At 36.2% G+C, this 57,671-nt stretch carries 51 protein-coding genes (1 of these 51 only partly in view); 41 read left to right on the top strand and 10 right to left on the bottom strand.

Going from position 1 to position 57,671, the window contains the following annotated elements; genetic code table 11:
• From ACMGGO_RS19515 to ACMGGO_RS19500, 4 genes are all read left to right on the top strand, one after another.
• Window positions 1–1,164 carry the final stretch of a cell wall-binding protein gene (locus tag ACMGGO_RS19515; protein WP_387255757.1) on the top strand. It extends 2,796 nt beyond the left edge of the window, so 1,164 of the gene's 3,960 nt are visible here — the last part of the coding sequence; its start codon lies off the left edge, out of view; it ends in the stop codon at window positions 1,162–1,164.
• 200 nt (window positions 1,165–1,364) lie between these two features.
• The gene (locus tag ACMGGO_RS19510) at window positions 1,365–2,432 is read left to right on the top strand and encodes an S-layer homology domain-containing protein (protein WP_420282142.1); all 1,068 of its coding nucleotides are present in this window, start codon (window positions 1,365–1,367) and stop codon (window positions 2,430–2,432) included.
• Window positions 2,433–2,653: 221 nt separating this feature from the next.
• The gene (locus ACMGGO_RS19505) at window positions 2,654–3,565 is read left to right on the top strand and encodes a C40 family peptidase (RefSeq protein ID WP_009371892.1); all 912 of its coding nucleotides are present in this window, start codon (window positions 2,654–2,656) and stop codon (window positions 3,563–3,565) included.
• Between the two features lie 233 nt (window positions 3,566–3,798).
• The gene (locus tag ACMGGO_RS19500; RefSeq protein ID WP_259949546.1) at window positions 3,799–5,721 is read left to right on the top strand and encodes an N-acetylmuramoyl-L-alanine amidase; all 1,923 of its coding nucleotides are present in this window, start codon (window positions 3,799–3,801) and stop codon (window positions 5,719–5,721) included.
• A gap of 402 nt (window positions 5,722–6,123) precedes the next feature.
• Here ACMGGO_RS19500 and ACMGGO_RS19495 read toward each other — a convergent pair whose 3' ends face one another.
• Both ACMGGO_RS19495 and pruA read right to left on the bottom strand, forming a co-directional pair.
• Complete coding sequence (locus ACMGGO_RS19495; protein WP_312123827.1) at window positions 6,124–8,091, bottom strand: S-layer homology domain-containing protein; 1,968 nt, start codon at window positions 8,089–8,091, stop codon at window positions 6,124–6,126.
• A gap of 274 nt (window positions 8,092–8,365) precedes the next feature.
• The gene (pruA, locus tag ACMGGO_RS19490; protein ID WP_066036915.1) at window positions 8,366–9,910 is read right to left on the bottom strand and encodes an L-glutamate gamma-semialdehyde dehydrogenase; all 1,545 of its coding nucleotides are present in this window, start codon (window positions 9,908–9,910) and stop codon (window positions 8,366–8,368) included.
• 179 nt (window positions 9,911–10,089) lie between these two features.
• Here pruA and ACMGGO_RS19485 point away from each other — a divergent pair, with 179 nt between their 5' ends.
• A complete protein-coding gene (locus tag ACMGGO_RS19485; RefSeq protein ID WP_048395890.1) occupies window positions 10,090–11,427 on the top strand; it encodes a helix-turn-helix domain-containing protein in 1,338 nt (445 codons plus the stop codon).
• Window positions 11,428–11,530: 103 nt separating this feature from the next.
• Here ACMGGO_RS19485 and ACMGGO_RS19480 read toward each other — a convergent pair whose 3' ends face one another.
• The gene (locus tag ACMGGO_RS19480) at window positions 11,531–12,505 is read right to left on the bottom strand and encodes a proline dehydrogenase family protein (RefSeq protein WP_036074906.1); all 975 of its coding nucleotides are present in this window, start codon (window positions 12,503–12,505) and stop codon (window positions 11,531–11,533) included.
• A 566-nt stretch (window positions 12,506–13,071) separates the two neighbouring features.
• Between ACMGGO_RS19480 and ACMGGO_RS19475 the strand changes: the two genes are divergently transcribed.
• Complete coding sequence (locus ACMGGO_RS19475; protein ID WP_103117447.1) at window positions 13,072–13,671, top strand: TetR/AcrR family transcriptional regulator; 600 nt, start codon at window positions 13,072–13,074, stop codon at window positions 13,669–13,671.
• A gap of 38 nt (window positions 13,672–13,709) precedes the next feature.
• Here ACMGGO_RS19475 and ACMGGO_RS19470 read toward each other — a convergent pair whose 3' ends face one another.
• Window positions 13,710–15,077 (bottom strand): S41 family peptidase, encoded by a 1,368-nt coding sequence (locus tag ACMGGO_RS19470; protein ID WP_387255081.1) that lies wholly within the window; start codon window positions 15,075–15,077, stop codon window positions 13,710–13,712.
• Window positions 15,078–15,258: 181 nt separating this feature from the next.
• Complete coding sequence (brnQ, locus tag ACMGGO_RS19465) at window positions 15,259–16,578, bottom strand: branched-chain amino acid transport system II carrier protein (protein WP_048392094.1); 1,320 nt, start codon at window positions 16,576–16,578, stop codon at window positions 15,259–15,261.
• Between the two features lie 250 nt (window positions 16,579–16,828).
• Here brnQ and ACMGGO_RS19460 point away from each other — a divergent pair, with 250 nt between their 5' ends.
• Entirely contained in the window at window positions 16,829–17,722 is an 894-nt protein-coding gene (locus ACMGGO_RS19460; protein ID WP_054549746.1) for a LysM peptidoglycan-binding domain-containing protein, read from the top strand.
• Window positions 17,723–17,819: 97 nt separating this feature from the next.
• On the opposite strand, the gene ACMGGO_RS19455 is transcribed toward ACMGGO_RS19460, so the two are convergent.
• The 3 genes from ACMGGO_RS19455 to secA2 all read right to left on the bottom strand — a co-directional run bounded on the left by ACMGGO_RS19455 (window position 17,820) and on the right by secA2 (window position 22,512).
• A protein-coding gene (locus ACMGGO_RS19455; protein ID WP_139111235.1) for an IS3 family transposase occupies window positions 17,820–19,174 on the bottom strand; the annotation gives its coding sequence in 2 pieces (ribosomal slippage) (window positions 17,820–18,721 and window positions 18,721–19,174; 1,356 coding nt in all).
• A 78-nt stretch (window positions 19,175–19,252) separates the two neighbouring features.
• Window positions 19,253–20,149: an accessory Sec system S-layer assembly protein gene (locus tag ACMGGO_RS19450; protein WP_054549747.1), complete on the bottom strand. Its 897-nt coding sequence runs from the start codon at window positions 20,147–20,149 to the stop codon at window positions 19,253–19,255.
• Window positions 20,149–22,512, bottom strand: a complete 2,364-nt coding sequence (gene secA2, locus ACMGGO_RS19445; RefSeq protein ID WP_312123824.1) for an accessory Sec system translocase SecA2 — start codon at window positions 22,510–22,512, stop codon at window positions 20,149–20,151. Before secA2 ends, ACMGGO_RS19450 begins: the two co-directional genes overlap by 1 nt.
• A 225-nt stretch (window positions 22,513–22,737) precedes the next feature.
• Here secA2 and ACMGGO_RS19440 point away from each other — a divergent pair, with 225 nt between their 5' ends.
• Window positions 22,738–23,805, top strand: a complete 1,068-nt coding sequence (locus ACMGGO_RS19440) for a glycosyltransferase family 4 protein (protein ID WP_004230902.1) — start codon at window positions 22,738–22,740, stop codon at window positions 23,803–23,805.
• 238 nt (window positions 23,806–24,043) lie between these two features.
• On the opposite strand, the gene ACMGGO_RS19435 is transcribed toward ACMGGO_RS19440, so the two are convergent.
• Both ACMGGO_RS19435 and ACMGGO_RS19430 read right to left on the bottom strand, forming a co-directional pair.
• Complete coding sequence (locus ACMGGO_RS19435; RefSeq protein ID WP_387255077.1) at window positions 24,044–25,099, bottom strand: LCP family protein; 1,056 nt, start codon at window positions 25,097–25,099, stop codon at window positions 24,044–24,046.
• A 147-nt stretch (window positions 25,100–25,246) separates the two neighbouring features.
• The gene (locus tag ACMGGO_RS19430) at window positions 25,247–25,882 is read right to left on the bottom strand and encodes a YigZ family protein (protein WP_103117453.1); all 636 of its coding nucleotides are present in this window, start codon (window positions 25,880–25,882) and stop codon (window positions 25,247–25,249) included.
• A 165-nt stretch (window positions 25,883–26,047) separates the two neighbouring features.
• On the opposite strand from ACMGGO_RS19430, the gene ACMGGO_RS19425 reads away from it, so the two are divergent.
• The 33 genes from ACMGGO_RS19425 to ACMGGO_RS19265 all read left to right on the top strand — a co-directional run bounded on the left by ACMGGO_RS19425 (window position 26,048) and on the right by ACMGGO_RS19265 (window position 57,429).
• Window positions 26,048–27,196: a sensor histidine kinase gene (locus ACMGGO_RS19425; RefSeq protein ID WP_048392088.1), complete on the top strand. Its 1,149-nt coding sequence runs from the start codon at window positions 26,048–26,050 to the stop codon at window positions 27,194–27,196.
• 35 nt (window positions 27,197–27,231) lie between these two features.
• Complete coding sequence (locus ACMGGO_RS19420; protein ID WP_004227590.1) at window positions 27,232–27,906, top strand: response regulator transcription factor; 675 nt, start codon at window positions 27,232–27,234, stop codon at window positions 27,904–27,906.
• A gap of 285 nt (window positions 27,907–28,191) precedes the next feature.
• Window positions 28,192–28,737: a DUF3225 domain-containing protein gene (locus ACMGGO_RS19415; protein ID WP_004227588.1), complete on the top strand. Its 546-nt coding sequence runs from the start codon at window positions 28,192–28,194 to the stop codon at window positions 28,735–28,737.
• Between the two features lie 271 nt (window positions 28,738–29,008).
• Window positions 29,009–29,851, top strand: coding sequence for a DegV family protein (locus tag ACMGGO_RS19410; protein WP_259951071.1), 843 nt, complete (start codon window positions 29,009–29,011; stop codon window positions 29,849–29,851).
• 44 nt (window positions 29,852–29,895) lie between these two features.
• Window positions 29,896–31,281: a DEAD/DEAH box helicase gene (locus ACMGGO_RS19405; protein WP_387255073.1), complete on the top strand. Its 1,386-nt coding sequence runs from the start codon at window positions 29,896–29,898 to the stop codon at window positions 31,279–31,281.
• Window positions 31,278–31,868 carry a ComF family protein gene (locus ACMGGO_RS19400; protein WP_420282141.1) on the top strand — a complete coding sequence of 197 codons (591 nt, stop codon included), beginning with the start codon at window positions 31,278–31,280 and terminating at the stop codon, window positions 31,866–31,868. Before ACMGGO_RS19405 ends, ACMGGO_RS19400 begins: the two co-directional genes overlap by 4 nt.
• A gap of 77 nt (window positions 31,869–31,945) precedes the next feature.
• Window positions 31,946–32,359 (top strand): TIGR03826 family flagellar region protein, encoded by a 414-nt coding sequence (locus tag ACMGGO_RS19395; RefSeq protein ID WP_004227580.1) that lies wholly within the window; start codon window positions 31,946–31,948, stop codon window positions 32,357–32,359.
• 121 nt (window positions 32,360–32,480) lie between these two features.
• Complete coding sequence (gene flgM, locus ACMGGO_RS19390) at window positions 32,481–32,741, top strand: flagellar biosynthesis anti-sigma factor FlgM (protein ID WP_369354346.1); 261 nt, start codon at window positions 32,481–32,483, stop codon at window positions 32,739–32,741.
• Between the two features lie 27 nt (window positions 32,742–32,768).
• Window positions 32,769–33,269, top strand: a complete 501-nt coding sequence (locus ACMGGO_RS19385) for a flagellar protein FlgN (RefSeq protein ID WP_054549756.1) — start codon at window positions 32,769–32,771, stop codon at window positions 33,267–33,269.
• A gap of 16 nt (window positions 33,270–33,285) precedes the next feature.
• Window positions 33,286–34,848 carry a flagellar hook-associated protein FlgK gene (gene flgK, locus ACMGGO_RS19380; RefSeq protein WP_279493949.1) on the top strand — a complete coding sequence of 521 codons (1,563 nt, stop codon included), beginning with the start codon at window positions 33,286–33,288 and terminating at the stop codon, window positions 34,846–34,848.
• Window positions 34,849–34,873: 25 nt separating this feature from the next.
• Window positions 34,874–35,800 carry a flagellar hook-associated protein FlgL gene (gene flgL / locus ACMGGO_RS19375; protein ID WP_279493950.1) on the top strand — a complete coding sequence of 309 codons (927 nt, stop codon included), beginning with the start codon at window positions 34,874–34,876 and terminating at the stop codon, window positions 35,798–35,800.
• A 93-nt stretch (window positions 35,801–35,893) separates the two neighbouring features.
• Window positions 35,894–36,460 (top strand): DUF6470 family protein, encoded by a 567-nt coding sequence (locus ACMGGO_RS19370; RefSeq protein ID WP_420282140.1) that lies wholly within the window; start codon window positions 35,894–35,896, stop codon window positions 36,458–36,460.
• A 31-nt stretch (window positions 36,461–36,491) separates the two neighbouring features.
• Window positions 36,492–36,932, top strand: a complete 441-nt coding sequence (fliW, locus tag ACMGGO_RS19365; RefSeq protein ID WP_216486562.1) for a flagellar assembly protein FliW — start codon at window positions 36,492–36,494, stop codon at window positions 36,930–36,932.
• Window positions 36,932–37,153, top strand: a complete 222-nt coding sequence (gene csrA, locus ACMGGO_RS19360; protein WP_279493953.1) for a carbon storage regulator CsrA — start codon at window positions 36,932–36,934, stop codon at window positions 37,151–37,153. The genes fliW and csrA overlap by 1 nt, the downstream gene beginning before the upstream one ends.
• Window positions 37,154–37,230: 77 nt before the next feature.
• Entirely contained in the window at window positions 37,231–38,391 is a 1,161-nt protein-coding gene (fliB, locus tag ACMGGO_RS19355) for a flagellin lysine-N-methylase (RefSeq protein WP_257961506.1), read from the top strand.
• A 204-nt stretch (window positions 38,392–38,595) separates the two neighbouring features.
• On the top strand, window positions 38,596–39,834 hold the full coding sequence (locus ACMGGO_RS19350; protein ID WP_279493955.1) for a flagellin: 1,239 nt from the start codon (window positions 38,596–38,598) through the stop codon (window positions 39,832–39,834).
• Window positions 39,835–39,969: 135 nt separating this feature from the next.
• The gene (locus ACMGGO_RS19345; protein ID WP_420282139.1) at window positions 39,970–42,858 is read left to right on the top strand and encodes a 6-hydroxymethylpterin diphosphokinase MptE-like protein; all 2,889 of its coding nucleotides are present in this window, start codon (window positions 39,970–39,972) and stop codon (window positions 42,856–42,858) included.
• Window positions 42,855–43,190 carry a hypothetical protein gene (locus tag ACMGGO_RS19340; RefSeq protein WP_257961508.1) on the top strand — a complete coding sequence of 112 codons (336 nt, stop codon included), beginning with the start codon at window positions 42,855–42,857 and terminating at the stop codon, window positions 43,188–43,190. The genes ACMGGO_RS19345 and ACMGGO_RS19340 overlap by 4 nt, the downstream gene beginning before the upstream one ends.
• Window positions 43,191–43,207: 17 nt before the next feature.
• Window positions 43,208–44,206 carry an NAD-dependent 4,6-dehydratase LegB gene (locus ACMGGO_RS19335; protein ID WP_216486552.1) on the top strand — a complete coding sequence of 333 codons (999 nt, stop codon included), beginning with the start codon at window positions 43,208–43,210 and terminating at the stop codon, window positions 44,204–44,206.
• Window positions 44,203–45,360: a LegC family aminotransferase gene (locus ACMGGO_RS19330; RefSeq protein WP_279493959.1), complete on the top strand. Its 1,158-nt coding sequence runs from the start codon at window positions 44,203–44,205 to the stop codon at window positions 45,358–45,360. The genes ACMGGO_RS19335 and ACMGGO_RS19330 overlap by 4 nt, the downstream gene beginning before the upstream one ends.
• Window positions 45,357–46,403: a hypothetical protein gene (locus ACMGGO_RS19325; protein ID WP_279493960.1), complete on the top strand. Its 1,047-nt coding sequence runs from the start codon at window positions 45,357–45,359 to the stop codon at window positions 46,401–46,403. Before ACMGGO_RS19330 ends, ACMGGO_RS19325 begins: the two co-directional genes overlap by 4 nt.
• 129 nt (window positions 46,404–46,532) lie before the next feature.
• Window positions 46,533–47,705 (top strand): Gfo/Idh/MocA family protein, encoded by a 1,173-nt coding sequence (locus ACMGGO_RS19320; RefSeq protein ID WP_279493961.1) that lies wholly within the window; start codon window positions 46,533–46,535, stop codon window positions 47,703–47,705.
• A gap of 16 nt (window positions 47,706–47,721) precedes the next feature.
• Window positions 47,722–49,221 carry a class I adenylate-forming enzyme family protein gene (locus tag ACMGGO_RS19315; RefSeq protein ID WP_279493962.1) on the top strand — a complete coding sequence of 500 codons (1,500 nt, stop codon included), beginning with the start codon at window positions 47,722–47,724 and terminating at the stop codon, window positions 49,219–49,221.
• A 7-nt stretch (window positions 49,222–49,228) separates the two neighbouring features.
• Entirely contained in the window at window positions 49,229–49,474 is a 246-nt protein-coding gene (locus ACMGGO_RS19310; protein ID WP_279493964.1) for an acyl carrier protein, read from the top strand.
• 30 nt (window positions 49,475–49,504) lie between these two features.
• The gene (locus tag ACMGGO_RS19305; protein WP_279493966.1) at window positions 49,505–50,395 is read left to right on the top strand and encodes a polysaccharide deacetylase family protein; all 891 of its coding nucleotides are present in this window, start codon (window positions 49,505–49,507) and stop codon (window positions 50,393–50,395) included.
• 1 nt (window position 50,396) lies between these two features.
• The gene (gene neuC, locus ACMGGO_RS19300) at window positions 50,397–51,518 is read left to right on the top strand and encodes a UDP-N-acetylglucosamine 2-epimerase (protein ID WP_279493967.1); all 1,122 of its coding nucleotides are present in this window, start codon (window positions 50,397–50,399) and stop codon (window positions 51,516–51,518) included.
• Window positions 51,515–52,591 (top strand): N-acetylneuraminate synthase, encoded by a 1,077-nt coding sequence (gene neuB / locus ACMGGO_RS19295; protein WP_279493968.1) that lies wholly within the window; start codon window positions 51,515–51,517, stop codon window positions 52,589–52,591. The genes neuC and neuB overlap by 4 nt, the downstream gene beginning before the upstream one ends.
• A complete protein-coding gene (locus ACMGGO_RS19290; protein WP_279493969.1) occupies window positions 52,584–53,207 on the top strand; it encodes an acetyltransferase in 624 nt (207 codons plus the stop codon). Before neuB ends, ACMGGO_RS19290 begins: the two co-directional genes overlap by 8 nt.
• 3 nt (window positions 53,208–53,210) lie before the next feature.
• On the top strand, window positions 53,211–54,260 hold the full coding sequence (locus ACMGGO_RS19285; RefSeq protein WP_257961516.1) for a nucleotidyltransferase family protein: 1,050 nt from the start codon (window positions 53,211–53,213) through the stop codon (window positions 54,258–54,260).
• The gene (locus tag ACMGGO_RS19280) at window positions 54,257–54,940 is read left to right on the top strand and encodes an acylneuraminate cytidylyltransferase family protein (RefSeq protein ID WP_279493970.1); all 684 of its coding nucleotides are present in this window, start codon (window positions 54,257–54,259) and stop codon (window positions 54,938–54,940) included. Before ACMGGO_RS19285 ends, ACMGGO_RS19280 begins: the two co-directional genes overlap by 4 nt.
• A 129-nt stretch (window positions 54,941–55,069) precedes the next feature.
• Window positions 55,070–55,444, top strand: a complete 375-nt coding sequence (locus tag ACMGGO_RS19275; RefSeq protein WP_279493972.1) for a flagellar protein FlaG — start codon at window positions 55,070–55,072, stop codon at window positions 55,442–55,444.
• 30 nt (window positions 55,445–55,474) lie between these two features.
• Window positions 55,475–57,028, top strand: coding sequence for a flagellar filament capping protein FliD (gene fliD / locus ACMGGO_RS19270; protein ID WP_279493973.1), 1,554 nt, complete (start codon window positions 55,475–55,477; stop codon window positions 57,026–57,028).
• A 35-nt stretch (window positions 57,029–57,063) separates the two neighbouring features.
• A complete protein-coding gene (locus ACMGGO_RS19265; RefSeq protein WP_237899359.1) occupies window positions 57,064–57,429 on the top strand; it encodes a flagellar protein FliT in 366 nt (121 codons plus the stop codon).
• Window positions 57,430–57,671 lie beyond the last annotated feature (242 nt).

Here is a 57,671-nt window from a genome sequence, read left to right as displayed (position 1 = left end):
GATTTAACAACACGTGAAAAAGCAGTGAAACCAATTTTAAGTGTGATGGTTCAAATTAATGAACTAGATCCAGAATCAACAAGCTTTGTTAGTAAGGTAAACTCAGCACGTAAAGCGTATGATAAATTATCGAAAGATCAAAAAAAATACATCGATAATATTAATATTCTCTTAAAATTTGAGCCTGTCTCTAATGTGATGGAATTGATTAGTAAACTTAAATCTTCAAGTAACACATTCCTTCAAGATACATCGCGAGCACGCTCACTTTACGATGCACTACCTGACGATATGAAGCAATATGTGACAAACTACTACTTATTGCAAGCAGCGGAGTCTAGTATTTTAGGGGCTGGTAATGTCATGCAAATGATTGATGACTTACCATCCGTTGATCCAAAGCAATATGTGAAACGTATTCAAGAAATCCGTGCTGCTTACAATGCTTTACCAAAGGATCAGCAACGGGCTGTTCAAAATTATAAAGTGCTACAAGATCAGGAAAAGCTAATAAAGCCTGTAATGAGTATTGTAGAAGATATAGACCGATTGCTAACGGCAAAAGATATGAATAGCCAATACCAAAAGATTTTAAAAGCCTATGATAAGCTCAATGCGGAACAACGTCGCTATGTTTATAACGACCAGCTATTGCTTTCGCTAGATAATGTTATAAAGGTTTATAATAATATTGCTAAATTGAATCCAAAGGATAAATATTACTTTGGCATGGTGGAAGCGGCGCGTAAAGAATATGATAGTTTGAATACGACAGATAAACAACGTATCTCCAATTATGCTCTTTTACTCGAAGCAGAGAAAAGTTTAGCTGATGTGAAGAAGGTTGTGGAGATCATAGCGGGACTGTCTCCAAGCTCTTCAACGTATATTGAAGATGTGGCGAATGCCGTTGCTGCCTATAAGGCATTGGACTCTAAAATTAAAGGACAGGTCATTAATGAGGATGTCTTAAAGCAGGCTGAAAAAGATGTGGCTGCCGTTCTCAAAGTTGTTCAAGCGATCGGAAATATTGATCCAGACAGCTCCTCATTCGAGAAAAAAGTGTTAGCTGCTCAAAAAGATTATAGTAATTTGTCAATTGAGCAACAGGGCTTAGTGTATAATTACCGCATTCTAGAAGACTATCTTAAAATGATTCAATAGTATGATAAAAAAGGAGTTTTCCCAATCAATATAACGGGAAAACTCCTTTTATAAGTAAGAAAAAATGAATCCTAATATTAATTTCCAAAAAAGTGAAACTATATCATCTGAAATTCGTATCTTATAGTATAAATGGTCGCTTTGACTGGGAGGTACCATTTCATACATTTTCATTTTGCCAACGTGAGGAGGTCGCCCTGTTGAAAAAATTATTGAGTATAATGGTACTTTCAATAGCTGCAACCGTAGGAAGTTTAACTAGTTTTAGTCAAGTAGAAGCAGCGTCTGCTAAGGTAGTAGATGTGACAAATTCATACTGGGCAAATGCCTCGATTCAACATATGCTCACAAAACAATATATGACTACATACAACGACAACACTTTTAAGCCAGAGCAAGCTATTACAAGGGCAGAGGCTGCTGCTGCCCTTGCTCGCTCTCTTCAAACAAACATTGACATTGAGAACCCTGTAAAATTCAAGGATGTTCCTACAACACATCCATATTACAAGGAAATTTGCCAGCTTGTTAAACTGGGAGTTATTCAAAAAAGTGATGCCTTTCAGCCAGAAGAGCCTTTAAAGCGTATGCAGGTGGCAAAAATGCTAGCACTAGCTTACCAAATTAAAGTAGATGGCAAAAATAATAGCCAGTTTGCGGATATTACGCGTACGCATTGGGCAAAAGACTATATTGAATCCTTAGCAGATATCGGCATTATTGGTGGAGTGGATGCTAAGCATTTTGCTCCTGACCAATTGGTAACACGTGCACAGTTTGCTGTTTTTGTTGAGCGAAGCATGATTTTTCAACAAAAAATTAAGGCATTGGAAGTAGCCTATGACTATCTAGCAAAGGATTATATCCCAACTGTAAACCTTTCTTCTGAGTGGTCTAAAAAGGTGATTGAATTAATAAATGTTGAAAGACAGAAGAATAAGCTAGAACCTGTTGCTTATGATTCGAAACTGACACAAATTGCAATTATCAAAGCACAGGACATGGTAAATCGCCATTATTTTGAACACGTTTCCCCATATTATGGGGCACCTTGGGATTTAGCGACATTATTTGATTACAACTATACAAGTTTTGGAGAGAATATTGCTAGAAATATTAAAACACCTGAAATTGCTGTTAAGGCATGGATGGCTTCACCTAGCCATCGAGATAATATTTTAAAAGAGCACTATACGAACATAGGTGTTGCAATAGCACAGGATAGCAAAGGAAATTACTATTGGGTCCAAATGTTCTCTAGTCAATAAGTTGTTGTGTAACAAAGAATCGCTAATATTACAGAAATGTTACGAAAGTTCCAAATTACGATAAAAAAATCCCCTTTTTAACGCTGGAAATACCACCAAACGCTGGTATTACAGCGTTTTTTTGCTGTCTAAAACCGTTACACAATTGAAAAATAACATTCGCCTCTTTTGTGATAGTCTATGTATAGGCAAAAAAGTTTTGAGAGGGGTATAACAAAAGTATGAATAAGAAATGGTTATTACCGATTTTTGCATCATTTATGTTATTTTCAACTACTAATATTAATACTGCTGAAGCAGCGTCTAAAGCAGATTTAACTGATACAGCTTCTAAATATTTAGGTGTTCCATATAAATACGGCGGTACAACAACAAGCGGTTTTGATTGCTCTGGCTTTACTTCTAAAGTATTTTCAGACTTAGGCATTCAATTAAACCGTACGTCAGGATCTCAATATCAACAAGGTACTGCAGTTGCCAAGAGTGATCTTCAAGTTGGCGATTTAGTATTTTTCAATACAAGTGGTAGTGGTATTTCACATGTGGGGATATACATAGGTGATGGTAAAATGATCCACTCTCAAACTGGTCAAGGTGTAAGCTATTCAAATGTTAATGACCCATATTATTGGGGCGATCGTTATGTAGGTGCTAAACGTGTAGCAACATTTGATGCTCAACAACAAGCTGAAGTAAAACAAGCAGCTATTGACTTTTCCGTATATGCTTCTCGTGCAGAGGTAGCAGTACAAATTGCAAAAGCTTTAAACTTAGATACATCTGATACTACTACTAGTTTCGTAGATGTAAAACCTACATATGCTCATGCAGGTGCTATTGCAGCTGTAGCAAAATTAGGTATCTTTGAAGGCGATGCAAATGGTAAATTCAACCCGTCTTCACCAATTACACGTGCACAAATTGCTAAAGTATTAGTGCTAGCATTTGGTCTTGAAAATAATGGTGGAAGTGTAGCTTTTAGTGATGTGCCTCAAAAGAGCTGGGCTAATGAATATGTTTCTACTCTAGCGTCAAATGGCATTACAAATGGTGACGGAGACGGTAGCTTCGGTTCTGATGAATTACTAAAAATCGAACAATTAAAAGTATTTATTGAAAGAATTCAACAATAAGTTCATAAAGTTAACACTTTAATTGTGTCATAGATTGCAAGAAATGATCTTTTGAATAGCGTATAATGGAAGAAGGGTTTGCAATAGCAGACTCTTCTATTTTTATGATAATTTTGTAGGAAAGGATGTGAATTGGAAAATTAAATTTTAACAGTTCTATTGTATGATGCTTTATTTAGCTAATTTTGTTAAAATGGACACGTTAAGAGAACAAGAAGGGAGGAAATAAGACATTGAACATCAAAAAAATTAGTCTTATCTTGTGCGTCTTATTCATTTCGGCTTCTATGTTTACGATACATAGTGCAAGTGTCAGTGCAGCTAACAATTCAAATATAACATTTGAAGATGTTACTAAAAATCACCCAGCCTATGAAGAAATCAATTATTTAGTAAATTTGGGGGTAATTCAAGGTTACTTTGTGAATGGTAAGAGAGTCTTTGGCCCAAATAATAGTGTTACAAGAGGACAAGCAGCTAAAATGGTTGTTGTTGCCTCTGGTAATAAACCATTAGTTGTAAATAAATCTAGCTTTTCAGATGTTACAGTCGGCACTGAAATGTCAGGTTATATAGAACGTGCTGTACAGCTAGGATTTTTCGACAAAAATATAAAAGGTCAATTCTTACCAAATAAGCCTCTAACTCGTGGAGAAATGAGTTATGTATTAACAAAGGCTTTTAATTTAGATACTAGTGAGTATGAGGGGATCGACTCACCTTTTACTGATGTAGGAATCACACATGAATATGTGAAATACATCAATACAATCTATTATAATGGCATTACCAACGGAACAGGTAATACGTATTTACCAAATAGCACTGTAACACGTTCTCAATTTTCATTATTCGTTGCACGTGCAAACAGTGAAAAATATCGATTAGAGCTCCCTGTAAAAGGTGTACAAGTTCCAGATACATCACAAGTCATTGGCTTAGTGAAGGTCACTACAGATGGGTTAAACATCCGTAAGACAAAAGATTCTACTTCAAGCACGAACATTGTAGGCAAAGTCAATACAGGCGGTAAATTATCAGTCTACGCTGTTGAAAGTAATTGGCTAAAGGTTACTTATAAAGGCGCATATGCCTACATCTATAAGCAATATGCAGAATTTGTAGATGCAGATGGTAATGCGTTAGGAACAGTCGAAAAAGAAGTAACGACAAAAAATGCTGTCAATTTATATGTGAAGCCTACATCTTCAGCAAAAGTAATTTCATCGATTAAAGCGAACGAAAAGCTTCCCGTTTACAAAACAACTGGTGGCTACTACTTAACACAAGTAAATGGTTTACCAGGTTATATTGTAGCGAATAGCACTACGGATATTGTGGAGGAAGAAAAGCCAAATCCTAATCCAAATCCAGATCCAACACCACCAGCTTCTGGTGATGTGCTAGGAAGAGTAACGGTAGCTAATTTAAATGTTCGCAGTCAAAGTAACTCTACATCAGCCGTGTTATTTAAGCTGAATAAAGGAGAGTATGTCCAAGTTAATAACATCAATGGTTACTGGGCAGAAATCACCTATAATGGCCAATCAGGCTATGTTCACAAGTCTTATTTGAAACTATTAAATCAAACAGCTAAACCTTTACAAAATCGTATTATCATCCTAGACCCAGGTCATGGTGGTAAAGATCCAGGTACAGTAAAGGGCTCTGCTTCTGAAAAGAACATTACATTAAAAGTCAGCACACAAGTGAAACAATTACTAGAGAATGCTGGTGCAAAAGTTTATATGACACGTACTGGTGATACGTATCCATCCTTACAAGATCGCGTAGACTTTACTCAAGCAAACTATGGTGAAATTTTTGTAAGTGTTCATGTCAACTCTGCTGCTAATACGTCAGCGTCTGGTACTGAAACATATTATGCAATATCTACAGGAGATATGTATCAGGAAGACATTGATTTAGCGACATATGTTAATAATCAAATTGTCAACAATTTAAATATGAAAAATCGTGGTGTCAAGCAAGAGCAATACTACGTTATTCGTAATATGGTGATCCCTTCTATTCTAGTAGAACTTGGTTTCTTAACGAATGCAGAGGATAACAGTAAAATGACAAATGATCAATACGTTAAATTATTTGCAGAATCTATTTATAATGGTATTTTGCAATATTATAAAAAACAATAATTGATTAAGAGACGATTCCAAAGGTGTACTAGCCTTTAGGATCGTTTTTCTTATTCTCTATATACCCACATAAGAAAAAGACAAACTAATTGATAAAAATGGCTATAAAATTTTTCTAATCATACAAATAATGGGCTAGTTTGATTGCTACGGCTGGCTAGTATGAAAGATAAGGAAAAGACACTTTTGCACATAGGTGATTGGAGTGGAGCTAGCGTCACAGAGGAGACCCTGGAGCGAACGTAAGTAAGTGAAGCTGCTCATCGGACGTCCCCTGGAAAGATCGCTGGCGGAACGGAAATCCACCTCCTGCCTTAAGAAAAGGCCTTTTTTGCTAGTGACTTTATCTTTTTTCAACAACAGTAAATGGCTGTCTCATTTATTAAGAGACAGCCATTTACGTTATTTCACGGTATTGATGAATTTAATATAATCCTTACTTATATATCCAAGTTCAGTGTTTAGTTTATCTGAAACAATTTGATACCAACCATTTGAGCTTGTATCTGTAACGATGACAGGCATATTACTTTTACTAAATGTGAAAAGTGGACTTTGACTTGTTGATGCATCTGCACGAACATTTAGTCCAGCAGTTGTTGTGAGAGCGATTTTATAGGGATTATTTGCATCTTTAAAGCCTAAAGCTTTTTCTGCACGATAGTAATGTCCTGCAATTTTTGCCCCCCAGAATGGATCTGAAGCGTATTTTACGTTGAAGCCGATAGCCTTAGAACCAACAACTGCGCCATTTGTATAACGTCCACCTGGCGTAATATAATTTGGCTGAAGGAATTTTTCAACTAGCTCATTAATATTGGCTTCCACACTATCAAACTTCTTGTTTAGTGGATTTGTATCATAGACATATAAGCCAAATAGATTGTTTAGATTTTGAGCGTGATCACTCATACCATAGGCACTCTCATGCTGTGCTAAGGATAAAATTAGCATAGCATTGATATGAGAATTGGCTTCCACTTCTTTTAATACAGAGCCTAAACCAAGTAGTTTACTTTTAGTTGTGGCATTTTTATAAATCGAAGCACCTGAGCTTTCAACCTCTGCTAATTTTCCCACAATATATTGATCTAGTTCATCTGCTGTATATTGAGTTGCTGCACGAGCTGGTAAGAACTGATAGTAGTTATAGGCTTCTCCCTTTGAAGAACCATCAGCATTGGTAAAGTTGATGCCATCCCAGCTAAAGTATTTCTCACCCTGCTTCATAAAGCTAGGTGCCTTGCCATACACGTAACTAGCAGAATATTTATTAGTTTTATAATCATATAAAGTATGTTTTATTTCACCGTACTCATTTGTGTAATAAGAACGGCCTTTCACTAAAGCAGAAGGAATTAAGGTAACGTCAGCCTGCTTTAAATAGCCAGTATGACCAGCTAAGCGTACTTTTACTTGTGTGGCATCACTACCTAGATACTCCATTTCTGTATTACCCGCAACTGCGATTTGATCCTTAATCGTTTCAGAATTTAGAGCAACATAATTATTCGTTACAACATAACCTGAAGTCATTTTAATAATTTTATTATTTTGAGTAATCACTAAGGAACTAGTCGTCATCGCCTTTTCAGCTGCTTCAAAGCTAGTAAAGGTTTGTTTGTCTACCAAGTTACCATTGGAAACTTCTTTGACGATATATGCAGTAGTATTACCGTTATTACCAGTATTATTGTTGTTCCCATTATTAGTATTACCGTTATTTTCGGAGTTACCATTGTTTTCATTTTTACCAGCGTCAAGCTGATCAGCAAGAAGTATTAATCGTAGAATAAATGTCGATGCCTCACCAATTGTGGCATTGTCTCTTGGTAAAAACATGCCATTGGAGCTTCCTTTAATAAGTCCTAATTGTGCACCGATTGCAACATCCTCACGGAAATCTTTAAAAATAGTTGTATTGTCTTTGAAGGTAATAGAAGAAGTACCTTTTGGTATTTTTAAATAATCAACTGCTCTGATTAGCATCACTGCCATATGCTCTCTTGAAATACGGTCATCTGGCTTAAATGAGCCATCCGTATAACCAGTAATAATTCCAGCAGTTGCGGCAAGCTTAATTTCATTTGCAAATAAATATGTGTCTGACACATCTGTAAACGTTATCTCGTTCTTTGTGTCCAAATTTAATGCTTTTGCTATGTATGTGGCGAATTCACCGCGTGTAACCGTAGCATTTGGACGATAGCTTCCATTTGCATCCTTTAGTAATGCATCTTTCTGAATTAAATAGCGTAGACCACTTTCATGCATATGTCCTGATAGCTCGTCTGCATAGACAGATTGAGGCTGCCAAATGACTAGACTAACAAGCATCAAGAGCAACATAAAAATTGATAGTTTTTTCATAGTTTTACCCTCCTAAACTGATATCATTTTAACAAAGTTACACAATCAAGATAAGGGTCAAATGTTAGAAATGCCATAAAATATACCAGCGTTTTATAGGCAATAAGTATGCTTTTATAATTTGATGTGAAAGTTAGTTTTAAATAGGGGAAGGAAAGTGAACCGAAATTCACATGAGTTTCTTCTATTATATATGTCATTTGTGTTACCCAAAAAAATAATGCCGTACATTGCTTACTAAGAAACAATGTACGGCATTTTATTGAAGTAAAAATTAAAGCATTTCTGAAGTTGTTTTTGCTTGCATATGCAGCTGTAGGTAGTCTGGGCCACCTGCTTTTGAATCTGTCCCTGACATGTTGAAGCCACCAAATGGTTGGTAACCTACGATAGCACCTGTACAGCCACGGTTGAAGTAAAGGTTTCCTACATGGAATTCTTCACGTGCTTTTTCTAGGTTCATACGATTTGTTGTGATAACAGCGCCTGTTAAACCGTATTCTGTATCGTTTGCAATTTCAATCGCATGGTCGAAATCTTTTGCTTTTGCAATGGCTACCACTGGTCCGAAGATTTCTTCCTTCATAATACGAGCAGAAGGATCTACGTCCGCGAATACAGTTGGTTGTACGAAGTAGCCGACTGAATCGTCTGCTGTACCACCAGCTACTAAACGACCTTCGCCTTTACCGATTTCGATGTACTCTGTAATTTTATTGAATGCTGCTTGGTCAATTACTGTTGCCATGAAGTTGCTGTAATCAGTTGGGTCACCCACTGTTAAAGCGTTTGTTAACTCTTCTACGCGATTTACCACTTGCTCATATACATCTTCTACGATGACAGCACGAGAACATGCTGAACATTTTTGACCTGAGAAACCAAATGCTGATTTCACGATGGATTGTGCAGCTAATTCTAAATCTGCTTCTTTATCCACTACGATTGTATCTTTACCGCCCATTTCAGCGATGACACGTTTAATCCAAATTTGGCCTTCGTTTAATACAGATGCACGTTGGTTGATACGTAAGCCAACATCACGTGAACCTGTGAAGCTGATGAAGCGTGTTTTTGGATGATCGACTAAGTAGTCACCTACTTCAGCACCAGAACCTGGTACGAAGTTCACTGCACCTGCTGGAAGACCAGCTTCTTCTAATACTTCGATAAATTTATACGCTACAACTGGCGTTGTAGAAGCTGGTTTTAATAACACTGTGTTCCCTGTTACTAAAGCAGCTACTGTTGTCCCAGCCATGATTGCAAATGGGAAGTTCCAAGGAGAAATGACAATACCGATTCCTAATGGAATGTAGTCATAACGATTATATTCACCTGGACGGCTTTCGACTGGCTGACCGTTTTTAATGCGTAGCATTTGGCGACCATAGTATTCCATGAAGTCGATTGCTTCCGCTGTATCTGCATCAGCCTCTGCCCATGGTTTCCCGGCTTCTTTTGTTAATAAAGCTGAGAATTCATGTTTACGACGACGAACGATTGCTGCCGCTTTGAAAAGAACGTCCGCACGAATGGCTGGATCAACTTTTTTCCATGTTTTGAATGTTTCATCTGCCGCTTGCATCGCTTTTTCAGCTAAATCTTTGCTTGCTTTCGAAACGCGACCAATGACTTCTGTTTTCTTTGCAGGATTGTACGAAACGATTTTATCTTCTGTTGTAATGCGCTCGCCACCAATAATTAGTGGGTAGTCTTGACCTAAGTAACCTTCAACTTTATTTAAAGCCTCTACATAAGCATTGTAGTTTGCCTCTTGTGAAAAATCTGTGAATGGTTCGTGTTTGTATGGAATCATGTCAGTTTCCTCCCAGGTATAAGTAGTGCCAAATGATTATGCACCTTTTAAGATTGTGTTAATTATATAATGCAATATAATTTGGCATTAATCAACTCAAATTTTAAAACTTTTTTAATTTTTGCATCTGCTTTTCATATTGGTGTTAGAATAAGCTTAATGGACTACAGGAGGACAAAATGGATAACAATGTACTACTAAGTATTTATAAATACGTCATTGAAAAAGGCGATATGGGAATTTGCGTTGTAGACACAGAGGGCAAATTGCTTATATACAATAAAAAAATGAGAGAATTAGAAGGCGTTAATGAGGATGAATTTGAGGAGAGGCGAGCCTTAGAGATTATTGATTTTGAAATCGAAAAAAGCGATATTTATAAGGTCCTCAGCTCTGAAACGCCAGTGCACAATATAAAAAAAACGTATTGGAATAAAAAAAATCAAGAAGTGACCTACATAAGCAATATTTATCCGTTGCACTATGAAGGCTCTTTAATAGGCGCTGTGGAATTTGCCCGAGATATTACACAGCTTGAATACATGATGTATCAGCCATTGAGAAGGTATGGCGCTCCATTGACATTTGACATCATCACGGCTGTATCACCAGTCATGAAGGATGTCATTGAAAAAGCAAAAATTGTGGCACTAAGTAGAATGCCTGTTGTGTTAATAGGGGAATCAGGTACTGGGATTGATATGGTTGCAGAGGGAATACATCATGATCTAAAGGTACAAAATGATATGTTTATTGCTTTAATTTGCCGTCGAGATGAGAAAACGGTATTAAAGCAATTTGAAAAATATATTGTGGAAAAGGAGAAAATAACCTTCTTTGCTGAGCGCATTGAATATTTATCTTTAGAAGCACAGGAAAAGATTGTTGAACTTTTTAATAATCATCCTAATCATCAGCATGTTTTAATTGCTAGTGTTGGCAAAGATCCAATTGATTTGATTCAAAAGCATGAGCTATCCAAAAAGCTTTACAGACTTTTTTCAGGTATTACGATTTATGTACCTCCTTTACGAGAAAGAAAAGAAGATATTATGCCCTTTATCGATGATTATTTCAAAAGACATCGTGATAGCTTTGGCTCATCTATTCACGGGCTTTCAGAAGAAGTACGAGATACCTTTTTAAAATATGATTGGCCAGGAAATTTAAAGGAATTAGAAGTCCTGCTGGATGAAATAACCTCGTTGATCACCAATGAAACGATAGTTGAATCACATATGCTGCCAGTGCATTTCAAATGGAAAATCCAAAGCTCTTGTGAGGAGACGGAAAAAGAGGTTTCTACGAGTGACTTGTTTGTCATTAAAAATCAACAGGATATTCGACCATTAGATGTCTATATGAAAGAGGTAGAGGAGTACTATATTTCGAAGGCATTGGACTTTCATCAAGGCAATATCTCCAAAACGGCTGCTGCGTTAGGGATTCGGCGACAAAGTTTACAGTATCGAGTTAAAAACTATAAGCTCAATAAAAAAAGCGAAAACATTGATTAACAATGTTTTCGCTTTTTTGGATAGTTTCCCGAAAGTGAAGGATAGAACGATCTAACTGAAGGATAAAAACACAAAACTGATGGATAGCTTCAAGCTTGTATAATTATTTTCCTTTTTTCGAAAGGCGACCAAGCGCAAATGCAGCTGCTCCTAAGCCAATTGCCATGTTCGTTTTTTTGTTAAACACTTGTTTTGTCACAAGTGCAACATTTTGTGGACGCTCAGCTAAACGACGCATAAAGTAACCGTACCAGTCATTACCGAATGGTAGGTATGTGCAGAAATTATAACCTTCACGAGCAAGGTCTAGCTGCATTTCTTTACGGAAACCATATAGCATTTGGAATTCGAATTTTTCATTTGGAATATTATGTTGTTTCACAAATTGTTTTACATGGTTGATCACATTATGATCGTGTGTCGCAATCGAAGTAAATTTACCATGTAGCAAATGATATTCAATTAGTTTTAAGTAATTATGGTCAATATCAGTTTTAGATTGATAAGCCACATTTTCAGGTTCTTTATAAGCACCTTTTACAATACGTAAGCGGAAGTTTTTATATTTCTCAATATTTTCCTCTGATTCGAAGAAGTAAGCTTGAATAACTGTCCCTACGTTATCATACTCTTTGTGTAATTCCTCTAATAATTCAAAAGAGCTATGTAAACGCTCGTAGTTTTCCATATCGAAATTCACGAAAATATTATATTGATGTGCAAGAGCTACGATTTCTTTTAAGTTTTCATAGCAAAATGCGTAATCAATATCTAAACCTAATTGTGAAGGTTTAAGAGAGATGTGTGCATCAAGCTGTTCATCATGAATAGCTTGTACAACAGCTAAAATGTTATTTTTGGCAGCAGTTGCCTCTGATTTTTCGTAGACGAACTCGCCTAGATTATCGACTGTACAAGAAATATTGGCCTTGTTTAATTCTTTAATCGATTGCACAACTTCTGGTAAACTTGTGCCAGCAACAACACTTTGAGCACCCATTTTTAAACCATATTTTTGTGCAGCGCTGTTTAATAATTTGTTCTCTGATAAGTAAATGAAAAAGTCACGTAATACCATCATATGCCTCCAAAAATGAAAATTTTAAATTCTTGGCGATTATAACACTTTTTTTGAAAAGTAAAATGGTTTGATTTTCAGAAAAAATTTTTTCGAAGCCAGTTAGTGAGATAAAACTATTGCAGTCATTGACTTTTTCATGATAAAAATTTAAATTAAAAAATTTTTTCAAAAAAAAAGGACTTTTCAAAATAAAAGATTTGCTTTATGTTAATTAGTATATGTCTAAATTTGCGAATATGTATAATATTGGACTTTTCGAGAGTGATTTACTTGAAATGGCATGATAGTATTTCAGAATTATTTATATTTTAATATAATTTATTAGTGGGTATTCTTAGAAGTGATTCTTAGATATCCGCTTTTTCATTTTTCAATTTAAATATCATATTAATAGTAGTTTATAGTAAAAAAAAACAGGGTGTATTATAATAAAATGGTATATAATCAAGATTAAATTATGTACGTTTTGTGAATTTGTAGTTACTTTTGATTTAGAATAGTGTGTCTATATAAGCAATACAAAAGGGAATATGACTACTCTAAACTAAGATAAGGTGGAAAGTATGGCAAGAGGCAGAAAATTTAATTCAAATGGCGAACAAAGTAAACAACTATTACTTGAAAAAGCGATAGAGCTATTTTCTGATAAAGGTTATCATCACACAAAAATTAGTGACATTGTAAAGGCTGCCAATGTAACTCAGCCTACTTTTTATCTCTATTTTAAAAGCAAGGATGCCCTTTATAACGATTTGAATGCGCAATTTCAAAGCGGATTCTTGGCAGTAATGAATAGTAAGTCAACTGACATTATTGAATATGGATTACAGGGTTTTATCACGCTCTTAGAGCAAAAGTTATTGAACTTGTTCGTATACATAATTGAAAATCCTGAATTAACAAAAATAGGTTTTATTGAATCCAAGCAAGCACATTTGGTGAAAAACCAAATGACACAGCAATTGATCCACCTTATTTATCTGCATGATTGTGACAAAGATCTACAACTGTATAGTGTGGATATAAAAATCATGATAGATAGTTTAGTAGGCTCAATAGAAAGACTCATCATTACGAATTTATTAGAAGAAAAAAGGTTACCTGCAGAACTTGCAAATGATATTGTACAATTATATTTTTGGAAAACCAAAGAAGTGATATAAAAAACTGCCATCGATACTTATTATCGATGACAGTTTTTTTAATTGCTTATTCTTATATGCTGATAGTAGCCTTTTTGATCTTTGCTCTTCGGGTGAATAAGTAGCATATATTCCTGATTTGGTGATAAAGCACTCTTAGGTGTAACAGTTAATGTACGACCTTCAATTTTAACTGCTACGGGTACTTCCTTAGCTCCTAAAGCAGCCAGTTGAATGTTGCTTTTAGCAATTTGAGAAGTAAGCCCAGCAGGAATTTTTACTGTAAATTTTTGTGTATCAGCAATATTTTTTACCGTGGAAAGTTGTTTATATTTAGGATATTTCTCCTTCAATGCATCATAATGTGCCTGGAAAATAGGTGCTGTTGTGGTTTGAACATTTGGCTTAACGCCTACTTCATGAATAGTATGACCTGCAGGACCTGTAAATTTACCAACTGTAAGCTTTAAATAGCTACCATCCTGTAATGTGTAAAAGCCTTGCATAGCGCCTTTCCCATAGGTTGTTTCTCCGTATAAAATAGCAGCTTTCTGGTCTTTCAATGATGCGGAAAGCATTTCAGAAGCACTGGCACTATAGCGGTTTACAAGAATACGGGTATCTTTAGGAAACTTTGTATCTTGTTGAACTGCTGGGATGGTATAAGAGTTATGTGCTTCTTCTAATAAATACGCAACTTTAGCAGATTGGAATAATCCTGTTAGTTCTTCAGCTGTTGTCACATAACCTCCACCATTATTTTGTAAATCTAAGATGAACGATGTTGCACCACGTTTTTTTAAGTCTATCAGCGCATTTTTAACAAGCTGTGCACCATCCTCTGAAAAGGAAGCCAACGAAATATAGCCCACATTTCCAAATAGCATGTCAGCTTGTACATTTGGTAATGTGAATTTTTTACGTGTAATAGTTTTGGTAGTTTTTGAACTGTCACTATTCTTTAATGTAACTTCCACCTTAGTCCCTTCATTACCGATTAAAAGGGAAGAGGCCTCTTGAGTAGAACGCCCGATAATGGATTCACCATTAACCCCAATGATGATATCTCCAGCCTGAACACCAGCCTCAAAAGCACCACTGCCTTCGATTACTTGTAAAATATGAATTCCATCTTCGTGTTCTTCAATCACCACACCTATACCTATAGTAGATAGGTTGATGCTATTCATATAATTTTCAAATTCTTGCTTAGTGAAGTAGGTTGAGTAAGGATCAAGCATACTCATGATTTCTGAGATGGATGTAGCCTTCTCTAAATTTCCATTAATTGTTCCAACGTAAGTATCTTTCACAATCTCCTTAATTTCCTTAATAAGCTGTTGATCATTTTCAGCAGCGTGAGTAGTTGTAAAAGGGAGAAGGAAGAAGCTTAGAACAAATACGAATGACCATATTAACTTTTTCATTGGACACCTCTTTTCTAGAACTCAAAATAGAATGTATCATTATTAGGTATTAAATGGATGGTTACATTATGCAATTGAGTATCTAATTTTTATTATACATGAAGCCATCGCTATAGTGGTGGACTTATATGAGGTAGAAAAAGAATCTACTTGTCGCTATGGGCAAGTAGATTCTTGTAAATTATTTTTTTATCAATTTATGAATAATAAAACCAATTGATGCGCCAACAATAGCTGGTAAAAGCCATCCTAAATTTTGCTCATACATTGGCAATGCTTTCAGGATAGTTTCATAAGGTGTAATTTCAACTTTCATTTGTTTTAAGCCATCATATAGACTGACAAGGAAAGTTGGAACGAGCGCTAAAATATAAACAATTTGTCCACCTTTAAAGAAATGATCAGCTAGTGACAAGACCATCAATACCATAGCTAAAGGATAAATGATTAATAGTACAGGTAGTGATGCACTAATTATTGTTGAAAGTCCCACATTTGTAATAGCTGTACTAAAAATAGTGAAGACAACTAAAAACGTTTTATATGAAATTTGAGGGAATAGCTTATGGAAAAATTGTGCATTAGCAGTCAATAAACCAACAGCTGTGGATATACAAGCTAGTAAAATAGTCGCAGACAAAATAATACTTCCAAGGCTTCCAAAGAGCACCTCAGCTGATTTTGCAATAATATTTCCGCCATTATCAGAAATACCGATTGCATTGATACTTGTATTACCAATATGCCCTAGAGAGATATAGACAAAGGATAAACCTATTGCAGCAACGACCCCCGCAAAAATGGTTGTTTTTACTTGTTTTCTTGTATCTTTCATACCCATATCACGCAAGGCTTGTAAAATGACGATACCAAAAACAAGAGCACTTAGAACGTCCATCGTTAAGTAACCTTGTACAAAGCCTTCAGCTAATGGTGACACTTTATAGTTTCCTACGGCTTCTCCTGGTTCTCCCATAGGAGAGATAAAACTTTTAACAGCAAGCAATAAAATAACAAAAAGCAGGGCAGGTGTTAAAATTTTACCTACTCGATCGACGAGCTTCGAAGGGTTAATAGATAAATATAGAATTAACGTGAAAAACAAGATAGATGTGATAAAAAGTGGCGCCCAATGATCCCTCATCGCTTCAGAGAGAAATGGCGCAATGCCTATTTCATAGGACACAGATCCAGTACGTGGTACAGCAAAGAACGGTCCAATTGCTAAGTAGACAATGGAGGTGAAAATCACCCCAAAAGCAGGACTAACACGGTTAGCAAGCAGTTGTAAATCGCCTCCTGCTTTGGCAACAGCAACAATCGCTAATAGTGGAAGACCAACACCTGTTATAAGGAAACCAATCATGGCTACAGTGATGTTTTCACCTGCTTGTTGGCCTAATAATGGTGGGAAAATAATATTACCAGCACCCAAGAACAAGGCAAATAGTAGTAATCCTACTGCTAAATTTCCTTTGATGAAATGCAAGATGTTTTTCATAAGTATAATAACTCCTTTAAGATTGAAAAGCTAAAACTTTCTAAAAATTTTAAATACAGAAGTGTATGTTATCATAGGAACACTAATCTTGCAATGAAAATAGTATTTCAATATAGTCGGATTTCGTCGTATTCTATAAGTTTCCTATAATGTTTGAAAAATAGTCAGTTTTTCCGATTTTTCATGCAATAGTTATCTAGTATGATAGACACACAAGGGAATATTCTAGCACGAACGGAGGCACTTTGGTATGCAAAAGACAAAAAAATGGAGAATTCTTGTTCTAAGTACTTTAGCAACTTCATTTTTAGCATTACAAACAGCGGAAGCAGCAACATATACTGTACAAAAAGGAGATACTTTAACGAAAATCGCCCAAAATCATCAAGTCACGATTGGGGATATTATGAAGTGGAATAATCTATCGAAAGATACGATTTTTGTAGCTCAAAAGCTTGAGATTCCAAAACAATCAACGAATGAGGGAGTAAAGCCCGCAACTCCATCAACTTCTGGAAAACCAGCATCTAGTTCTCATACAGTAGCAAAGGGTGACACCTTATCAAAAATTGCAAAGCTATATAATGTGACAATTAAGGATATAATGGATTGGAATAAGCTTGAAAAAGACACGATTTTTGTTGGACAAGTACTGAAGCTTTCTTCAGCTGCAGTGATACCCGATGGTGATACTATACATAATAATGTGACTTCAGGTACGGGCACTCCATCAAAAGTAACTGCGAAAGATCCTACAGCTAATGGACAAGCGATTTATAACAAAACCGTTGAAGTTGCCAATACATTGGTTGGAACACCCTATCTATACGGTGGAAATACACCTGTAGGGCTTGATTGCAGTGGCTTTATTTTTTATGCCTTTAATCAAGGTGGTTTAAAAATAGGAAGAGCAAGCAGTGAGGGCTATTTTTACGGTAATACTACCCATGTAGAAAATCCAGTACCCGGCGATTTAGTGTTCTTTGAGAATACGTATAAAGAAGGTATTTCTCATATGGGAATTTATCTCGGAGATAATAAATTCATTCATGCGGGTACAGATGGTGTAGAAGTTTCGGATGTTACGTACTCCTACTGGTCTTCTAAATTAGTAGCCTATAAACGTTTTGATAGTGTGAAATAAAAAGTAGCGATTTTTGCCTAGGCAAAAATCGCTTTTAACAAAACCCCCCTTTCTTCTAAATGAAGTGACCCCTATAAGTTAGACACGGTTATTTCGTTTAGGCAGCTTGGGTAAACTGAGTTCGGTATTCTACCGGACTCAGTTTTAATTTTGCCTTTAAACGTCTCGTGTTGTAATACGTTATATACTTTTCAAGTTCCTTTTTAAAATGCTCGACACTATCAAATTCCTTTAAGTAGAGGAATTCTGACTTCATGATGCCGAAGAAATTCTCCATGACAGAGTTGTCATAACAGTTTCCCTTACGTGACATACTTTGCACAATGCCTCTTGATTCAAGGGCGTGGCGATATTGTTTCATTTGGTAATGCCAACCTTGATCTGAATGCATCAATAATTGATGTTCCTCTGGCAACCTCTCTAGTGCCTTCTCCAACATTTCTGATACAAGCGAATATGTTGGTCTATGACCAATTGTGTACGTAATAATTTCGCCGTTAAATAAGTCTAAAATAGGTGATAAATAGAGCTTTTCACCAAACAGCTTAAACTCCGTAATATCTGTAACCCATTTTTCATTCGGTGCTTCTGCTATGAAGTTACGATCCAATCTATTAGGCGCAATCTTACCGATTGTCCCTTTATAAGATTTGTATTTCTTCATACGCACTAAGCACTTTAAACCTAATTCTTTCATGATACGTTGAACCTTTTTATGATTCACTTTTTTCCCACGATTTGCTAGCTCATCACGAATACGACGATAACCATAACGACCTTCGTGTTCGTTATAAATTGCTCGAATTTCGGCCTTTAACTCGGCATCTGGATCTGGACGATCCATCTTCTTCACTAAATCATAGTACGTGCTACGTGGAATGCCTGCGAATTTCGCAAGCGCCTTCACCGAGTATTTATGCCTTAATTCATAGATGACCTTTACTTTGTCTTCTTTGGTGATTTTTCCTTGGCTTGAACTAAGGCGTTCAACTTTTTTAAGTACTCATTTTCCATACGTAGACGATTGATTTCTGCTTGAAGTGCTTCAGGTGTCCCTTCTACTGGTGCTTGTTTTGGTTGTTTGTTCGTTTCTTTTTTCATGGATGGATGCCCCTTTTTCCTTGATTGAAGGGCATCGAATCCTTTTGTTTTAAATTGCTTTTTCCAACTACGAAGTGTAGAAGGCGTAGCTATCTTAAAGATAGCTGCTGTTTCAAGTAAGGACGTACCATTTTCAATCATAAAGTTTAGTACGTCTAGTTTAAACTGTGCCGAATAATTTGTATATCGCTTTATAAACGCTTCTACGCCATTATACTCATATTGTTTCGCCCAATTAAGAATTGCTTTGTGATCTGTTCCGATAGATTTAGCAATTTCATGTGAACTTTCATTGCCTTTTATGTAACGTAAGGCTGCTTGTAGTTTTTCTTCCGATGTAAATTTAGCCATATAAAAACTGCTCCTCCAAATGTTAGATGTGTCTAACATTTGGGGAGCAGTTCATAAAAGAGAAAGGGGGGTTTTAGGTTATTGTGTTACACGAGCTGTCCAACGAGAAAGGTCAGCGTCTTTAGCATCAACAAGCTCTGCAGGGAAAATAAATGTCCAAGGCTTTGTGGAGTTTGGCTGGACAGTTAAGATTGGATCCATTTTAAAGGAACCTTTGGCAATTTGTTTACCTGTAGCATCGACAATTTCTAATGGTAATTGTTCTAGATTGATTGCTTTATTATGTCCATTACGAATAAAGATAGATACGTTTAAATTACCATTGTCAGCTAGTTTGGCCTGTAAACCTGTGAAATTCACTTCTGTCTCACCTAGCTTTGGTAATGTTTTAACGATTTTCTCAAGTTCTTCTTTTTGTTCTGCTGGTAACTGTTTTTCCCATGACGGATCTAATTCTAATTGATGACCGCGAAGGGAAACAAGATTAAAGGCAATTTTCCAGCCATCTTCGGGAACTTCATCTACTTTAATTGTAGACTTTTCAAATTCAAATACCCATGGACGAGCACTTTCTGCTGGGATTGTACCAAGTGCTTTAAAATCGAATTTTTTAGATGCAACAAGCTCATCATTTTTATCCATAATGAAAAGTTCAATTTCACCTAGCTCAATAGCTTGAGGTAGAGAGGAACGGAAAAATGCACGAACTAACCATTTTCCACCTCGACCTTCTTCAATACTAATTGAAGAGAGCGATAATTGGTTTGGTTTCAACGGCTCTAGCTCATTCGCTAGGAAGTTAAAAATGTATTTTTGCTCTTGTGGGACATCCCATTCTGGATGGAATGATAATTTTGTCTCCACATCGCGATTATCACCTGTATTTTTCGTTGTATTCCCTAGTAAATCTTTTGAGTCAATTGTGTTTTCCTGAACAACTTTATCTGATTTTTTAAAAAATGAAAATAAGCCCATTATTGTTCCTCCTGTTGTGCCTCAACTGTTTTCATGAAGCCTGTAATTTCTATAATAATAGAACGACGTAATTCTTGGAAGTTTTTACCGAATAATTCTAACCCTTCACGTTGGTAAATTCGCATTGGATCTTCTTGCTGATAATGACGTAGACCGATTCCTTCTTTTAAATGCGTCATGGCCTCTAAATGCTTAATCCAGCCGCTATCAATATGGCTAAGCATAATTTGAGGAAGTACTTCTATGACTCTTTCGTTTTCAGCGAATGTCTCCATGCGATCAAGCAGTTCTTGTTCAGAAGGTTGAATTTCAGCAAGAATTTGTTTTGTTTTTCCTATTTCTCGGTTGATTGAAACAGGTGTGATGAATAATGAGTTAAGCGCATTCTCCATTTGTTCGTAATCCCATTCAATTGGAGATACATCTTCTGGCGCGGCGTCATGAACAGCAAAATCAACCGTTTCACGTAGCATTTTCTTCAGTTCACCCATTAAATCTTCGCCAGCTAAAATTTTGTCGCGAAGTCCATAAAGAACGGTACGTTGGTCATTGATAACATCGTCTAATTTTAGGTTATACTCCCGCATGCCATATTGGGAACCTTCAACAATTCGTTGTGTTCGGTCAATAAGCTCTTGAACCTCTTTATTTTGAATAATACCCTGATCATCTACAATCATTTTTGCAGAGAATTTTTCTACTTCTTCTTTTGCGTAACGGCGGAACATATCATCTTCAATAGAGAGAATGAAGCGACTTTCGCCTACATCACCTTGACGGCCTGAACGCCCACGCAACTGATTGTCTACACGACGGCTTTCATGCTTTTCTGTCCCAATTACATATAAACCACCAAGCTCGTGTACATCCTCACCTAACATGATATCCGTACCACGACCAGCCATGTTTGTCGCTACCGTAATACGACCCTTTTGACCTGCCTGTGAAATAAGTTCAACTTCTTGTTCAACTGTTTTTGCATTAAGTAATTGGAATGTTAATTTTTCCTTTTTCAGATAGTCAGCTACAGTTTCAGATTGTAAAATCGATGTTGTCCCAATTAAAATTGGCTGGCCTTTTTCATGACGTTTTTTAACCTCAGCTGCAACATACTTATATTTTGCTTCCTGTGTGCTAAAAATAAGGTCAGGTTGATCAATACGCTGACGCGGACGGTTTGTTGGGATTTGCACAACTTCCATGCCGTATACTTCGCGAATTTCTTTTTCCTGTGTTTTCGCTGTACCTGTCATCCCGGAAAGCTTTGGATACATACGGAAATAGTTTTGAATTGTGACCTGGGCCATTGATTTATTTTCATCTGTAATCGTTACGCCTTCTTTAGCTTCAATCGCTTGATGTAAACCATCAGAAAGTGAACGACCTTCCAAAATACGACCTGTAAACATATCAACAAGCTCAATTTTGTCTTCTTTGACAATGTAATCAACATCGCGCTTAAACATCACATGTGCACGTACTGCTTGGATTACGTAATGGAAGAGTGTTTGGTGTTCTAAGTCATATAAATTATCGATATTGAAGGCAGCCTCAACCTTTTCAATACCTTTATCCGTTAGAGAAGTAGCCTTTGTTTCATCGTCAAAGTCATAATCTTCATCTTTCTTAAATCGTTTCGCTAACATAGCAGCAATGCGGTGTAATTCATCATTAGAAGGCATTTTACCTGCGATAATTAAAGGTGTTTTCGCTTCGTCGATTAATACACTATCTACTTCATCGATAATAGCGAAGTGATAAGGACGTTGTACTTTATCTGCTAAGCTATAAGCCATATTGTCACGTAGATAATCGAAGCCAAACTCAGTACCCACACCGTATGTAATATCGGCGTTATAGGCTTCTTTCTTTTCACCAGGTTCCATCATTGGTACATTTAAACCTACAGTTAAGCCAAGGAAACGATGGATTTGACCAACAAGCTCATAGTCACGCTTTGCTAGGTAATCATTAACCGTGATGACATGAACACCTTTACCTTCTAATGCACGCACATAAGAGGGAAGAGAAGCAACAAGTGTTTTACCTTCACCAGTAGGCATTTCAGCAATATTGCCTTCAGTTAATACCAGGCCACCGATAAGCTGGACATCAAAATGACGCATTCCTAATACACGCTTTGAGGCTTCGCGTACAACAGCAAATGCGTCCGGGATGATCGATGTAAGAGGCTCACCTTGTTCTAATTGATCTTTGAAAATAAAAGTCATTTCTCGTAATTCGGCATCTGACTTGTTAACATATTTTTCTTCAAGATTGTTAATTTGATCTACTATTTTGTAGTAGCGTTTTAATTGACGAGCACTAGTTTGCTCTTTATTACTTTTGAAAATTGAGAACATGAAATATACGCTCCTTTAAAGTTGTCTACATGCTAGACACTCCATTATTCTATCAAATTTTGCGAATGGTGACTACATTTGACTGTATAGGAATCTACTAATGCTAAAATGTACAAAATATTTGTGAAATCGTGGAAAATGTTTAGAAAAAGTATATTTCAATGCTTGTTCATGCTATAATCAATTTGGATTTCAATGTAGATTATATATTTGAGGAGGAGAGACATGCTTTACGTGTCTTTAATAGCAGCGTTCGTTGCATCCATTTTGTTAACTCCATTAGTGAAACGTTTAGCGTTTAGAATAGGTGCAGTTGATGCACCAAACTATCGAAAAGTACATGCTCGAATTATGCCAAGACTTGGCGGTTTAGCCATTTTCCTTGCCTTTATTATTGGCGTGACGATTTTATACTCATTTTTAGTTCATACAAAACATGGTAGTAATGAGGCTTTATTAGCTATCATTATTGGTGCTTGTATAATCGTAATCACAGGTGTTATTGATGATATGCGTGAGATTTCTGCTAAAGCAAAAATGCTTGGTCAGCTAGTTGCTGCACTGATTGTTGTTTTTGTAGGTGGTATTGAAATTGAAATGGTTAATCTACCTTTCTTAGGTACATTAGATTTTGGTTTATTGAGTATTCCATTAACGATTATTTGGATCATCGGTATTACGAATGCCATTAATTTAATTGACGGCCTTGATGGTCTAGCTGCAGGTGTTTCTACGATTGCACTGATTACATTAGCTGTCATGGCGTTTATCATGAGCAATGTGTTTGTTTTAGCGTTAGCAGCCATTTTAGCTGTAGCTTCACTTGGTTTCTTATTTTATAATTTCCACCCAGCAAAAATCTTTATGGGTGATACAGGGGCATTGTTCCTAGGATTTATGATCTCTGTGTTAGCGTTACTTGGTTTTAAAAATATTACATTCGTAGCTTTAATCATTCCAATTATTATCCTTGGTGTTCCGATTTCTGATACATTCTTTGCCATTGTTCGTCGTGTTCGCATGAAGAAGAAATGGTCTGACCCAGATAAATCACATTTACACCATCGATTACTCGATATGGGCTTTACACATCGACAAACAGTCCTAATTATCTACGGAATTGCAGTAATGTTTGGATTAGCAGCTATCATTTTCTCTATGGCAAAGGTTTGGGGAGCTATATTACTTGTAGCGGTCATCCTAACAGCTATTGAAATCTTTGTAGAGGTCATCGGATTGGCTGGTAAAAACTATAAACCATTATTAAATTTTGTACGGATATTTAGTAAATAAAATATAAGCAATCATACAATTTGTATGATTGCTTTTTTGTTGTTAAATAGGGTTACTATTAAAGTTAGACACTGAGAAACTCTTTTAAACCGATTATATATAGGGAATGGAATAGAAGGTAAACTTAAATAAGCTTGTTTATCGATTACTAGGAGGGGTAAATGAAAAGGGTAGTCAATCAATGGAGAAGCCATATAAAAAGACCATAGACAAGTTGTTTGTCTATGGTCTGAAAGCTCTATTCAGTAACTGAATTGTCATCGCTACTAGCAGCACTATCTGTTCCTGTATTGCCACTTGTTAGACTTGATGATTGTTCATTTAGGCCAAGATGGTTTTTGAAAATCTCCTTTGTTTCTTCAACAGAATCTTGATTTAACTGGTAATAATAAATACCAGTAGATGTATCATCCGTGCCATCTAATGTTAAGGAATCGATACGTGGTGCGCCTTTTGATAAATAAGATAAGAAGGACTTCATTTCAGTGAATGTCATATCTGTTTTCATATTATCACCAAGAGCTTTAATGACATCATCATATTTCGTAACGGACTTAACAGAAGCGACTTTTTTAATAATCGCAGATAGAATTTCCTGTTGACGTTTACCACGCTCAATATCATTATCTTGTTTACGTGTTCTTGCGAGTGCAAGTGCCTCACTACCATTTAAATGTTGTAAGCCTGGCTGTAAGTTAATTGTAAACTTATCAAACTCATCTAATTCATGTAAAGCATAAGGTACTTCAGCTTCAATACCACCTAAAGCATCGACTACATCAATAAAGGCATTGAAATTCATACGTACATAGTAATTGATTGGAATATCAAATAGTTCCTCTACTGTTTCAATAGTAGTAAGTGTTCCACCCATAGCATGTGCATGAGTAATTTTATCTTTATAACCTACTTTAGGAATATAAACGTAAGAATCACGAGGAATGCTTAGCATTTTAATTGTATGAGTTTTGTTATTTAATGTAGCTAAAACGAGTGCATCGGAGCGTGAATGATCCGAACCTTGCCCTCGATTGTCACTATCATCAACACCTACAAATAAAATAGAGACATTGTCATGTACAGGCTCTACTTTCTCTACACGTTGCGTTGAAACCTCTCGACCTTCTAACTCCTCATATGCTGAGTCTGCAGCATGCTCTACCTGTTTTGTAAGGTAAACAGCATAAGCCGTTACACAAATCACCAAGCTTGCAACAAGGAGTAGTGTAACTTTTATAATTAAGGAAGCTTTAGAAGACCTCTTTTTATTTGGACTAACAGATCTTTTTTTCATAATAGATATATTCTCCTCTAATTATTGGGAATAATAATGCGATAAAGCTAACTTTTATTCAATTTTAACTAAGCAATTGTGTGGACAATAAAATAGCTTAACAAAAAAATTATACTATGCATATTTAGTTTCGACAATTAAAACTATTTAATTGACAATAAATTCTACAAATTGAGCATCTTCGAAAGTGATGGTAGCCTGTCCATTTGTCATTTCTGTTATCCAACTTCGGAACTGTTCTTCTTCCTCTTTTAGCACAGAAACAATAATTTCAACACCCTCCAAATAACGTATTTCCTCTAAAGAATATGATGAACTTCTTATTTCATTTTCGACTTTTCCTAGCCATGTATAATCAATAGCTACTTTCATGACATGATGCAATTTACGTTCAACTATCTGTGCAGCAGTTAATCCCTCTGTAGTTGCTTTTCCATAAGCACGAATAAGGCCACCACCACCGAGCTTAATGCCTCCGAAATAGCGGGTCACAACAACGACCGTATCTTTTAACCCTTGTTTTTTTAAGACCTCTAACATAGGGACGCCTGCAGTACCACTAGGTTCCCCATCATCATTTGCCTTTTGAATATGATCATGCTCTCCAATAATATATGCAGAGCAGTTATGTGTTGCATTATGATGCAATTTTTTTATACCATCTATAAAAGAAATTGCATCCTCTTCCGTTTCTGCACGTTCTATATAAGTGAGAAAGCGAGATTTGGAAATGACAATTTCGCTTTCACCATATCCTTTTACTGTTAAATAGTTTTCTCTCATTCGTATCAATCTCCTTTTAACTAGAGTTCTATTCTATAATTTTCATGAAGAAAAAGCATTAAATTTTAGCATGGTAATGCTATAATAGGTGTAGACTATGGAATATGTGATTTTAGTCTATTAAATTAGTAAGTAATCATAAGACATTAGACTGGGGAGTATACTATGTTTTCAAATGATACCTTCGATTTAAAGTCGCTTGATGACATTTTTAATCGAATGTTAGATACAATCATGAGCTCAAAGGATGATATCTTTATTATAAGTGAACAAAGCCGCAGAAGCTTTGAAGATATGCAAAAAGAGCTGGAAATTGTTCGAAAACAAATATCAATCGTAATTGATGATGGCGATGCATTGGAAAAAAGTACGCAGCTTGCTAAGCAACGACTTGTGCTAGTGAGTAAAGCTTTTGATAATTATACCGAAGAACAAGTTAGAGAAGCCTATGAAACTGCACATGATTTTCAAGTAAAGCTCTCCGTTATTAGAACACAAGAAAAACAGCTACGGGATAAAAGAGATGATCTAGAGAGAAGATTAAGAGGATTACTCGATACGATTGAACGTGCTGATCATATTGTTAATCAGGTAAATGTCGTTTTGAATTACTTAACTTCAGATTTAAGAAATGTTGGTTTAGCCCTTGAACAAGCAAAAATGAAACAGGATTTTGGGATACGTATTATTGCAGCTCAAGAGGAAGAGCGTAAGCGTTTATCAAGAGAGATTCACGATGGACCTGCTCAAATGCTTGCAAATGTCCTTATGCGCACTGATTTAATAGATAGAACGTATCGTGAAAAAGGTATTGAAAAGGCTTTGGCTGAAATTGCCGATTTAAAGAAAACGGTACGTAATGCCTTATCTGAGGTGCGACGTATTATTTATGATCTACGACCAATGGCACTTGATGATTTGGGAATTATTCCGACATTAAAGAAGTATTTATCGACAGTGACTGAATATAATCCAGGTGTTGAAATTCATTTCCAATCGAGAAGTACAGAAAAACGTATACCTTCAAATTATGAAGTATCCATTTTCCGATTAGTACAAGAATGTGTAACCAACGCCATGAAGCATGGAAAGTGTAAAGACATTTGGGTAAAGCTTGAATGGTTAAAAGATGCCGTCAACATTGTTGTAAAAGATGATGGCATAGGCTTCGACCCACAAGTAGTGAAAGATCATTCCTTTGGAATATTAGGAATGAAAGAACGTATTGAAATTTTAAATGGTACAATCACCATTACGAGTGAAATCAATCGAGGGACAACGGTGTTATTTAAAATACCGTTAGAAGTAGAATGATGTAACTGTCGCAGAAATCTAGGGGGTAAAGACAAATGACAAAGATTATTATTGTAGACGATCACCAGCTATTCCGCGAAGGAGTAAAACGCATTTTAGATTTTGAAGATACGTTTGATGTAGTAGCAGAAGGTGACGATGGTACAGATGTGGTTACGTTATACGCTGAAAACGAACCAGATGTTGTACTTATGGATATTAACATGCCAGGCAAAAATGGAGTAGAAGCAACGGCAGAGTTAATTACTGAATTTCCAGATGCAAAAGTGATTATGCTGTCTATACATGACGATGAAACATATGTTACGCATGCATTAAAATCAGGTGCTCTTGGCTATATGTTAAAAGAGATGGATGCAGATGAAATCGTTGAGGCGATTAAAGTTGTTGCCAACGGCGGTTCTTATTTACATCCAAAAGTAACGAAAAACCTAGTAGCAGAATTTAAACGACTTTCAGAACATGAAAATAAAGGAAACTTCCATCAAACTGAAATTCGTCGTCCATTCCATTTGCTAACTAAGCGTGAATGTGAAGTATTACAATTATTAACAGATGGTCAATCAAACCGTACAATTGGTGAGACACTGTTTATCTCTGAAAAAACAGTTAAAAACCACGTATCAAGTATTCTACAAAAAATGAATGTGAATGACCGTACACAAGCAGTTGTAACAGCCATTAAAAATGGCTGGGTTGAAGTACGTTAATTGCTAAAACTGTTTTTAAAAGCTACTTTTTATTGAAGTAGTTTTTAAAACAGTTTTTTATTGTTTTTTGGTAATAATTTGTATTGGGCTTACATGATGAAGAACAGGTCATTCACAATTTTGTAACATTACTAATCATTAGTATGAATATGATAACTAGCAATTCATGCAACATTTTACAGCCTAATGCGTCATAAGGAAGATGTAGCACTTAAATGTTGAAAATGCACAACAAAATTCCTACGAAAGCATTTATATGCTACAATATGCGCGGGAGGTTTTTTGATGTTAAAGAAAAGTTTTCTAGCAGTTCTAATCTTATTAGTGTTAACTGCCTGTGGTAATAAAGATGAAAAGATGAGTGATGAAGAACGAGATAAAGTAATAGAGGATGGTACAGTTGGCTTTGAAATGATGGGTGGAAACGTAGAAAAGGCTGATAATGTACCAGCGGAAGATGAAAAGGCGATTTTAGCATCTTTTGATGAGTATATTGCTGCATTAAATGCTGAAGAAATTGATCGTTATATGAATACAATCTCGAAAAATCCAAAGGGTTTTAAATACGATGAAGAAAAAACATATGCATCAGAAGTATTTGATCAATTTGATATTAAGCGTGAAGTAGAAAATGTAACAATTGCAAAGTATGAATCAGAAGAGGCGCAAGTATTTGCCAACATGAAAATGCACTCACTTCAGCTTGAGACAAATGTCGAACATGAAAGTGCAGGACGTCAGGTAACAGTCTTTGTGAAAGAGGACAATGATTGGAAAGTGACGAGTGTCTTTTATATTGGCGATGACTCACAGTCAAGTACAGGAAATTAACAGAAGCTATCTTCATTCAACATATCAATTGAGTGAAGATATGCCTATTTATACATAGACAATGAATGTGAAATGGAAGCTAGCTTACTAGCACGACTCTAGAAGGGCAAGAACGGGAATCCGACGTTCGTCATTCATTTCACATTCATTTCTTTTTGTTTTCCGTCATTTATGCAAAAGCGAAGCGCCAGCAATAACAACACAACAACAACAACAATTGCACCAAGTAGAAATAGATTGTAAACTAAAAATTATAGGAGAGTGGACATGGATGAGGACGGCAATCGTAACAGATAGTACTGCATATATTACAGCTGAGGAACGTGCACGCTTAAACATTCACATGATACCTTTAAGTGTTAATATCTCAGGTCAATTATTTGCAGAAGAAGTAGATATCACAGCATCTGAATTTTATGATAAGGTGCGTGGAGCTAAAGAATTTCCTAAAACAACACAACCTCCAATTGGAGAATTTGTTGCTCTTTTTGATGAGCTAGCAAAGGATTACGATGAGATAATTTCCATCCATTTATCGAGTGGTATTAGTGGAACATACCAAGGTGCAGTGCAGGCCAGTGAAATGGTGGAAGGTATTAATGTTTATGCCTTTGACAGTGAAATATCCTGTGCTGTTCAAGGCTTTTACGTATTAAGAGCAGCGGAAATGGCGAAAGAGGGCCATTCAGCAAAAGACATACTTGCTGCATTAGCAGACATGCAGCAGTTTATTCGTGCTTACTTCATTGTAGACGACTTAGCACATTTACAGCGTGGTGGGCGTTTATCTTCTGCCGCAGCATTAATCGGTGGCTTACTACAAGTAAAGCCTGTTTTACATTTTGTGGATAAGGTAATTGTACCTTTCGAAAAAATCCGAACACGTAAAAAGGCATTAAAGCGTGCGGAAGAATTGCTAGCAGAGGATGCAAAAAAGTATGCAGCGATGGACGCTGTTGTCATTCACGGAAATTGTCCTGCTGAAGCCCAAGAATGGCTAGAGCAATTAGCCGCAACGTACCCAAACGTAAACTTTAAATTGAGCTATTTTGGTCCTGTTATTGGTACTCATTTGGGTGAAGGGTCAATGGGATTAGGATGGACAAAAAAATAACGAATTGTGAGAAGTCTCTACTGCAAAAGTAGAGGCTTTTTTCTATGAAAGGGGAGGTTTTAATGAGATATAGGGGTTGGTTGTTGCCCCCAGCATTACGTGATTTTCATGAAGGGCGCATTTGGTTAAAAGAACATTCGCCATTTTCATCTGAAGATATTGAGAAAGCAATAAAGCGAAAATACGTCAGTATAATAGAAGGAATTCAAATGAAGCCAGCTATGAAATGCAATCGTTGTCACAATACAGACCAGCACCTATTCACAAAATTCGATTGCTCAAAATGTCAGCAACAATGTGTCTACTGCCGACACTGTATTAAGATGGGGAGAGTCAGTAGCTGTACACAATTGATGACTTGGACAGGTCCCAAGACGATAAAAATTAACAAGCATTCATTAAAATGGGCAGGGCAATACACCGAACTCCAGCAACAGGCTGCTAATGAAACCTTGGCAAGTGTGAAAGCAAAACGCTCCCATTTAATTCATGCAGTTTGCGGTGCAGGCAAAACAGAGCTACTTTTTCCTACTGTCTATGATGCATTAAAGAGAGGGCTACGTGTTTGTATTGCTACACCACGGACAGATGTAGTGTTAGAACTGTATCCACGCTTTCAAGAGGCTTTTCCGGATACAGTTATTCATGCTTTATACGGTGGAGCACCTCACCAAAAGGGCTATGCGCAGTTTATTATAGCAACGACGCATCAGCTCTACCGATTTGATAAGGCATTTGATGTCATTATTGTAGATGAGGCAGATGCTTTTCCTTATACATTTGATGAAACTCTACAAAGAGCAGTAGAAAAGGCTAAAAAGGAAAATGCTCCTCTGGTATTTGTGACAGCAACCCCATCAGCATCATTACTCCATACTTTCCAGCAAGAAAGCTACTCTTTTATTCCAAAACGCTATCATAATCATCCATTACCAATCCCACAAGTAAGTTCTTTATGGGGCTATGATAAATGCTTTAAGCGAGGTAAAATCCCTAAAAGGTTAAAAAAGTGGGTGGAGGAGCGCTTACACCAAAAGGAACCCTTTTTACTATTTTTCCCGACAATTGACTTAATGAAACGTGCAACTCCTCTTTTTCAAGGGTTAAATGAAGACATATTGGCTGTGCATGCAGCTGACCCAGAGCGGAAGGTGAAGGTGTTAAAGCTACGAAATAAAGCAGTTCCGGGCTTATTAACCACTACGATATTAGAAAGAGGCATTACAATCAGCAATGTACAGGTGGCTGTTATAGGGGCAGAGTCATTGATTTTTACTGCAAATGCTCTCATTCAGATTGCAGGTCGAGTTGGGCGAGATGTTCAATTTCCTGATGGGGACGTCCTATTCTTTCATCACGGTATTACGGCAGAGATGGATGAGGCATGTGCAAAAATTCAATTTTATAATAAGAAGGGATTTTCTGAATGAATAAAATAGAATCTCATTGTTTAATATGCACACAGCCATTAAAAATAACTATTTACTGGAAAATTATTCTAACCAAGCAATTCTCGCCGACTATATGTGAAAGATGTGCCGCTCGTTTTGTACCTTCTCAATCTGCTACATCCCTTTATCAATATAATGAGGCGATGAAGGATTACTTACACCAGCTAAAGTTTCTTCAAGATGTGGCTCTTGCAAAGGTATTTCGGCAGGAGCTTCATAATCGTCTCACCAAAGAAAAAGCGATGATTCTACCCATTCCAATGCACCCTCTCAAACAACAGGAGCGTACATTCTCGCATACTGATGAACTATTAAAGGCAGCGCATATTCCTTTTATACAATTATTAGAAAAGACAACGACAGAAACCCAAAGCTCAAAAAATAGAGAGCAGCGAATACATGCAGCTCCACTTTTTTGCTTAAAGGAGGGTGCACAAGTTGAACATAAAAACTATCTTCTTTTTGACGATATAAAAACTACAGGGACAACTCTACAGCATGCTGAAAATGTTTTAATACAGGCAGGTGCTAAAAATGTCCAATACTTCACATTAATTGAAGGATGAAAATACCAATGCATTATGTATAATAGTTAATGAGACAGCATTCGTAGATAAGTTTTCTAGAAAGAGGAGGAAGGCCAATGGCAGAGGTTCGTAATTGTCCAAAATGTAATGAATTTTTTAATTATACGGGAGTCCGAGAAGTGTGTCATAAGTGTGCACAATCAGAGGAGGAGCTTTATCAAATCGTTTATCGTTTCTTACGTAAACGTGAAAACCGCGCAGCAACAGTAGAACGTATTGTGGAAGCCACGGGAGCAGATAAAGACTTACTATTTAAATGGGTCCGTAAAGGCCGTTTACAGCCAGCAATGTTCCCGAATCTAGGCTATCCATGTGATAACTGTGGTCATCTAACGACGACAGGAAAGCTCTGCTCGAAATGTCAAGATGAATTAAAAGCAGACTTACGGACATTTGAAGCTGCCAAAGAGTTTCGTCAAAGTGTCGAAGAACGTGAGAGAGTAACCTATCACTCAGAGCGTAAACGTTAATTACTCCAAGTGTGTTAATTTTAAACAAAATTAGCACACTTTTTTCTATGTGAAAACTTAACATTATGTGAGACAATCCGAAATAATAGTAAGATAGGATTTAGAGATGGGGGGTATTGAAATGAAAATTACATCTTATGGAGTTAATGCAGTAAACGCCTATAAAAACCAAGTACGTAATGTGAAATCAAATACAAACAAGGCATCTTTCGCCGATAAAATTGAAATTTCAAAGGCTGCACAAGAAATGCGAGGTGTTTCAACATACAGTTCGGAGCGAGCAGATCATGTTCAACAGTTGAAAAAGGATATTGCTTCTGGCGATTACAAAGTAGATGCGCGTAAAGTGGCAGAGGATATGCTGAAATATTATCGTTTCTAGGGAATAGCAGAAAGGGTGTATAACGATATGTCTGTAGAAGCAATTAGTTCTACACTAATAATGCTAGAGAGAATGCATAAAAGCTTACTCGAACTAGCCTTTAAAAAAACGGAAATTATTAAAGCTGGCGATATCGAAGCGCTAGACCAATTGCTCAAGGATGAGCAGGCGCATGTAGCAGCCATCGATAAGCTCGAGCAACAGCGTCAGAAACAGGTAACGGACTACCTTGAAGCAAAGGGACTTGCTTCAGCTGACAAAACAACTGTCGCGGATGTCATCGAGGCTGCTGAACAACAAGCTGACAAAGCAACACTATCAGCAGTTCGCGAACGTTTAATGCAAATTATCAATGACCTACGAAAACAAAATGATCTAAATCAAAAACTCGTTTTCCAATCATTACAGATCGTCAACCTAACATTAGATGCAGTAAGACCCCGTACAGAGCAAATGAACTATTCCAGCAACGAAGTACGTGGAACTAATACCATAGCTAAAAAATCATATTTCGATTCACAAGCATAACAAGGGAGGAAGAAAAATGCGCTCAACATTTATGGGCTTAGAAGCTAGTAAACGTGGCCTCTTCACACAGCAAACTGCTTTATATACAACAGGTCACAATATTTCCAACGCCAACACACTAGGCTACTCTCGTCAACGAGTGAACATGCAGGCAACACCTGGATTTCCAACTGCCGGACTAAATTCGCCTTCATATCCTGGTCATCTTGGGACAGGTGTCGAAGCAACATCTATCCAACGTATTCGCGATGAGTTTATTGATCGGCAATATCGTCAGGAAACAAATCGACTAGGTTATTGGGAATCCACAGTAAAATCTATCTCGCAAATAGAAGATGTAATGAATGAACCCTCTCAATATGGAATTAACCAGGCATTCACCAATTTTTGGAAATCAATGGAAGATATCACTAAAGATCCACAATTAATGGCTGGGCGTCAGGTGTTGCTTGCTGAAGGAAGAACTCTTGCAGACTCCTTCAATTATATGGATCGGCAATTAAAGAAGGTTCAAGGGAATATCGGGAATGAAATAAAGGTTACAACAGACGTCGTCAACTCACTTCTTAAACAAATTGCTCATATTAATAAGCAAATTGAAGAGGTTGAACCGAATGGCAATGTGCCGAATGATTTATATGATGCACGGGACTTGTTGGTAGATGAATTAAATAAAAAATTGCCTGTGTCCATCCAACGAGAAAAATCTGGTGGGTTAGCAAACGATGTAGCAGAAGGTACTATTACAATTACCTATGAACCATCAGATGGTAGTCCACCAATCACCTTAGTAAACGGCAGGGAATATGCAACACTTGCTGCTGTGGATAGAAACGGTAATCGTATAGATGGTGAAGAAGACGATCCAGCAACAGGAAGTTTTGCAGAGTTTTTGGAGTTTAGAATTTCTGATATTGGGGAACCACCAACTGATCCGATGGTAGGTCCTTCTACTATTAGCTTTGGTCAACTGCATAAAGAAGGTGGGGGTTTTCGAGCGTTAATCGAAGCTTATGGTCACAGTTATAATAATGGCACAGGACAAGGACTCTATTCCGAAATGATAGCTAATCTGGATAAGTTAGCTAATGAATTTATTACCGAATTTAATGCGATTCATCGAGCAGGTTTTGGACTAAACGACACTGTTGGCAATCGTGATTTTTTCAGTGGTACAACAGCCCGTGATTTTAAAATAGTAATTACAAAACCAGAAGAAGTGGCTGCGTCTGATACAGCAGGTGAATCTGGTAATAATAAAAATATGCTTAAATTAGCAGAGTTACAGTCAAAGACAAATGCCAATTTAGGTCAAGCCACATTCCAGAACTTCTATAGAGGAATAACAGGGGACTTAGCTGTCAAAGGAAAAGAGGCAGAAACTAATTTTAAGAACTCGCAGGCATTACATTTACAAATCGCTAATAATCGAGCTGCGATGAGTTCGGTTTCTTTAGATGAAGAGATGACCAATATGATTACATTTCAACAAGCATACAACGCTAATGCACGTATGATTACCGTAGTGGATGAAACACTAGACAAAATTATTAATGGAATGGGACGAGTAGGACTATAATCGCTACCTGAAAGGAGAGTTATCGATGCGTGTTACACAATCCATGTTATCTAATAACATGTTACGGAATTTAAATAGCAGCTATGGAAAAATGTCCAACTATCAAAATATGTTGACTTCTGGTAGGAAATTCAACAAACCATCTGAGGATCCTGTTGCAGCAGTGGTGGGCATGGGATACCGTGTAGATCTCGGTAAAAACGAACAATACCAACGTAATCTAAGTACAGCGAATTCATGGTTAGATTCAACGGACTCAGCTTTTAATGAAGTTGGTTCTGCATTAACCCGTGTCAAGGAACTGATTGTCCAGGCTGCAAATGATACAAATGGGAAGGAACGTCAAAAAATTAATGCAGAAATGAAACAAATTAAGGAGTCTCTCCGAGATGTTGGTAACACACAAATTGCTGGGAATTATATTTTTTCAGGTACACATGTAGATCAGCCGCTCTATACGGATAAAATAAGTCCACAAAATCCAGCTATTACAACATTGGGAAAAGAGAAAAATATTGAGATTGATGTGTTTGACGGAATTAGAATGTCAGTGAATACACCAGGTGCTGAGTTATTCGGGGAACTCGATGACTTTATGGCTCATGTGATAGCTACTTTAGATGATGATACTAAAACAAGTGATGAAGTGAGCGCAGCACTTGGCTTACAAGTAACAGATGGTGGTGGGGCAACAATCCCGGCACTAGATAGTATTCATGAAAAGACATTGAAACTACAAGCTGATGTTGGAGCACGTCAAAATCGAGTTGAACTGATGGGAAATCGTTTGAAAATTGGTGAAGAACATGCCACAAAGCAAATGTCGCTAAACGAGGATACAGAATATCCTGAAACGATTACCAATATGGTAACACAAGAATCTATTCACCAGGCAGCTCTATCCGTAGGAGCAAAAATTATTCAGCAGACTTTAGTCGATTTTATTAGATAAAATCGACTAAAGCTCTTTTAAAAAGTAATATAGGATGAATTAATCGATTATCCAAATGATGAATTTAGATATTTTAAGAAAGATGTGATGCGTATGAAATTGCCACAAATTCAAATTCGCACAACAGATATTCAAATGGATTGGCAAAAACAGGATCCTATCCAATATATTAAACAACCTTCAGCTGAATTATCTATTTCTCAGCCAGCTGCAATTCTTGAAATGAGTACAACACCAGGTAAATTGACAATTGACTCTTCGGATGCAAGAAGAGATTTAGGTTTTTTTCCAACTGGTGAAATGATAGAGCGCTATGCACAGGAGGGGAAGAACGAAGCTGCAAAAGGTCTTGTGCGCCGAATGCAAGAAGGACGACAAATGAGAGAAAGTGCTGGTAAAGGTCAAGAAGGCACTGTTATTCAACAAATCGCTAAACAAAATCATGGTCCAAAAAGAGCAGGTCCATATAATATTGAATTTGTTCCTTCTGTCGGTTCAGTGAAAACGAATTATCACCCTGGCAAACTAGACATAAATATTACACGTCGTTATCCACAAATTAATGTACAAGTAAACAAAGTAATACATGCTTACACACCTGGTAAAATAACAGGAACAATGATACAAAGACCACGTGTTGATATCGATGTTCTTCGTTAAAGAGAAAATACACAAAAGAAGGGTTTCTATAATGAAAATAAATTCGATTTTTTTGGGGGAAATAGAAATTGCGGAACAAGATATATTAGTTTTTGAACATGGCTTAATGGGCTTAGAGGAGTATAAGAAATTTGTTCTTCTCCCTCTGGATGTTGATTTACCATTAATCCTATTGCAATCAATAGAGTGTGCAGAAATTAGTTTTATTCTTGCGTTCCCTTATGCTTTTAAAATAGATTATCATTTTGATATAAGTGAAGAGGATAAAAAGCAGCTACAAATTGAAAAAGAAGAGGATGTAGTTGCTTATGTAATCATTACATTCAAAGAACCCTTTGAACAATCTACATTGAATTTATTAGCACCAATCGTTATGAATAATAACAAAAAGCTTGGTAAACAAATAGTACTACACGATAAAGATTATCCGCTGCGCTATCCAATCCCAGTGTTAAAAGGTAGGGATAAATAATGCTCGTATTATCAAGGAAAAAAAATGAATCTATTATGATTGGTGATCAAATTGAAATAAAAATATTAGCTGTTGAAGGAGAACAAATAAAGCTTGGGATTATCGCTCCAAAAGCAGTAACCATCCATCGTAAAGAAATATTCGAAGATATTCAAAGACAAAACAAAGAGGCATTAGTATTAAATGTTGATTTATTAGATCAATTAAAAAAATATAAATAATATGGACAAAGGAAGCCTGAAAGATTTCTTTCGGGTGTTTCTTTGTGTGGTAAATACTAAATGAAAGAGGATTAACAATGAAGAAACAAGTATTGCAGCCTACTTATTTTGAAAAATTCTCTTGTATAGGTCCAGCGTGTGAGGATACTTGCTGTGCGGGATGGAAGTTAAGTGTTGATAAACGCACTTTCCAAATGTATCGAAAAGTAACAAGTGGATCGATTGCTAAAGATTTACGCACGAACGTAACAAGAGAGCGCGCAAACCCATCAGATAGTAACTACGCTAAAATAAAAGTAGACGAACATATGAACTGTTCATTTTTAAATGAAGATAAATTATGTAACATTTTTATTGAGCTCGGAGAAAATTTTTTGTGTGATACATGTACATTTTTTCCAAGACAAATTTCAGCTATCGAGCAGCGTGTAGAAAGAGATTTGAGTGTAGCATGCCCTGAAGCTGCGAGATTAATATTGTTAAATCCAGATGGCATTGACTTTGTGATGATGGAAGATGAATTTGCTAAACATACACTATTTGCATACCCGGATGTGACGAGTCGTTTTTGGGATATGCGTATATTTGTTATTCAAATACTTCAAAATCGCCAAGCTTCCATTGAATCTCGTTTACTAGTATTAGGAATATTCATGAGAAAAATGCAAACTACTGAAGAGAGTGACTGGGAACAGCGGTTACCTCTTTATATAAGCGAATGTAACGATATTTTAAATCGTGCAGCGTCTTTTGGTATACACAAATATTTACCAAGCGATGAAGAAATGATTAATATTATATACCGCCTTCTAGAATTCCAAAAAGAATATGAGCTATTTAATCGCCGTTTCGATGAATGTATCGCACAGTTAGAAGAAGGTTTACAATTAAATGGTGGGGATACAGTAGAGCAGTCAGTTGCTTTGTACAAACAGTCCGTACAAAACTATTACAAACCTTTCTTTGAAGAAAAAGACTATATTTTAGAAAATTATTTAGTGAATTATGTGTTTAAAAATAGCTTACCACAAAGTCAAATGAGCTTTGTGAAGGAATATGAGCAATTGTTTATGTGGTTTTTATTTATTAAAGGTACGTTAATAGGTTTGGGAAGTTATCATCAAGGCTTATCGGAGGAAATCGTATTAAAATTCATCCAATCTTTTACGAAGACATTAGAAAATAATAAGGATTTTAGAAAACTAATGAAAAGTATATTGGAGAGAGAAAATGACTAGCATTCGATCACCATATAAATGAATGTCTATGTTTGACGAAGTAGTGAAGTTTGAAATAAATTAATAAAATAATTTATTAAATATATTAAACATTTTAAAAGCATGTCGATATAGAAATTGTGGGAAATAAAAAGTTGAAAAACGCTTTGTTTCCAAACAACCACAAGGACGTGGAAATAAAAAACATTCAAGGAGGAATTCCAAATGAGAATTCAAAATAACATTGCAGCGTTTAACGCACACCGTAACTTAGCAAACAATACTACAAATACGAGTAAACACCTTGAGAAATTATCTTCAGGTTTCCGTATTAACCGTGCTGGAGACGATGCAGCAGGTTTAGCGATTTCAGAAAAAATGCGTGGACAAATCCGTGGTCTACAAATGGCTTCTAAAAACGCACAAGATGGTATTTCATTAATCAAAACTGCTGAGGGTGCGTTAGAAGAAACACACGCAATTTTACAACGTATGCGTGAGTTAGCTGTTCAAGCATCTACTCAAACGAATGAGCGCGGTGATGATGCTACTAAATCAGCATCAGCAGCAGCAAAAACAGCATCAGCAGCATCAAAAACAGCATCAGCAGCAAGTAAGGGAGCGTCAGCAGCTACTAAATCACAATCTGCTTCGAAAAAAGCAGCATCAGCAGCATCAAAAACAGCATCAGCAACAGTTAAAAAAGCATCAGCTGACGCAATGAAAGCAGCGGGAAGCCTTGCATCAGCAGCAGCTTTAGAAGCATCAGCAGCAACACTTAACGGTTCAGCAGCGACAATTAATGGTTCAGCAGCTGTACTTCAACAGTCAGCAGCAGAACTTAAAGGCTCAGCTGATAACATCAATGCATCAGCAACTGCACTTAAAGCATCAGCAACACTTATTTCAGGTAAAGGTGCTGGGAATAAAGATACTGTAGCAAATAAAGACGTAGGTAAAATTCAAGAAGAATTATCAGCATTACGTAATGAAGTAGATCGTATCGCTGAACAAACTGAGTTCAATAACATGAAGTTATTAGATGGTACGTACCAAGGTAAGAAATTCCACATCGGTGCAAACACAGGTCAAAACATTGAAGTAAATATTGCTGAAATGGGTCTTAAAGGTCTTAATTTAACAGATGATCAAGGTAAAAATTTAATGGAAATTACTTCTCGTGCAGATGCGGATGCAGCAATCAAGAAAATCGATGACGCTGTGACAAAAGTATCTGTTGAGCGTTCTCGCTTAGGGGCAGTACAAAACCGTTTAGAACATACAGTGAAAAACTTAGGTACATCAGCTGAAAACTTACAAGATGCTGAATCTCGTATCCGTGATGCTGATATGGCGAAAGAGATGATGGGCTTCACGAAGAACAACATCTTAATGCAAGCAGCACAATCTATGCTTGCACAAGCAAACCAACAACCTCAAGGTGTTCTTCAATTATTACAATAAGAAATTTAGAAAAAGCCTTCTTTTTGAAGGCTTTTTCTTTATATTTATAAGAAATAACCGATATACATAGGGTAGTAAGGTGAATTTAACTCATTAATACATAAAAAATTAGGAACGTGAAGGAGAAGAGAAAAGGTGGCACATTTAGAATCAATCATTATTCCTGCACACCATACAATATGGAATGGCTATAATAAAAGAGAGTTAAGAATCGAATTTGCGCTACCTGAAAAAGGGACGAACGAGGAAACCGGATTCTTTATTTTTGCTCCTGGTTTTGGTGGACATATTGACTCTAATGTTTATAAAAAAATGCGGAGTCAATTTTCAGATTTATATAATGTAGTGACAATACAATGTGATTATTTTGGGAATCGTTTTATGCAAGGCGTTGACAGATTTACATTTAACGATGAAACTGCTTTTTTAGCTAAAATATTTTTAGATCATGAAATCGCACAAATCCAAAATGATTCATCAAATTTAATACCATTATTGCAAAATAAAGATGCAGAATTTCCTGTCTATGCAAAATTAGACGAAACTTTAGATGAATTTGCGGATATGAGTTATATGCAGGCAATCGACATTATAACCGCTATTGAAGCTGTTAAAGTTGTTTTAACTAAAAATGGTTTTCAATATAATGAACAGCGAATCATCGGATTTGGACAATCGCAAGGGGCCTATTTACTGCATCTTAGCAACCGCTTAGTGCCGCATTTGTTTTCTCATATTGTTGATCTAGCAGCGTGGGTCTCCCCAGTGTATTTAAAGTATGAGAGATGTCTATATACACAAAAATTATGTGTTTACTTCAATTACTTAGCAAAGGATATTATTCAAGATCAAGAGGCATTAACGTTACACCAACTTTATAAAAATTTTGAAAATGGTGCATTTATTTATTCAGCTATAGGCACAACAGATAATTTAGTGAATCCGGCGGATAAGAAAAAAAGTTTAAGCGAGTTACAACACGTTCAATTTGAAATTGTTGACAATACAAAAGTAGATAATGTAATTTTTAAATCGACAAATCACGGTATGGATGCTGATTTCCTTGAACTTGTAAAGTATGTATTAAAAAAGAAACCCCAACATCATAATATAAATGAACGCCAACTATGCTATACAGTTACGAGTGCTAATACGAAAATCCATGTAGATTATCGTTATGGGTTACCACTCTTTCAGTTAGAAGATGGACATGTGAATATAGATGTAGCACTAGATGAGTTGGCAAAACAAACGAAGCGAAATACAAAGGCTTTGGAAGACTATACATTGAAATCGAAAAATATTATTGCTGAAATGAAACAACAACAACCAACAATAGAATATATCGATACAAAAATTGGTTCTCCAACGATTGCATTAGGTGGTTATTTATTACATAGTAAATATGACCCTATAAAAGAGGCAGAAAAAATAGCTGAAAAGGAAATCGAAGAAGATTATTTACATGTATTATTCGGCTATGGCTATGGCTATGTTGCACAAGCGTTAAAAGCGAAATTAAAGGATGCCCCATTACTCGTTTACGAGCCTGCCATGAGTGGCATTGAAAAAACAATGACTGTTGAAGGTGTGACAGTCATTTCTAATAAAAAACTGTTCCAAGAGCAGGTTAGAGCTTATCACAATGAATATGATACAAATATGAAATTAATTTGTTCTCCTAACTATGATAAATTGTTTCCGATGGAGCAGCGCAATATAAATTTAATTGTGAAAGAAAGCTACTTAGCAGATCGAATGAGAAGAAATACGATTAGTTTCTTTAGTGATATTTGGCAACAAAATGTTCGCCGTAATCTCCAATACTTGAATGGTGCAGAAAGCTTGAATCGTTTATATAAACGCTATACACAGCCTGTTATTGTCGCTTCAGGTGGACCATCATTAACAAAGCAGCTTCCTTTACTAAAGAAAATTGCAGATCAAGTTGTCATTATCGCAGCAGGTTCTACGACTAAATCCTTACTTGCAGCAGGCATTGAACCAGATTATGTCTTGACAATTGACGGTGCACAAATTAACTATGATTTGCATTTTAAAAACCTAGAAATAGGAAAATCAAAATTAATTACGGCGCTTAGTAGCCATTACAAAATAACTGAGAAGTATCAAAATAATTTGTATTTTTATGGTATGGGGATAGAAGATACAATTTTAGATTATTGCGAGGAAAAGTTAGGGATTAAAATACCGATTATGCTCAATGGGGGGAGCTGTGCACATACAGCGCTCCATGTTGCTACGTTTATCTCAAGTGGTCCTGTCGCATTAATTGGACAAGATTTAGCATTTACAAATAATCAAACACATGCAGCAGACAATGCTGGGTATGTAGAAATTGATGAAAATTGGCTAATTAGAAATCATGCTTATGAAGTAGAAGGGTATAATGGAGATAAAGTTTATACAGATTTAACGTTTAATTCAATGCGCCAGCAATTCGAGGAAATTTATGAAGTGTTAAAAAACAACCATGTCATTTATAACTGTACAGAGGGTGGCAGTAAAATTGAAGGAATGCCGCAAAAAACATTCCAAGATTTTTGTCAGGAGTATGCGGACCTTTTACAAACGAAAGAATTGCAAGATGCCAGCTATGAGAAACAAACAGTCACTTTAACGCAATTAAAAAAATTCTTTGAAGATGAAATGGATGTATATCGTCAATTGGAACACCAACTTCAAAAAGCACTGACGATACTAAGGGAAAAGAAATCTAACATTCAATTTACAAAACCTGTTCTCAAAAAGCTAGATAAAATTGACGAGAAATTAATTGAATTGTATGATCAAGTACTTCTAGATAGTGTCATATACCTTATTATTTTAGAAACGCGTAAAGATTATAAAAAAGGAAAAAATGAAACACTAGAACAGACGTATGAGCGTGTTTATAATCAAAGTAAAGCATTATATGAAAAATTATTAGTGGTATTCCAGAAAGCTAGACGTTATACACAAGAAGTATTATTAGAAATTGAAGAGAGAGGTACACGTTCATGACAGACTTACAAGAAGTGATTGCAAGTTATAATGAGTATATTTACAATATCCCCCATGGTGCACAGTATATTGCAGAACAATTAGCAGATGGCAAGCATGATGATGCACTACTCGCTGTACAAGATTTTTCAGAAGGTATGATTTGGTTGATGGAATTAAAACCATTGCTAAAGGAGCATAATATCGAGCTGAATTTTCCTATAGAGCAAATTCAAATGTTTTTAACGGAAATTAATGAAGGATTAAGTAAGAAAGATTGGGTATTAGTTGCGGATTTATTCGTATATGAAATCAAACCGTTCTTTGAAGAGCAAGTACAAATAATACAATAATAAACAGGGGATTTTCTATGTCAAAAATATTAATCACCGGCGCCGACGGTTTTATCGGCTCACATTTAACAGAGCAGCTCGTACGTGAAGGTCACGACGTACGAGCATTTGTTTACTACAATTCATTTAATTCTTGGGGATGGCTCGACCAGGTATCGCAAGATATTAAATCACAACTTGATGTATTCTCAGGCGATATTCGCGATCCTTACGGTGTAAAAGAAGCGATGAAAGGCTGTACACATGTGCTAAATTTAGCGGCACTTATTGCAATACCTTATTCATATCACTCACCAGCGACGTATGTTGATACTAATGTAACTGGGACGTTGAATATCGTGCAAGCGGCAAAGGAATTAAATGTAGAAAAGGTTGTCCACACATCTACGAGTGAAGTATATGGTACAGCTATGTACGTGCCAATTGACGAGAATCATCCACTACAAGGACAATCGCCGTATTCAGCATCGAAAATTGGGGCAGATCAAATGGCGTTATCATTTTATCGCTCATTTGACACACCTGTTTCTATTATTCGTCCCTTCAATACGTATGGCCCACGTCAATCAGCACGCGCGGTAATACCGACAATTATTAGCCAGCTCGCGAGTGGTCAAACGACAATTAAGCTTGGTGCAGTGAGTCCGACTCGTGATTTTAACTATGTGAAAGATACTGTGCAAGGCTTTATTTCTGTTATGCAATCTGAAAAGTCGATTGGGCAAGTTATTAATATCGGTTCGAACTATGAAGTATCGATTGGTGAGACAGCTGAAATGATTGCTGACATTATGGATGTAGATTTGACGATTGAGACAGATGAACAACGCCTACGTCCTGAAAAGAGCGAGGTTGAGCGTCTTTGGGCCGATAATCAAAAAGCGCGAGAGCTATTAAATTGGACACCACAATACGGCGGGAAAAAAGGCTTCCGACAAGGATTAGAAGAAACGATTGAATGGTTTACGAATCCTAAAAATTTAGCACAATATAAGGCGGATGTGTATAACATATGACGAAACAATGGATAGAATTTGCTCATAACATTAAACAGTTATACGGGAAAGAATTTGTTCCATTACACGAACCAACATTCAATGAAAAAGAAGTCGAATACGTAACAGACTGTATAGAAACTGGCTGGGTGTCGTCTGTCGGGGCATATGTCACACGCTTTGAGGAAGACTTGGCGAAATTTGTCGGTGTGAAGCGTGCGGTAGCTGTCGTGAACGGTACGGCGTCACTGCATATCGCCCTAAAGGCAGTTGGAGTTGAGGCTCAAGATGAAGTACTCATGCCTTCTTTAACATTTATTGCGACAGCGAATGCAGTGAGCTACTTGCAGGCGGTGCCGCACTTTGTGGATGTGAATGAAGAGACACTTGGTGTAGACCCTGTGAAACTTGAGCAGTACTTAGTACAAATTGGTGAAATGCGCGGTGGTGTGCTTTTTAATAAACAGACGAACCGTCGTATAATAGCACTTGTGCCAATGCACACGTTCGGTCACCCTTGTATGATGGACGAGCTCGTCGCTATTTGTGAAAAGTATCATATTGTTCTCGTAGAAGATGCGGCAGAATCACTTGGTAGCTATTATAAAGGGAAGCATACAGGGACATTTGGTAAAGTAAGTGCGATGAGCTTTAATGGCAATAAAATTATGACGACAGGTGGCGGCGGTGCAATTTTGACAGATGACGAGGAGCTCGCTAATTATATGAAGCACCTCACAACAACTGCCAAAGTGCCACACAAGTGGGAATTTGTCCACGATGAAATCGGCTATAACTATCGTATGCCAAATATTAATGCTGCGCTGGGTTGTGCACAGTTAGAAAAGCTCCGAATATTTATTGAGCAAAAGCGTTCGCTCACAAACTTTTATGATAAGCTTGTCGCAACTATAGATGGCGTGCGCTTAATGAAAGAACCGGTTCATACGTCAAGCAATTACTGGTTACAGACGATATTGCTTGATGAAACGTATAAGCGAGATGAAGTTTTACAGCTATTAAATGATGAAGGTATCATGAGTCGACCTATTTGGACACCGATGCATGAGTTAGGGATGTATAAAGGTTGTCCGAGGATGGATTTGATGGTGACGGAGAAATTAAAGAGAAAGGTTATCAATATACCTAGCACAGCAATTGAGGTGAAATTATGAATAAATTTGATGAAAGATACGAAATTCGTTTAGCGAAGTATTCAGATATAGAGATGATTATGGCGTTTTTAAATGAACATTGGCGTGAAGGCCATATTATGGCTATTAATCGAGAATTATTTGAGTATGAATATGTTAACGGAGAAATTGTGAATTTCGTGATAGCAATTGATAAAGTAAGTGGGTTGTTAGAAGGGATTTTTGGATTTTTAAATTGCTCTCATCCAAATAATATTGATAAAAGGGATATTTGGGGAAGTATGTGGAAAGTTGTTGACACGCGAGAAAACATGCCTTTTTTAGGAATAGAACTAGCTAAGCGAGTAGTCGAATTAACAAAATGTAGAACCCAAATTGGAAATGGAGCGAATCCACGAACAACCATTCCTTTAAGAAAAATGTTTTTTAAAGAAACGGTAGGAAAAATGCAACACTTTTATTTTTTAAATGATACTATAGATAATTTTAAGATAGCAAAAATTGAAAGAATAAATCATTCTGAAAATAAAGCAAAGAAGCGAACAAATTTAATTAGATTAAATTCTATAGAAGAGGTTACAAAAAACTTTAATCTAGACAATATAGATTCCATTCCTTATAAAGACTCCTGGTATTTAGAAAAACGTTATTTCAAACACCCAATTTATCAATATGAAGTTTACGGAATCAAAGATAAAAATAAAATAGGGGCTTTATTAGTTTGGAGAGAAGTAATACAAAATGATACTAAAATAATTCGTATTATGGACTTTTTAGGAAACGAAAGCTTATTTGAAGGTTTATATGACGATTTTAAAAAGTTATTTGTAGAAAGAAATATTGAGTATATAGATTTTTATGCTTATGGCTTTAATAATGATTATATATTAAATGCCGGGTTTATATTACGTATAGAAGATGATAGAAATGTGATACCAAATTACTTTGAGCCTTTTTTACAGGCAAATGTAGACATTTGGGTGCATCATAAATTGCCTAATACTAAGTTTTTTAAAGCTGATGGAGATCAAGATCGCCCTAATTCTATGGTGAAAAAAATGTAATATCACTAAAAAATACGCGATATGAACGGTTTGTATAACACTATAACCCAAATGGAGTTATATAGATAGAATAATATACTATCCAATACCAATATATCATCTTATATAAAATGTAAAGGGGATAGAATAATGAAACCCATAGTAATAGGCATGGTAGGTGCAGGGAGAGCAACAGAATTACATATGCAAGCTCTTGAAAGAGTTAGTAAAATCCCATTGAAATTTAAAACAATCGTTGCAAGACGGGAAGAGCAACTAATTCCGGCTAAGAATCTATATGGTTTTGAATATGCTTCTTATAATTTTGAAGATTTAATTAACGATGATGAAATTGATGTAATTGATATATGTACACCTCCATATGTACATGAAGATATGGTAATACGAGCAATGGAAGCAGGGAAGCATGTAATTTGTGAAAAGCCTCTCTCGGGATTTTTTGGACGTGAAAATGATGTATTACCAATTGGTAATAACGTTTCAAAAGCCGAAATGTACAACCAACTTTTGCAATCATTAGATAAACTACAAGCGGTTGTTGAAAAGTCGGGAAGGAAATTTATGTATGCAGAAAATTTTGTCTATGCTCCTGCTGTGGTTAAAGCTGCAGAAGTTATTAAGGCAAAAAAAAGCCGAATATTGTATATGAAAGGCGAAGAAAGTTTAAAAGGATCTAGTTCACCAGTGGCTGGGGAATGGTCAAAAACAGGAGGAGGCACTTTTATTCGGACAGGCTCACATCCTTTATCTGCAGTTTTATGGCTAAAACAACAAGAAGCCAAAGCAAGAGGAATTGAGATTCATATAGAAAGTGTTCTTGGGGATATGGGAAGAATTACACCTACTTTGACTGAGTACGAGCATCGCCATATTATGGCAAGACCTCAAGATGTAGAAGATATGGGTACAGTGATTATTACATTTTCGGATGGTTCCAAGGCAGTAGTTATTGCGACAGATGTTTGTTTAGGGGGTAGTAAAAATTATGTTGAACTCTACTGTAATGATGCTACTATTAATTGTACGATTACCCTGAACGATTTAATGGAGACATACTTCTTGGATGAAGATGGGTTAAATGATATATATTTATCTGAAATGCTTCCAAGTAAACAAGGTTGGAATAAGCCATTTATCGCAGATGAAATAATCAGGGGCTACACTGATGAGATGCAAGATTTCATGGAATGTATCTACTATGACCGAGAGCCGAAGTCAGGCTTTAAATTAGCATATGATACAATTAAAGTCACGTATGCTGCATATATGTCGGCCGAAATAGGTCGTAAAGTAAACTTATAATCGGAGAAAAAATATTATGACGTTAGCAGATTTATTTTATAAGACAGCCCAGTTAAATGGAGATAAAATTGCTATTTGGTGTGAGGGTGAAAGTATTACTTATAAGGAATTAGCAAAATTAACGAGTCAATATGCTAATTTTTTGTTAGAAAACGAAGTAGTATATGGTGAACATATAGGTATACCTATGTATAATAACATAATATCTGTCGCTTTAATGTTGGCGGCTGCGAATAATGGTATTACTTTAGTGCCAATTAATCCAACTTTACCAGAGGCAGCAATAATTCAGGCCTTTGAAGCATCAGATGTAAAACACATTATTGCTAATGCTAGATTTTTTGAAAAAAATAAAAATTTATACTTACAAGGTCGATCTTTTTGTCTGGATGCATATATGGAAGGGAAAACATCATTATTAAATGTAGACCAACAATCTTCTTTGAGACCATATAATGAAAAAGTGAATGGAAAAGAAACCTTTATTATTACACTTACTTCTGGTTCAACAGGGACTCCGAAACCTATTTTATTGACACAAGAAAATAAAAACAAACGTATTGTAGCACATTATGATTTATATAAAGTGACAAAAAAAGATAGAGTATTAGCTGCAACACCTTTATACCATTCTTTAGCTGAGAGGCTAGTTTTAATGCCTTTGTTAATAGGGGGTACGTGTATTCTAATGGCTCGTTTTACTCCAACTAGATGGTTAAAGATTGTCAAGGAACAACAAGTAACGTTTACAATTGCTGTGTCAGCACAGCTAACACAAATTAATCACCACTTGATGGAAGTGCCACAAGACGATATGAATTCTTTAAGGTGCCTTGTTTCCTCATCGGCACTATTGGAGGGAAATGTACGAAAAGAATTAATAGAGAGATTGCAGTGTGATTTTTATGAAATGTATGGAACATCGGAAACTTCTACTATGACAAGTATTAATTTTAAAGAAAGTTTAAGTAAGCAAAATTCTGTTGGAAAACCCTTGAAGGACGCAACTATTAAAATAATAAACGATGATTTTAAAGAAACTAAAACATATGAAATTGGTGAAATCGCCTGTCGTACATTATTAATGTGTGAAGGATATTATAAGAAAATGGACCTATTTGAAGAGAGCGTTGCCGGTGGTTATTTTAAAACGGGCGATTTGGGATATGTAGATGAAGATGGTTATCTGTATTTTGCAGGTCGAAAAAAGGAATTAATTATAACAGGAGGAATTAACGTCTATCCAACAGATGTTGATAAAGTAATAAGTAGTTTACCTGAAATTGAGGAATGTGCATCTTTCTCATATCCTGATGAGAAATTAGGAGAAGTTGTAGCAGTAGCTATTGTATTAAAGAAGGATAACGAACTATCTGCACGTGATATTCAGCGCTATTGTTCAAAAAAGTTAGCTGACTATCAACAACCGCAAAAAATTTTTTTTGTTAAAGATTTACCGAAAAATGCAATGGGAAAATTATTACGAACACAAATTATTAACCATATAACGGAGTGAAGTTTAGATGGATATTAGAGAATATGTATTAACCTCTCTACAAGAAAAACATGAAATTGAAAAACATGAGAATTTAGATGAATTAAATTATGTGGAAGAAGGTTATGTTGATTCTTTTGGTCTTGTGCAGTTTGTATTTGATTTAGAAGAACAGTTTAATATTACTTTTTCTGATGAAGAAATGATGTCTAAGGACTTTCAATTTGTAGGGAAACTTATTCAGTTGATAGAAGATAAATTAAGTAATTTATAAAGTTATTTTCCAATATAGAGGGTGTATGAAATGGAAGATTTAGTTATTATGTATCACTACGTTATGGAGCCGGAAGAGTGGAAGGGGAGTGTCCCAATCTCACCAAGTGATTTTAGAAAACAAGTGGAGTGGGCTAAAGAGCATTATGAAATTATTAAGCCAGAGGACATACATAAGCAAACGCAAAAACCAAAATGTATTATTTCATTTGATGATGCAACAAAAGATCAGTATACCAATGCATTTCGAATTTTAAAAGAATTAAATGTTCCTGGTTATTTTACAATTATGTCAGGTCCACTTATAGAAAGAAAAGTACCAATTTTTCATTTAGTGCATACGGTACTCTCACATTTCAAAGAAGAGCAAATTTGGGAAGAAGTTTTTCAACAAGTCAATGTAACTGAAATTAAAAATAAGAGTGATATTTATTCATATGAGATGAATGAATATAGACGTTATGTCAAATATTTATTTAATTTTTATTGGTCAGAAGAGCAAAGTCGTCCTTATTTAGAGAGGAAAGTAACTTCTATTTATCACACACTTGAAAACTTTATAGAAGAATTTTATTTATCAGAGAGAGAAATTCTTGAGATGGATGCGAGTGGTATGTCTATAGGTGTTCATAGTGTGAATCACTTACCATATGAAAGGAATCCACAGGGTTTTTATGATAAAGAAATACGTGGTTGTAAAAACTACTTAGAAAAATTATTGAATAAAGATGTGAAACTGTATACACCGTCTTTTGGTGGTGGTGAGCAGTCAATTCAAATGCAAGTGGAATTGTTGCCGATTTTAATTGAGAATGGTTTTATTTTAGGATTCACTACAGAAAAGGGTTTTACAGATATGAGAAATGGATTTTGGCATAAGCGAATTGATTGCAATCAATTAATTCTAAATGGAGTTGTTTGATATGAAAATATGCGTTATGACAGGTACAAGAGCAGAGTATGGTTTATTATATCCATTGATTAAGAAGATAAAAGAAGATGATGCATTCCAGTTGCAGTTAGTCGTAACTGGGATGCATTTATCTCCTGAATTTGGCAATACATACGAACAAATTGAACGTGATGGCTTTGTGATTGATGAGAAAGTGGAGATGCTGCTGTCAGGGGATAGTGCGAATAGCGTTGTAAAGTCAATAGGGCTTGCGACAATTGGCTTTGCGGATGCCTTCACTCGATTACGACCAGATTTACTCATCATATTAGGAGATCGCTTTGAAATGTTAGCCGCTGCACAGGCAGCTCTCATTATGCAAATCCCAATTGCACATCTGCATGGGGGAGAGTGTACGTACGGCGCATATGATGATGCGATACGGCATTCAATTACGAAAATGGCGACATGGCACTTTACAAGCACAGCATCTCATCGCAAGCGTGTTATCCAACTTGGTGAGAATCCAGAGCGTGTGTTTAATGTTGGAGCGATTGGCATAGAAAATGTTATGACTATTGACTTATTAACAAAAGCTTCGTTATATGAGCAGCTTTCTGTAGATGAAAATAAACCATTGTTTTTAATTACATATCATCCAGAAACGAACGGGGAAACGGGTGGAATCTTTAAGCTTTTAGCAGCATTAGAAAATTATCCAGAAGTTAACTTATTATTTACAAAATCAAATGCAGATAATGGTGGCAGAGCGATCAATGAAGTGATTCAGCAATTCGTTAATGACCACCCAAATGCGCAATTATATGATTCATTAGGGCAATTGCGCTATTTAAGCGCTGTAAAACATGCACAAGTTGTCATTGGTAATTCTTCAAGCGCATTAATCGAGGTTCCATACTTGGAAACACCGACAGTTAATTGTGGGACAAGACAAAAGGGACGAGAGCGACCAAATTCCGTGTTCGATGTGGCTTTAAGAACGAAAGATATCGTGGATGCGATTGAACAAGCCCTATCATTTAATGAGCCGTATGAACAAATATTTGGAGATGGTCAGGTTTCTAAAAAAATTATAAATATTTTAAAAGAGTTACCGTCATTTACAGTAGTAAAGGAGTTTTATGATCTATGACTAAAACATACATCATCGCAGAAGCCGGTGTAAATCATAATGGTTCGCTAGAGTTAGCAAAGGAGCTCGTCCTTGTCGCAAAAGATGCAGGCGCGGATGCTGTAAAGTTTCAGACATTCAAGGCTGAAACAATAGTGACGAAAGAAGCACAACAAGCAGACTATCAAGTTGAAAATCTAGGTGAAGCTACATCACAATATGCGATGCTCAAAAAACTTGAGCTAACATTTGACGAATTTGTAGAACTTCATGCATTTTGTGGTGAGCAAAACATCGCTTTTTTATCGACACCTTTTGATTTTGAAAGTGTCGATTTTTTATTAGACCAATTAGCGATGCAAACTGTGAAAATTCCATCTGGTGAGCTAACGAATTCGCCCTTCATCCATTACATTGCGACAAAGCAACGTCCAATTATTTTATCTACGGGTATGGCGACGGTGGATGAGATACATGAAGCACTAGCGTTTATTGCGTATGGTCTAGCTTATCCACAGCAGAGTGTTGATACTACTGAAGTTAAAGCGTTTTATAAAACATTGATAGCGAAAGAACTGCTACAAAAATATGTAACAGTGCTACACTGCACAACACAATACCCAGCACCTGTACATTCTATTAACTTAAAGGCTATGGATGCAATACGTACAACATTCCAAGTGCCTATTGGTTTTTCTGATCATTCGGAAGGCATTATTATACCCATCGGAGCTGTAGTTATGGGTGCAACAGTTATTGAAAAACATTTTACTTTAGATAAGAAAATGGAAGGACCTGACCATGTCGCATCATTAAATCCACAAGAATTGAAAACGATGGTACAGGGAATACGTGAAATTGAAGAGGCACTCGGCGATGGTGTAAAAGAGCCGACAGCAGTTGAGCTGCAAAATCGCCAGTCAGCCCGTAAAAGCTTAGTCGCGAAAAAGGCGATACAAGTAGGAGAAGTATTCTCAGAAATGAACTTAACCGTTAAACGTCCCGGTAATGGGATCGCGCCATCAAAGTACTGGGGATATATTGGTAAAACTGCTACTAAAAATTATGCAGAGGATGCGATGATTGATGAATAAACCGCTTATTATTATTGGCAACGGTGGACATGCATCGGTTTTAACAGAAACATTACTAGCGCAAGATGAGAAAATTATTGGCTTTACCGCACTGAATGAAGAAGATAATTTTTTTAACCTTCGTTATTTAGGGCAAGACGATATTGTGCTGCAATATAATCCAAAAGAGATTGATTTAGTGTTAGGAATTGGTATGGTGGGACCTAACAGTTTACGCACTAAAATTTATCAACATTTTACACAGTTAGGTTACAGTTTTAAATCTGTCATCCACCAGACTGCCATTATCGCCCCTTCTGTTACTTTAGGCGAAGGTGTACAAATGATGGCAGGTACAATTGCTCAAACAAACGTCAAAATTGCCGATAATACTATTATTAATACAGGTGCTCAAATTGATCATGATTGCATGATTAGAGAGCACATACATATCGCACCAGGGGCTGTATTATCTGGTGCAGTGACTATAGGTGAAGGGACGCATATCGGTACAGGCGTTACTGTTATTCAAAATATAACGATTGGAAAAGGCTGTTTAATAGGAGCTGGAGCAGTCGTTTTGAAAAACATAGAAGATAATAAGACGGCGTATGGTGTGCCAGCGAAGGAAGTGTAAATAATGAAACAGTGGCAACAAATTATTGTGAAAAAAAATTATACACTACTAGAAACAATGCAAGTTATTGATGCATCTTCACTTCAGTTTGCAGTTGTTGTAGACGACGAACAGCATTTGCTTGGTACTGTGACGGACGGGGATATTCGGCGTGGTATTTTGCGCGGTGAAGGGCTAGATGTATCGATTGATGAAGTGATGAATACAACACCTATTACCGCTCTAGCTGGGCAAAAACCTTATAAGTATAAACAGTTGATGCAAAAAAAGAAGCTGAAGCAGCTACCGATTGTAGATAGTGCAAAACAATTAATCGATATAGTATTTTTTGATAAGTGGCAAAATATTGGTGAAAATAAAAATAGTGTTATTTTAATGTTGGGTGGTTTAGGCACACGTCTACGCCCATTAACGAATGACGTACCGAAACCGATGTTGAAAGTGGGGAATAAGCCAATCGTCGAAACAATCGTTGATAGCTTCAAGCAACATGGCTACACGAACTTTATTTTTTCGGTTAATTATAAAAAAGAGATGATTCAAGAGTATTTCCAAGATGGTGAGCCTTTTGGAATTTCGATTGAATATATAGAAGAACAAAAGAGGATGGGGACAGCCGGGGCATTGTCGTTATTAAAAGAGCGTCCGGTAGCACCTTTTTTTGTCATGAATGGCGATTTGCTGACACAAATTAATTTTGATCAACTCATGCAGTTTCATAAGGAGCATGAAGCGATTGCGACGATGTGTGTGCGGGAGTATGAGTTTCAAATTCCGTACGGTGTGATTGAAACGAACGGCGCGAATCTTGTCAATATAAAAGAGAAACCTATACATCGTAGTTTTATAAACGCAGGTATTTATGTTTTAAGTCCTGAGGTATTAGATTTTATACCACAATCTGAGTTTTATGATATGCCGACATTGTTTGAGCAATTGATGGCAAGAGGTAAAAAAACAGCAGCATTTCCAATTCATGAATACTGGTTGGATATTGGGCAGATGGATGATTTTTATCGGGCGAATGAAGAGTTTGGGAGGTTGGATATATGACTGCAAGATGTTTAGCTGTAATTCCTGCGCGTGGAGGATCAAAAGGAGTACCGGGTAAAAATATAAGACTACTAGCAGGAAAGCCACTCATTGCTTGGACAATTGAAGCAGCTAAAAGATCGAAATATATTACGACAACAATTGTTTCGACGGATGATGAAGAAATTAGTACAGTCGCTATTGAATATGGTGCAGAAGTTCCTTTCATTAGACCCGCCCATTTAGCTGAGGATGATACACCAGGTGTAGCGCCCATTTTGCATGCGTTAGAACAATGTCCAGATTACGATTATGTAGTAGTGCTCCAACCAACTTCACCATTAAGAACAGCTGAAGATATTGATGGGACTATCGAAAAAATGTTTAAAAATGATGGGGATTTTTGTGTTTCTGTTGCAGAGGCGGCACAATCGCCATATTGGATGTACACATTAAATAAAGATGATGTTATGCAACCATTAATAGATTCGCCATTAGTAGTAAGAAGGCAAGAATTACCGAAAGCATATATTTTAAATGGCGCTGTATATGTGGCGAAAGTGGAAGAATTAAAGAAAACGGAAAGCTTTATTACTTCAGAAACAGTTGCATATGAAATGCCAGAAGAGCGATCTTTTGATATTGATGTGGAGAAAGATTTTTTTGTTTGTGAGAATATCATGCAACCGCTCGTTGAATAAAATATAATTCCAGTGGCGCTTCCTGAAAATTGTGGGGAATTTAGCCGTTTCGCAAAAAAACATGAAACTTATAGAAATTACTTCCGATAATAGAAGCAAGTAAAAAAATATTTATGTGAGGTGAATTCAATGCGTATTACATCGCAAGGGCAGCCTACAGAAGGAGGCAACGTAACTCCAACCAAAGCATCAGAGAAAATAACATCTACCGATTATACTCATATAAGTTCAACACCAATTGGAGAAACAGCGTTAGTTACTGTAGAAGAAAAAGAAATTTCAAAAGAAAAACTACAACAAGCAGTTGATACGATGAATAATGTGTTGGAGGCAAACAGCAATACGGCAAAATTTGTTTATCATGAAGGGTTAGATCGCTTTTATGTAACGGTTGTAAATAAGGAAACGGATCAGGTTGTAAAAGAGATTCCACCTAAAAAGTTATTAGATGCCTTTTATGAAATGCAAAAGATGCTTGGGTTGATAGTAGACGAAAAAATCTAAACGTATTCAATATTAAGGAGGAAAATGATTATGGTAAATCGAATTGGCGGTCTGGTCTCGGGAATGGATATTGATGGACTTGTACAAAAAATGATGAGAACACAACGAGCACCATTAGACAGACTATTTCAAAATAAGCAAATAGGGGAATGGCAACGTGATGCTTACCGAGCTGTTAATACAAAAATCAGAGCATTTGATACGTATATGGCTGACAATTTAGTGTTAAAGGAACTTAATAGCAAGACGGCTTCTAGTTCTAACTCTAATTTAGTCGATGCTAAAGCAACTGGAAGTGCGTCAGGTACAATAAGTATTGAAGAAGTAAAACAATTAGCAACTGCAGGTCGTCTAGTAGGAGCAAAAACAGTAAAAACTGAAACAGCAACTGGCTCAACAAAATTAAGCGATTTGGGTGTAACTAGTTCAACGATTGATATTAAAGCGATTCAAAATAATGGGACACTTGCAAAAGAAGCTACAAAAATTAGCATTATAGAAGGTATGACAGTGGATCAGTTTATTAATAAAGTTAATACTAGTAATGCTGGTGTGACAGCCATTTTTGAAAATGGCCGATTCTCCTTTACCGCTAAAAATACAGGTGATGTAACAAATGGGGAGGAAATCGAGCTTGTCGGTGCAGATGCTCTAGGATTTTCAGCAGCTGATTTTGCTAATCCAGATATAAGTAAAAAAGCTAGTGCAACAGCGGGACAAAATGCTGTTTTCACAGTTAATGGTATCGAAACGGAACGTACATCCAACACCTTCTCCATTTCTGGTTATAACATTACATTAAAGGAGAAATTTGACCAAGGTCCTGCTGTTACAATCACTGCGACAAGCAATGTAGATGAGATGGTAGATAAGGTGAAAGATTTTGTGAAAACCTATAACGGGTTTGTCAAAGACTTAATGGATCAAACAAATGAAACAAGATACCGAGATTATCCACCACTAACGGATGAACAAAGGAAAGAGCTGTCTGAGAGTGAAGTAAAACTTTGGGATGAAAAAGCGAAAAGTGGTTTACTAAGTAGAGATAGTATTTTGCGCGATGGTTTATCTAATATGCGTTCTTTACTCTACCAGTCTAATCCTGCAGTAGAGGATACAAACTATAACACCCTTTATAAAATTGGGATTACTACAACTCAAAATTATAACGATGGTGGTATGATTGAGATTAATGAGGAGAAATTGCGTCAAGCCTTAACAGAAAATCCAGATGCTGTTGAGCAGCTCCTTACAAGTACTGGAAATAAAAATGGTACTGTGACAAAAGTGAACCCAGATACTGGTGTAGAGGAGACCATTACAACAGATACACGTGGCTTTGTTAAAAAACTACGTGATTCATTGGAAGGTTTTAAACTTGCTATTGAGGATAAAGCTGGACGAGCAAACATGGCCGATGAAAAATTTAGTATTGGTCGAGATTTGAAAGCAACAACTGAGCGAATGGATAATTTAAAAAGAAGATTAGAAACGATTGAACAAATGTATTGGAAACAATTCACAGCTATGGAGCAAGCAATGAACAAAGCCAGTGAACAATCAAGTATTTTTATGCAAAGGTAAATAAGAGTCGTCATTAAGTGAAATAGAGGTGTACTATGCAACTAGTAGAACAACTATTACAAGTATCGACGAACTTATATAAAGTTTTAGACGATACACTAATTAGTGAAGAACGTGATGAGTATATTGCCCATATACATGAGCTTCTGGATCAACGTAAAATTATTATAGAAATGTTAGTACAACAAGAAGGTGGTTTTCGCTTTGACAAGCAAAATCGTATTCATTGTAAATTACTAGAATTAGATAATGGAATTAAAGAAAGATTGGAGATTGTAATAAATTCTATTAAGAAGGATTTAACAAATCTACAAAAAGCTAAAAAAAATGAATCACAATATTATAATCCTTTTGCAAGTGTGCGAGTAATGGATGGGATGTATTATGATAAAAAAAATTAGTAAATTTAAAGATGTGATGTGACTTACTTTTAACATTTAGATAACCAAAATCATATAATCACTGAATTTAGATAAGGAAATTGATGATATAGATAGGGATAAGTGCAAGTTGTACAAATCAATGTTTAATGAATTTATATCTTACAGTCATTTCATTATTCTCAAAAAAGTAAAGACTTAATGGGAGAGTTTTGTGATATATTATGATAATATTCGTAAAAATAAATGTGAATATATTCTAA

The organism is Lysinibacillus sp. BNK-21, from assembly GCF_048684915.1.
In the GTDB taxonomy this organism is placed as follows: Bacteria; Bacillota; Bacilli; order Bacillales_A; family Planococcaceae; genus Lysinibacillus; species Lysinibacillus capsici.
Note: the sequence above shows the minus strand (reverse complement) of the source record. Positions and strands in the feature narration are given on the sequence as shown.

Coding starts and splice junctions, on each gene's coding strand:
- secA2 (WP_312123824.1), bottom strand. CDS start 22,512: ATGTTCTCAATTTTCAAAAGTAATAAAGAGCAAACTAGTGCTCGTCAA.
- ACMGGO_RS19280 (WP_279493970.1), top strand. CDS start 54,257: ATGACTGCAAGATGTTTAGCTGTAATTCCTGCGCGTGGAGGATCAAAA.
- ACMGGO_RS19275 (WP_279493972.1), top strand. CDS start 55,070: ATGCGTATTACATCGCAAGGGCAGCCTACAGAAGGAGGCAACGTAACT.
- ACMGGO_RS19285 (WP_257961516.1), top strand. CDS start 53,211: ATGAAACAGTGGCAACAAATTATTGTGAAAAAAAATTATACACTACTA.
- fliB (WP_257961506.1), top strand. CDS start 37,231: ATGAAGAAACAAGTATTGCAGCCTACTTATTTTGAAAAATTCTCTTGT.
- ACMGGO_RS19265 (WP_237899359.1), top strand. CDS start 57,064: ATGCAACTAGTAGAACAACTATTACAAGTATCGACGAACTTATATAAA.
- ACMGGO_RS19350 (WP_279493955.1), top strand. CDS start 38,596: ATGAGAATTCAAAATAACATTGCAGCGTTTAACGCACACCGTAACTTA.
- ACMGGO_RS19330 (WP_279493959.1), top strand. CDS start 44,203: ATGACGAAACAATGGATAGAATTTGCTCATAACATTAAACAGTTATAC.
- ACMGGO_RS19400 (WP_420282141.1), top strand. CDS start 31,278: ATGAATAAAATAGAATCTCATTGTTTAATATGCACACAGCCATTAAAA.
- ACMGGO_RS19395 (WP_004227580.1), top strand. CDS start 31,946: ATGGCAGAGGTTCGTAATTGTCCAAAATGTAATGAATTTTTTAATTAT.
- ACMGGO_RS19425 (WP_048392088.1), top strand. CDS start 26,048: ATGTTTTCAAATGATACCTTCGATTTAAAGTCGCTTGATGACATTTTT.
- ACMGGO_RS19410 (WP_259951071.1), top strand. CDS start 29,009: ATGAGGACGGCAATCGTAACAGATAGTACTGCATATATTACAGCTGAG.
- ACMGGO_RS19440 (WP_004230902.1), top strand. CDS start 22,738: ATGCTTTACGTGTCTTTAATAGCAGCGTTCGTTGCATCCATTTTGTTA.
- ACMGGO_RS19310 (WP_279493964.1), top strand. CDS start 49,229: ATGGATATTAGAGAATATGTATTAACCTCTCTACAAGAAAAACATGAA.
- ACMGGO_RS19385 (WP_054549756.1), top strand. CDS start 32,769: ATGTCTGTAGAAGCAATTAGTTCTACACTAATAATGCTAGAGAGAATG.
- ACMGGO_RS19420 (WP_004227590.1), top strand. CDS start 27,232: ATGACAAAGATTATTATTGTAGACGATCACCAGCTATTCCGCGAAGGA.
- ACMGGO_RS19480 (WP_036074906.1), bottom strand. CDS start 12,505: ATGGTATTACGTGACTTTTTCATTTACTTATCAGAGAACAAATTATTA.
- pruA (WP_066036915.1), bottom strand. CDS start 9,910: ATGATTCCATACAAACACGAACCATTCACAGATTTTTCACAAGAGGCA.
- neuC (WP_279493967.1), top strand. CDS start 50,397: ATGAAAATATGCGTTATGACAGGTACAAGAGCAGAGTATGGTTTATTA.
- ACMGGO_RS19505 (WP_009371892.1), top strand. CDS start 2,654: ATGAATAAGAAATGGTTATTACCGATTTTTGCATCATTTATGTTATTT.
- ACMGGO_RS19450 (WP_054549747.1), bottom strand. CDS start 20,149: ATGGGCTTATTTTCATTTTTTAAAAAATCAGATAAAGTTGTTCAGGAA.
- ACMGGO_RS19430 (WP_103117453.1), bottom strand. CDS start 25,882: ATGAGAGAAAACTATTTAACAGTAAAAGGATATGGTGAAAGCGAAATT.
- ACMGGO_RS19340 (WP_257961508.1), top strand. CDS start 42,855: ATGACAGACTTACAAGAAGTGATTGCAAGTTATAATGAGTATATTTAC.
- ACMGGO_RS19335 (WP_216486552.1), top strand. CDS start 43,208: ATGTCAAAAATATTAATCACCGGCGCCGACGGTTTTATCGGCTCACAT.
- ACMGGO_RS19435 (WP_387255077.1), bottom strand. CDS start 25,099: ATGAAAAAAAGATCTGTTAGTCCAAATAAAAAGAGGTCTTCTAAAGCT.
- ACMGGO_RS19305 (WP_279493966.1), top strand. CDS start 49,505: ATGGAAGATTTAGTTATTATGTATCACTACGTTATGGAGCCGGAAGAG.
- flgM (WP_369354346.1), top strand. CDS start 32,481: ATGAAAATTACATCTTATGGAGTTAATGCAGTAAACGCCTATAAAAAC.
- ACMGGO_RS19405 (WP_387255073.1), top strand. CDS start 29,896: ATGAAAGGGGAGGTTTTAATGAGATATAGGGGTTGGTTGTTGCCCCCA.
- brnQ (WP_048392094.1), bottom strand. CDS start 16,578: ATGAAAAACATCTTGCATTTCATCAAAGGAAATTTAGCAGTAGGATTA.
- fliW (WP_216486562.1), top strand. CDS start 36,492: ATGAAAATAAATTCGATTTTTTTGGGGGAAATAGAAATTGCGGAACAA.
- fliD (WP_279493973.1), top strand. CDS start 55,475: ATGGTAAATCGAATTGGCGGTCTGGTCTCGGGAATGGATATTGATGGA.
- flgK (WP_279493949.1), top strand. CDS start 33,286: ATGCGCTCAACATTTATGGGCTTAGAAGCTAGTAAACGTGGCCTCTTC.
- ACMGGO_RS19290 (WP_279493969.1), top strand. CDS start 52,584: ATGAATAAACCGCTTATTATTATTGGCAACGGTGGACATGCATCGGTT.
- ACMGGO_RS19415 (WP_004227588.1), top strand. CDS start 28,192: ATGTTAAAGAAAAGTTTTCTAGCAGTTCTAATCTTATTAGTGTTAACT.
- ACMGGO_RS19370 (WP_420282140.1), top strand. CDS start 35,894: ATGAAATTGCCACAAATTCAAATTCGCACAACAGATATTCAAATGGAT.
- ACMGGO_RS19325 (WP_279493960.1), top strand. CDS start 45,357: ATGAATAAATTTGATGAAAGATACGAAATTCGTTTAGCGAAGTATTCA.
- ACMGGO_RS19320 (WP_279493961.1), top strand. CDS start 46,533: ATGAAACCCATAGTAATAGGCATGGTAGGTGCAGGGAGAGCAACAGAA.
- ACMGGO_RS19315 (WP_279493962.1), top strand. CDS start 47,722: ATGACGTTAGCAGATTTATTTTATAAGACAGCCCAGTTAAATGGAGAT.
- flgL (WP_279493950.1), top strand. CDS start 34,874: ATGCGTGTTACACAATCCATGTTATCTAATAACATGTTACGGAATTTA.
- ACMGGO_RS19495 (WP_312123827.1), bottom strand. CDS start 8,091: ATGAAAAAACTATCAATTTTTATGTTGCTCTTGATGCTTGTTAGTCTA.
- ACMGGO_RS19485 (WP_048395890.1), top strand. CDS start 10,090: ATGGATAACAATGTACTACTAAGTATTTATAAATACGTCATTGAAAAA.
- ACMGGO_RS19470 (WP_387255081.1), bottom strand. CDS start 15,077: ATGAAAAAGTTAATATGGTCATTCGTATTTGTTCTAAGCTTCTTCCTT.
- ACMGGO_RS19460 (WP_054549746.1), top strand. CDS start 16,829: ATGCAAAAGACAAAAAAATGGAGAATTCTTGTTCTAAGTACTTTAGCA.
- ACMGGO_RS19475 (WP_103117447.1), top strand. CDS start 13,072: ATGGCAAGAGGCAGAAAATTTAATTCAAATGGCGAACAAAGTAAACAA.
- csrA (WP_279493953.1), top strand. CDS start 36,932: ATGCTCGTATTATCAAGGAAAAAAAATGAATCTATTATGATTGGTGAT.
- neuB (WP_279493968.1), top strand. CDS start 51,515: ATGACTAAAACATACATCATCGCAGAAGCCGGTGTAAATCATAATGGT.